This is a genomic window from Melghirimyces algeriensis (assembly GCF_900182565.1).
In the GTDB taxonomy this organism is placed as follows: Bacteria; Bacillota; Bacilli; order Thermoactinomycetales; family DSM-45169; genus Melghirimyces; species Melghirimyces algeriensis.
In genome coordinates, this window is record NZ_FXTI01000013.1 from 1 (window position 1) to 57671 (window position 57671).

Here is a 57671-nt window from a genome sequence, read left to right on the forward strand (position 1 = left end):
ACCACAACTGGAACATGTTTTGCTTGAAGGATACCAACGATCAGCCATAACTACTCAATGTTGTACCACTTACATTTATACTCCAGTTGCCGTCTCACCCGAAGAGACGACCCAATCCAAAGCATTCTTCAAAACACCTGGAACTCCTCCCGCATATTCCGGTGTGCATAGCAAGATACCGTCAGCGCTTTTCAGCTGTGTCCGTAAATCTCTCACCACAGGAAAGTCCTCATGATCGTGCTCAGGATGAAAGTGGGGAAGGTTTTCCAATCCATCATAAATGCTAAATTTCATATTTTCAGGGGCAACACCTGAAACCGCATGCATCAAAGCCGTATTAAATGAGTTTTTACGAAGGCTCCCGGAAATCGATACGATATTGAAATGACTGATGCTCATTCCCTCCCTACAAAGAGCCTATATATCCCGATTTTTTTATAATAGTAATAGTGGTAAAAATCAAAAAAATAATTCATGAAGCCCGTTACAGTTTTATTGCTCTTTAATTTGCCACGATATATGTTCCTCTTGGAATTTCACTTCTACCCCCCTGCTTTCCAGTTTGGAAACAAGACGTTTCAGTCGGCCTGTCTTGCGATCCTGCTTTGCATGGTGTATTTTCTCAACCAGTTTTTCAATCTGTTTCACTTCATTCGGCGGTAATTTTCTTCGCTCATGGTCAACTTTCATCTGATTTTCAATATAACATTTTATCTTCTTCATTTTTTTATACTCTTTCATGGTAGAACACAGCATGGAGAAGCTTTCACGGCTTGCAAAGCGACTGTTTTTTTTTCGATGGTGAGAACCATCCAATGAAAAACGGATATATCCTTTGCTGAAAGGCCACCGTGGCTTATGCAATTCCAGATGATGAATCTCCTTCAATGCAATGGTGATATCCTGCAAATCCTGACGTTTTTTCTTGGATGATGGATGAATCATTTCAATGGCGTTTCGATGCACACGAATTTTACCGTAAGATATTTTCAGTTCATTCATTATACCCCTCCCAACCTGTAAAGTATCTCAAATCACTAAAAGGAGCAGTCATCATCCAATCCAGGTTAAGAACCAAGACGCCAACCAAACTCTTCCTACTACCCGACCCTAGGCATGCATTTGGGGTTTATTCTACCATACGATTCTCACAACATATAATAATGATTCTATTCCCTGTTTCACCCTATTTTATCTTATTTAAATGTTATTATACTTAAGCTGAAAATACATATCTGCAACATATAGGGTTAGTTAGCTACCGCAAAAAATATTACCAAGTAGTATCTTGCGGATGAAAACATTTTCTTCTATAACACACCCTTTTCAATGGGATCATCTATAAAAAAGCGCCTGCTCAAAACAGGCGCTAAAAAGTTTCCCCAATCTTTTTCTTTTTACTGATATTCCCTATTATCGGTAGCTGAAAATATTCTTGAAAACTTTTTCTCCATGTTTGATCCGGTGAGCTGTTTTTTCTTACAGAAATATGTCTTAGCGTACAACTTTCCCGTAATAGCCGGTGACCCTAATATACTCCCGAAAAGGATATAAGAAGTTAATCGTATGGGGTTAAAGGCAGATACGGATGCACTACATCACATTCCTTATACTTCCGATATCAATATATTGACTAAGATTACGCGGGAAGGTAAACTCATGAGTTAGATATTCGAAGTTTGCGGCTTCTGAATCCATTGTACACAAAGGAGCTTTCTTTTTTCCTAAACTTTGGCTAATCAACACATGTGTCAAGGTATAATTGCATTAAGCTATAAAAAACCGACCCGTTAGGCTAGTTCCTCGCTTTTCACCGGTTTAATGATTGATCTAGGTGCTAACGAATACACGCTTCCATCCTTCTTAAACCTTTTGCAACCATTCCGGCTTTTTGTTCATATCCTCCCTCTCCTTTTGTTGTCGTTATTTTACATAGTAACCAAACAGCCTCCCCTTCGGGAGGCTGTTTCTTTTAGGGTGTTCAAGGTTTAATGTATGAGTCTACCTCATCATCAATATCACTCGAAAGGGTATCATCTCCCCCGATGATATAGGCATAGTCTAACTCATCTTGGATGTTAAGTAAGTAATATTTCATCTCATCGGAAAGATATCGACTGTTGGTAACCAGCGTAACTGAATTTGTTAAAGATGTCAAAGTTCCGCTTGCTAACATCCCTTGGAAAGTCCAGCCGTGAGCTATGGTTACTGATGAAGGCTTTAGCTTCAAATCGTACAATACATTGGTAACTGCCTGGTACCGCGTGGTTCCCCGTTTGTCCTCCACTGGTCCGTAATTTTTAAGATCCTCCACCACTGAATTGGAAATGGCATTCTCTTTGCCCACGATGTAAATGGTTCCTATTTCATGTTTTTGCAAAAAATTTTTTGTACTTTCTGGAATTGAATCGTGTTTTACAAGTAGAATCGGGAAATTTAAGTTTGCTGCAGCAGAGACAACACTTAAACTATCCTCAAAATTTTCCCCCGAGGCGATAAAGACGCTTGGAACCTTATCTGGGCTTAGTTTTGAATAGATGCGGTCTCCAATCATTGGCGGTGTGTCATATCGCGTCGTCCCAGCAATCCGTTCGATGTTTTGGATACCCATCGCAGGCAATTCTTCCTTTTCGATGGTTGAAGAAACAGAACCCGTCCCTCCAATAATCACCACTTTATCAGGGTTCAAACGCTCAATTTCGGCTTTGGTCACCGAGGATAACGTTTCGGGATCCGTCAGCAAAAACGGGGCTTTCTCTAAACTTGCTAAAGGTACTGCACTCAATCCATGGACCCAAGCACGATTGCTCGTGAGATAAACCGTTTGAACCTTTTGGTTTGAAGACTGGGTTAATTCCTGACTGACGTTGACAGACATGGCTTCGGGGGTATTTCCTCCCAATCGTTTGACACCTGGAGAAATGGGATTAAATGAATCGACAACTTGATTATTTGAGTTAGATTCAGCATAAGCACTAATGGGATTTAACCCGATAGATAATGAGAATACATTTGAAAAATCACCCGAAACAGGGATGGTACTCCGATCTCCTTGTGTTAATTGGGCCTGATTCGCATCTGTTGTTCCTTTAAACGAAATAGAGGTTGTCCCCTTTGTTATACGAGGAGCATGTTGTTCTGGGTCTGTAATGATCAAGGTGGGCAAGTGTTGGTCGTTTTGTTCCAAACCGGGTAATCCGCTTAGATGGTAGGAGTAGTGAGTTTCATCTGAGTTAGCAGTTGACACACTAAAAATGTAAGTACCTTTGGGAACCTCATCGCCACTCACATAGGTTTGATCCGGATTGGATTTGTCGTAGAAGCTGTAATCGAAATGCTCGGAGCTATGTTCTTGGTTGATATCCAATGTTCCGGTTCCGGTCGTTTGAATCTGGTATCGATGGGTGCGGTTGGCATCAATTTCACCATGGTAATTCAAACCTTCTACTGTGTATTCAACAACGAGTTTAGGTTTTTTCGTTCCATTATCGCCTGCATAGTCACTGGAATAATAGGACTTACGGTTGTTCTGTTCATTTTCATGACGGATCGACAACCCGTAATTGGTTCTTTTCCCCGCATACCAATCTTGTACCAAGGCAGTAACATTAAAATCATACCATCCCGAATCGGTTACATTGCCTCGTGCAACCATATCCCCGACATTTGGTTGGTTTTTCCATGTGACCTTCTTAGAATCCCAGTCAGAGGTTACGGGGTAAATTCGTTCCGTTTCCGTACTAGTGGAAGAATTGGTTTGCCATAAACTCATCGTTGCCGATGAGATATTGATATCTTGCATCTCTTCTAATGCACTGAGATCAAACTTGATAAACGACCGACTGGTTCCATGGTCAGGATTATCACCGACGGTCAGATAAGTTGCCCATCCATAATTTGTACTTGGTTCTGCATCTCCGACAAATGCATCATATGCATCGTTAGTACCTTGAATCGTAATGGAGGGATCGATTCGAACAGGATATTTCCGTTTCTTATCTTTAAGCCAATCCGAATCTAGGTGTAAATCTAAGTAAGTATTCTTTCCGTCTTCTCGAATGTTAAAGGTCAAGTTATCCGAATACCTGAGATTGGCATCGATCATATATGGTCGCGGAATTGTAAAAATGGTTTGGCCTTCTTTGTTTTGAAAAACGACCGACCCATCATCTTTTATGATAGGTTGTACATGATTTGTTTTCATGCGCATCGTTAGTTTATTCTTCTCAGGATACGCATGGAGAATCCATTCCTCTTTGACACCCCGATAGTCAACGGAATACATCAAATCCGTATCTGGATATACCTTTGAATAATGAATTTGGTTATCCTTAACAACACTCTTTGAACTCTTCGCATCATCGGGCAGCGAAAAATTGACTATTGCTTGTTTGTATTTAAAACGCATTAATGGATCCGTATCGCTCTTAGAGGCAAAGCCTACTAAATAGTCATGATTCTTATTGCGATAAGGAAGATCTTTGTGTACGGCAGCGTGCTTTGGAACCGTCTGAATGGTATTATTGATTCGATCCCATTTTCCTTCTTTTTTTACATGTATTTGATTTGCGTAAAATTCAGTTTGATATTTATTATCTCCTGTTTTGTAAGTCTTTGAATGGGAAGTACGTTTGGATATAATCTCGGACACGCCTCGTTGTGTGTTTTTCCCTTCCAGACTATGTGTAAAGGGATTGAACAAAAAAGAAAGCAATCCAATCATGACAACCACTGCCCAATAAGTTTTCCACTGATTCATTAATTTACCACCATCCTTCCTGTAATAGATTGAACCACAAATATTCTTAAATACAACACTTTTTTTATAATTTTCAAAAATGTATAATAAACAATATCAGTCCATCCAATATTTTGTCATAGGAGGTTTTTGTGGAATATGATATGGAAAAAATTTTTGTTTTTGTTTTTTTTCAGTCTCTTTTTGGGTAGCTGGTTTTATTGGGGAAAGCCCCTATCTGCCAAAGAGGAAGAAAATTCAAATCTTCATGGGAAGCTTCGTGTTCAATATGAGGCATCAAGAGATACCATTGATGTTATCTGGAATAAAACAGGTGAGAAATATCAAGTTTATTTGGATCAAAAGAAAGTTTGGTCTGGGTCAAAACAAGAGAAAACATTTACTGATCTCGAAGAAGGCCCTCATCAGATTAAAGTGATTGCATTTAATGACGGTAAGGTGACCGATATCAGCAAAATCAAAGTCTCAACGGTTCCTTCGGTTGTTAGAAAAAGAAATGAAAAAAACCCAGTTGCCCATATCTCTGTCGATTCTGTTGTTTTAAAGAATCAAATTCGATTAAGTTGGTCACATCCAATTCCGGATGACAATCAACAGTATGAGGTTTATCGAAATGAAGAAAAGATTGGCGAGGCTACCCAACAATATTTTGTCGATACCAATATCAAACCCAACCAGGAATACAACTATGAAATTATCGGGAAGAAAAAAATCGACCGTGAGACACAGAAAAAGAATCAAGAGCAAATGGCTCAAGTTGAAAAGAAATACAAAATTAAGCTGAAACCAGAGGATAAAGAAGCCATGAATTACCGTACCTATACAGTCGGGACCACCGTGAACAGCTTGTCCACAGATATTGAGACCAAAACACAAGCGACTGAATATCGACCTGGTTACATCGTACGATATATGACCTTTATACCAACCGCATATGCAGATAATCCTTTGGCAGGTACTGGCGTTGCTAAGTTTGGTGGAGATAATCGCGGTTTTAGTTGGAGCAGTAACAAGTATCGGACTCGAAGTGATATCTATGCGATTTTCTACGACTCAGGTCACACCTCTTTTTACGATGCTCCTGATGTGGGTCGAACCACTTATTATGATAGTAAAGGATTTTTAGGGGGGTCTGATTGGGCGAGCGTAGATGGCATCTATCCACATAATATTACGAAAACATCTTCTTATGTTTCTTATAGTATGGAACATAGTGTAGGCAATCCATTTGATCCTGGATATCCAAATATTGATTACGAATATAATGCTACAATATATAAAAGTGGGAGTTTATCGATTGACGGTAATCATGATCAAGCACCTAACCATGAAATATATATTATGACATATCCAGGTGACACCATCTCCACTGTTCATCGTCATTCTATTGTAAGTTTTCTTCATCTGTTCCCACCGCTTCCTAATTGTTATTTTAATTACACACTTTAAATTATGTAATAAGATCTCCTTGCAATTCTTGTTTTGAATGGATGAACAGATGGAGATTTTTCTTTATTACTTCCATTTTCGTCTACAGAATTTCATTGGGGATCTAAAAAAGGATAGCGATTCCCCACCCCTCCCCGATGCAAAGGATACAAAATTGAAACAAGGCTTCGAACTGGTCATTCTACGGTGAGCATGATCGGTTTTGGATTTCTTCACTGATTTCTCCTTTGTTTCGGTCGACAAACACGTGTCATATCCTTTTACGAGGAGCGGACGTTTCTAAGAGGTATGCAATTTTGTCCAGACATTCGCCGACATTAGGGTACCGATTCGGTAACACCAAGATTTGCACATCCTTTAGTTGCCGATTGAAATCATCGGCATCGTTCCTTGATGTCAAAACTGGATCATCCAATCGGTACCCAGTAATAGCCTTTGAAGCCGGGGACGCTTGGTTCTTTTACCATCACGTACACCAGGGGGTAGCTCCTCATGAAAGTCTTTCTGATCCCATGCGCCATTCAGTGCTCTGGCTTCATATTGGGCGACCAGTGGCAAAGGGATTCGCCGGATTCTGAACGATAGAGATTCTATCAAGTCCACGTGTGCGCGTTACTGATGGAAAATGCCACCGATGGAGAAATAACATAAGACCCAGGTGGTTCAATCGCCATAGATACGGATTGGTTTTCACCTGATCCGGTTGCGCGATCACCGGTCCTTGTTGATCAACCAGACACTTCAGCCAGTTCATCTTTAGCTCTAACTCACTGGAGTAGGTGCGAACGAAGCCATCGGTATCGAACCATTGCGATGGCTGCTTTTCCCGTCTCTGGGTTGTAGGAATTGGTGAGAAAACATCGGCAGAAGGTGTTTAGAAACCGGATTTGACGGGGTCTATGGGCGGTGGGTCCCATCTCGATCCCCGTCGGAGCTCCTTTTGATCAAAAACTTCCAGCTTGATTTTATGGCTGTTTTTATCGAAGGAATCGATGATTCTGCACCCGGTTTTATTGCCCCCCCCCCCCCGTCTTTTGTTTGACCATTATCCCATCCTGGTATAGCCGGTACGCCTTCCTATTCGAGGACGGATTCCACCGTGCATCTGACTTCTGCGATGGCGAAAGCCATTTCATTTGCTGCTTCATAGGTCTCGCCAGCCAACTCTTTATAAACGGAATAGATAGAATTATCTTCCATATATTATTCGTAACAGGTTATCGATATTTATCCCGAAACAGAAAAAACTCCTGGATTTATGAGGGACTTCACACCTAAATATATGCTGATTATTTAGATCGCTCATACCATTTGAAACCTTCATCGGTCGACCAGAAGACAAAGGCGACAATTCCTCCAATTATAACAAAATATAAACTATGAAAAAGTACCAGCGAGAACAGGACACCACCAAAGGTATGGATTAGCATTGCCCATAACCAACGCAGGGGTTTTCCTCTCGTCACATAATCGGATAACAGAGATACCGGAATCCCAAAGAGCAAAATAATCGGCCCACCAATCATGACATACATCAAAGCCAACCCTGCAGGGCCTCCATATAGTTCCCAAGACTGACCGTCAATAGAGTACATTAAGTACGGAACCAGGAAGAGAGACCCCATGGTGATTAGGAAGGTCCAAAACTTTTTCATCATTTCACCCCTTCACTGTGCCCCACCTTCTTGTTCGACTAACTGTAAATCATCCAAATTTATTTAGAGCAATCATACCATTTAAACCTTCATCGATCAGCCAGAAGACAAAGCGACAGATCCCCCTAATTTAAAATCCAAAAACAGGTACGACATGAACAAACCGTCATAAATAACATGAATGAGCATCGAGTTTTCCTGACGTGACGAAATCGGATAGTAGAGAGACTGGAATCTCTAAGAGCAATATGATTGGTCCGTGATCGTATACAAATAAACAAACCGGTGGTGATCAGGAAGATCCAAAACTTATTCTTGAGTTCCTTACGATTCATGTGCCCATCCCAATATAGTTCGGTATACTGTGTTAAAATAGGATTGGCTGTGAAATGGGAAGAGACTAAGTTGCCGTAATATTCACGAAAGGAGGCTTAATACAAGATTAACGTAGATGAAGAGGTTTTGCACGGGTTGTTTCAAAAAGACGAAGGATTGCCCGTTTGGTCTATCCAACGGCCAGAAGTTGCTTCAGGATTACCAGGGGTAGAACCAGCAACCTACGGTGGGTCTCAAAGTGTTTACATAAAATTTGGATATTGATACAATTGCTCGGATCAAAAAAGTTCCTTTCTGGGTTAGCTCGCAATGCTAAAAAAGACGATTCTGTTTTAGTTTTTTTACTTGTGCGTTACCGGTCTTCCGACTGCCATCGGAGGGCCCTTTCTTTTGCTTTTTCAAATTCCTCTTCAGTCATATTACGAAAAGTTTGAAAATCACCACCAATAAATCGAACTCTGTCTAGTTTTCGAGACATAGCATTCGGCAATTGGGAATCATGCGCCTGAAACTTCATTAAAAATCACCTCCTTTAAATTTCATCAACCTTATAGGTTTATAATAAACCTTAAAGGTTGATTTTTATACCATCAAGAATTATAATAGATGCCAATCAAACAAAAAGAGAGGAAAAGCGTATCATGATTAGAGCACGCATCGCTTCTGTAATTGCACGAAAAAGAGAAGAAGGGATAAAGATCACTCAGGCTGAGATTGCCGAAAAAATGGGAGTATCACCACAACAGATGTCGGCTTGGGTAACTGGAAAAAAAGTTCCCCGCCTAGAAACTGCTTTCGAGTTAGCCCATATAATTGGTTGCAAAGTAGATGAGCTATATGAGCGAATCCCTAATTGAAGAGAGTGACTATTGAAGATAAAAAAACACCCTGTCAGCGCCAACCAGTGGCTTGCTGAGAGAGGTGTTTTTTGGGGAAGTACACAAACCCTTAACATTCATTTTTCTATTTACAGGAACTATGGATTGCTTTCCTGTTTTTTTCTTCTCTGATAAGTTTCAAGTAAAAAAATACATAATGCCACACTTATACTTACTGTAAATTTCGCATGTCTGGTACTCGGTCTACCATAAGTAATTCCCTTTCCATGTGAATCACCATAAGTATTTCGGATAGAATTAAACCCTGTAACAATAGCAGAAATGTTACCAAGAATATTCTTGAAAACTTCTTCTCCATGTTGATCCGGTGAAAAGTTGAGCTCTTTTGAAACTTTTTTGTATAAATTACCTTTTTCTTTGTATTTTATCCCTAAATCATCCAAAATATATTTGAATGTACTTTCAACCATGCTTCTAGCTGCTGTAATAGAATCCTCTGGATCAAGAAAAAGTTGATTCGTTGCTCTTTTTAATTCTTTGTTTATTGTTGGTATCCCGAAATGTTTCAATTCTTGTATATCATTTGTTATGAAATTATCTTCACTCTCAAATTTTTCATTTGACCAATTAAAACCGTCTCGTTTCATCAGCTTTTTGAACTGTTCTATATTAGTCTTGTAATCTTCAATTAACATTGTAGAAATGTTACTCTCAGTTGTTAGTAAAAATACTTCCATAACCTTTAATAGTTTAGAAATATCCTCCCAATCAGATAAATCCAGGTTTGCAACATAAGAATCAGCTGTTTTCCTTCTTTGTCCATCATAATCTGAACTATGATTTCTCTTTTTAGATATACCCTCATCTTCAAAAAGACGTTCTATTTTTGCCACTGTACTCCAAGAACTCAAAAGATCATAAAAATATGTGATGGTTCTTTGGCTAATAATACCCATGTTCTCCTCCAAGTATAATAAAATCAGAAAACCGGACTCATGCCCAATTTTCCGATTTTATTATATCACTCTAGTTAATTGATCAGCATCCAAATGGAGTTCAGGAGAAAAACCTATGATCTACACAACTTGGGAACTTTTCAACGGAGGTCCCGATGGCGAAATCCTCATATAGAAAACGGGACATCCATGACTGTTTTTGGGTACTAGGGGATGATTGGGAATAGGTCGCTGTACACGCTATCCAAATGAGATACAATAAGGGTAGCGATTTCTCAAGGGGAACATTGTCTCATTTTAGTGTCTCATAAATAGCACAGGAGAGATAAATAAATGATAGTGAGGGTATATTCGTTGTCTCGACCATTGAACAGAATCCGGATCGACAGATTGACTCGCTGAAGACTGCCGGAACGGAAACCGTCTATCTGGACAAAATGAGCGGAAGCCCCCGGCATCGTCCTCAACCGAAACAGGTGCTGGAGGATTTGCATCCAGAAGATGAAGTGCTGATCCATGAACGTTACTGCTGCACATCCACCTATCCCCGCCATTATTATTTAGCCAGTTGGTGAACTCCTGTGTAATGCGAGTATAGGTTTTGATCGTGCCTAGACTGCTCCCCTTGCCTGAAGATCCCGGATAAACCCTTCGATGACTTTTGCGTCACTTTTTTCACCCATTAACTCCCTCCCTCCGCCGGTTGTTGTGATATAAATAAAAAAGCCCTCTGTCAAAGGACTTGAGACTGCTGACCTTTGCCAGCAGTCTCATCCACCGTGAAGATGGGTTTCATTTTTTTAGACCGAAACCACGATCCTCTGCTTGATTATAAAAAAGCTATTCATTCATCTACCCCGGCTAAACTGGAATTGGAGTGCTTTTCTTGTCCACAAATGGTTCGTTCTTTCTCCATCCCATGCAGAACCCTTAGATCCGTTGGAAGGTGAGTGGGAATTCTTTGATGCCGTATAACGGGGGGGAAGGGATGATCTGTAGATGGGCCGATTCTGCCATGCGCAGATCTGTGATTCGGCTGAAGAGTTCTGCAAAAGCCAATTCCGCTTCCAGACAGGCAAGTGAGGCTCCCAGGCAGTAGTGAATGCCTTTGCTGAAGGACAGGTGGGGATTGGGGGAACGATCCAACTGAAACGCATCCGGATCGGAAAATTGACGGGGATCGCGGTTGGCACTTGCGATCCAGACGGAGACCACTTCGCCTTCGCGAATCCACTGTCCGCGCAATTCGGTGTCCTGTTTTGCAATGCGCACGGTTCCTAGGACAGAGGGGTAAAAGCGTACAGCTTCCGTGACAAAGCTGGGAATGGAAGAAGGTTGTTCCTGAATGACAGGTTGCAGTTCCGGATATTGGGTTAAGGCGCGGACACCGTTGGTGATCAGATTGGCGGTGGTTTCATTGCCGGCGACTAGCAACAGGATGCAAAAGTCGACAATCTCTTTGTCGGTCAATTTCTCGCCGTCAATCTCCGCCTGCAATAGCTTGGTGATCAGGTCGTCCTGTGGACGGTGTCTGCGTTTTTCCATGGCATCCAAGAAGAACTGTGTCAGTTCCTGGGTTACCTGAATATGTTCCGCCACAACGGCCTGGAGTTCCTCTTCCGAGGAGCCGGTCGCTCCTTTGGTAATGCGCTCTGACCATTCACGAAACTGACGGTGGTCCTCCGGCGGCACACCCAGCAGTTTGGCAATCATCAGAATGGTGAGTGGAGACGCAAAATCCTGCAATACATTCATCTGTCCCTGTTCAATCACCCGGTCCAACAACTCTGCAGCAATGCGCTGAATGGTGTCCGCCTGATTTTGAACCATTTTTGGCGTAAACGCTTGACTGACCAAATTACGAATGTGGCGATGGCGCGGTGGGTCCATGAACAGAATATTCTCCGCTTCTACCAAGCGCTTATGTTTGGCTGAGAACAGATTGTGATTTTTTAGGATCATTTCCACGTCTTCATATAGAAACACGTCCCAACACTTGCGCAGATCATCATAACGAACCGGAGTGTTTTCACGCAATTGATTAAAAACCGGAAAAGGATACAACCGTTTGGCGGATGTATCCAATTCCCGCATAAAATACGCACCTGCTAATGACTGCTGTTCCATGCTGATCCGACTCCTCTCATGTCATGTGTGATCTTTGTGTTTTGCCATGCCCCATTGCCATCCTGACAAAGCCATCCGAATGCTTCACATAGAATCGTTAAAGCCCGCTTTTTTATGCCCGATATCGGAATCTCCATTCTTACACGTTTCCCTCATAAAAAATCCCCTTCCGGCTGTTCACCTGAAGGGGATACATATGTTTTTCACCATTGTCTATCGTTTCCGGACCACCTGCGCCACATACCAGCGTGAGGGATGCATGTCCTCTTCCTGCATATTGGATTCAAGGGATGGTTGGTCCAGTTCCCTGTAACACACGGTATACGTGTCACTATTCTCTTCCAAGAGGGGTTCAATAAACGGCAAACCGGGTGCATAGATAAAGCTTCCACCCACTTGAAGCGAACGCAGGATTTCCATGTATTTCTGTGCATACGTGGTATAATCCCCATCTTTGCGGAGATGGTGATGCCAGAAGTGGTTGGAGAAAGCCATATTGGAGATCACCGTCCCCCATTTGTCCGGCGCAAAGTAAAAGTCAAGCCAATTGGCGACATAAATGAATGGATTGTCTCCCGGTTCCATGCGTTCCAAGCCATATGCCTCAAGGCCCCGCTCCCGCAAGGCCTGAACCAATCGCGCCTGGGTTCCACTGCCGAGATCCAGCACTGGCTCCTGGAGTTGATCCATCTCAATCCCCAGCAACTCGAATTGAAAGGGGGCTTCATACTCCTCACAGGGAACCCTGTGCACCACCAGTTGATCGTTCTTTAACATTTGCAGGTGTGAGCCATTGGTTTCCAACAAAAAACGACCCACTTTCAGCCCATGTTGCCTAAAGATCCGGGCAAGCCCTTCCGGGGTCTGCTCCTTCTGGTCGTAAAATGCTGCCAATTGCTGAAGCAGGGACAGAAAAAGCCGTTCCAGACAGCGAATCTCATGCTGGCGAAAATTGATATACTGGTTGACGATCATCAAGTGCTGGAGGATCGCCTGGGCCAGTTCATTGGCCAGCTCCTGCCGGTTTTGCATTGCATTCAGTTCTGCCTTGATGGCGGTCTGTTCCGCCATCAAGGCATCCATGACGTCTGGTGTGGGGGTAAGAGAAATCCCCTCTCCTGATGGGAGGATCAAGCGAATGATCTGTTTTTTCAGTATCGATCGCATGGCTCATTCCTTTCTCCCTGAATCCTTCCTGTCACACAGCCTCTGGCTTGGATATCTCATATTGGTACAATTATACAGCCGGGGGCATCCGGGTGCAATTGCCTTCGGGCATAAAAATGAGGAGAACCCATCGTTCGATACGTTCCTTATCTTTATTTTGCCTCTTTTTCCATCACTCCCTGATCCGCCAACAGCGAGGCCAGTTCACGAATAGTACGGCTGTTGGCAATCATGAGTGGTTCGATCCCATCTCCATAGCGTTCCGTCAGTTTATGGTGCAAATACATAATATTGATGGAGTTTAAGCCATACTCGCTGATATCGGTATCGATGTCAATCTCCTCTTCACTCGTTTTTAACATCTGTGCAACGATGTGAACCAGCTGGGAGATCACCTGCTCCTCCCCGTGATTCGCCTGATGCTCTGCTTTCACTGACGCGTCAGGTGGTGTGGATGCCAAATCGGCAACACCCATTTTCTCAAGATACTCCGCCAACTGACTGATACTGCGCAACTCCATGATGGTTAAGGGGTCCAATCCTTTTCCAAAGGTTTTGCTCAGACGCACGATCAGCTTCATGGTGTCGCTGTGGTCCATCTGCCACTGTTGATCAGGGTCCAGTTCGTCCCCATCCACTTTCAGAATCTCCCCAACCATCCGGATGAGGGTTGATTGAAGCGGGCTCTTTTCCAATTCTGGCGACGACTCCGATGCAACTTGTTCTTCATCATCGGAAACGCAATCATTCAGCTTCACCCAGTAACGGGTACCGGCAAACGGATACGTCGGCAGGGAAATCCGTTGGGGACGCTGACCTGCCGAATACAGAGCCTGCCAATCAATAGGAGCCCCTGCGACCCACAATTGGGCGATCTTTTGCAAATTTCGGGACATTACAATTCTCTCCAACAGCTTCGCCCCATCTGCTCCGCCAAACCAGGACTCCCAATCTCTGTTCGCTTTGCGGATATTGCCCGCCCAGAAGGAAAACGATTCTCCGTCATCATTGAGATAGCCGTTCAACTGATCGATCAATTCTTTTTCACTGGATGCCACCAGCGCCAGTCGTTCCGCCATCGCTTCCCTGCCTACCTGCAAGGTGTAGGCAAAGCGGCTGAGCGTAAAGGCAGGGTCGGGCTCCATCTGCTGCTTCCGCAGATATTTCAGCATCTTCATTGCATAGGCCCGTAACCGTTCCTCATTGCGCGCCGACAACACAACCAGTTGTGGCGATGTGTCTAAGTGGAGCGACTCCGGTACGGCTGGAGGCAGATACTCTTCCAGCAAGACATGGGCGTTCGCCCCACCCGCCCCAAACGAGCTGATGCCTGCCCGTCTTGGAGCGTGCACATCTTGACCATTCTCCCTGATAACAGGTCGTTCCCATGTTGCAAGATGCTGTTGGACAGAAAATGGCGTGTTGGCAAAATCAATCTTCGGGTTTAACGTCTCTGCATGCAAGGAAGGAACAAGTTGTTGATGCTTCATCTGCAAAATCACTTTGGTCAACCCGGCAATCCCCGCAGCCGATTCCAAATGGCCAATATTGGTCTTGACCGAACCGAGTGCGCAGGTTGTCGGCGCTACGTTTGATGAAGCAAAGGCATGACTGAGACCGGCCACTTCAATGGGGTCTCCCAGTGAGGTGCCTGTCCCATGCGCTTCGATATAGCTGATCGTACGCGGATCAATCCCTGTCCGTTCCAGGACGTTGCCGATCACTTGGGCTTGTGCGTTGGGATTGGGAACGGTATATCCGCTGGTCTTGCCCCCTGCATTGATGGCAGAACCTTTAATGACCGCATGGATCGGGTCCCGATCAGCGATGGCGCGGTTCAGCGGTTTTAGAACCACCGCTCCTACGCCCTCCCCCGCAACAAATCCATCGGCTCCATCCCCAAAGCTTTTACATTCTGGCGAATCTGTGATCATATTCATATCGGAAAGACGCTGGTAATGCATGGGATGCAGGATCAGATTCACCCCACCAGCGATGGCCAGCTGACATTCTCCCCGTTTGAGACTTTCACAAGCGAGATGTAACGCGGTGAGGGAAGAAGAACAGGCTGTATCCACCGCCAAACTGGGACCAAAGAAATTAAAACGGTACGATACCCGGTTGGCGATCGACCAAGGGGAGGAATGAGCTCCTGTCACTTGTCCTTTCCCGTACGCTTCCCCGCTCAACAGTTCATAGTCACTATTCATTACACCCACAAAAACGCCTACTTCGTGATTGATCTCTTGAAACTGCTCCTCCGTATAACCCGCGTCTTCAAAGGCGCTCCACGCTGTTTTCAGGAACAGGCGGGCCTGAGGGTCCATATTTTCGGCATCTTCGGGTGTAATATGGAAAAAGAGGGGATCAAACTGATCGGCCCCTTCAATAAAACCGCCCCATTTGCTGTTGTGCTGTCCCTGATGTGCTTTCCAGTCCCAACGATCCAGGGGTATTTCACGGATACTGTGTTTCCCTTGTTTAAGATTGTCCCAGAACGCATCCAAGTCTTCCGCTCCTGGATAACAGCCATCAAGCCCGATAATGGCGATATCTTCTGTGGAGACCGATGGTTCTTGGTTGACGGATGCCTCTTGCGGTTCGGGTGGATTCAGTTCCACCGATGCAACAGGCTCGCTCTCTGTCTCCACCACCTGATGGAAGCCAGACAACGCCAACACCTGTGGGCGATGCTCTGTGACAAAGTATTGGGCCAGCATCTGTACAGTCATATATTCAAATAGCAAGGTGGATGGAAGGGAGCCAAAATCCTCTTCCAAACGTTTGATAATCTGCATGCCCACCAGGGAATCCACCCCGACCCGTTCAAACGTATCGGTTAGGGTCAGGCGGTTTTTCGGAATTTTAAGCACCTGGGCAAACACATCTTTGATATAGTCCACCGTCCACTCAAACAGTGCTTCCTCTGCCACGGTGCAATTCTCCTGTTCACCATCCGTTGCAAGCACCGCTTCGTCCATCCCGGTTGCTGACGTCCCTGCTGTGTGGACCACATCTGTCTGACCATCGCTCATTCCTACAATAATACAATGTGGGGAACGGTCGGGTTCGAGATCAGGCAGCCCCCATACCTGGACATCCTGGAATCCGCCTTCTTTCAACGCTTTTCGCCATAGCGAAGCGCTTAACAGCGGGGAATCCGGAAGGCGCTTCGTTTCATCCGCAAACCGCCACCATCCGTCCGTGAGACCAAATGTGAGATTGGCGAAGGAAAGTGATTGCGTCGCTTCATTGACAAGCATCCACCCATTCGGTTTCAACAGTTCCTTGACATATTGAAGCGTCCGCCCAATCTCTCTGGTGGCGTGAAGCACATTGGCACTGAGGACCAGGTCAAAGCTGCCGGGCGCATACCCCTGCTCTTTTGCCGGTCGCTCACAATCCAGCACTTGGAACTGGACAAACGGATAATCCGCTCCATAAACGCGTTCCCCATGTTGCGTAAAACCCGACGAAACATCGGTATAAACATAGCGTACATGTTTGCTGACATCCCGGATCGCCTCCAACACAAACCGACTGGTTCCTCCTGTACCCGCTCCCAGCTCCAGAATGCGGATCTGGGCTTCGGGATCGCGTTCCAACCGTTTTTCAATATAGTGCTTCACTAGATGAGCGACAAGCGCATTGAAATAATCGGCGATCGGATAACCGTGATACACCCCTTCAACCAAAGCCATCGAGCCTTTGGGAAACAGAACCTCCATCTCGTTTTTGCGTCCCCTCAGCACGTCGGGATAGTGATGGAGACAAACCGATAACAGATTGAGATGGGGAGCAATGTGTGGATACTCGGCGATCAAACGCTCTTTCTGTTCCGTCAGGGTGGTCAGCTCCCGTTGAAGTTCCGCACAGTCAATCAAGGGGGTTGTCATGATCACCTGTGTGTCCAATCCGGTGTTTCGCTTGAGGAAGCCCGCTTGCACCAAAACATCCAGCAACACATCCAACAACCGGTGATATTTATCGGTTATGCCAAGGCGTCTTTGCAGTTCTTGGCGCTCTACGATTTCACCACTGTGCAAAAATGTCCCCATCCGCTGGAACGTTTGCAACAATAGGCGTTGCGCCCACTGATCCATCTGCCTGAACGCCTCCTGGTACCGTGTGAGGCTTTCCCCATGATCATAGGAGAACGGCGGTAACGTTTGCGCGGGAACAACCGGGGCGGGAGTGCCGTTTGATGGTGGTCTTCCTTCTGGGAGAAGGTTAAACTTCGCCCGCAGTGCTTCCGGCTCCCCCTTCAGCACCGCCACCTGTGAAACGTTTCGCCCTTGGGCGAGAATCCGCTCCAATGCATCCATGCCTTCGTTCGGTTCAATCGAATGGATGCCCATTTTGCCCAGCTGTTCGTTGTATCGGTCACTGGAGACCACACCCACACTGCCCCAGTAACCCCAATTGATAATCTTGACCGGGATCTCTTCCTGTCGCTCGATCCTTTGGGCATACGCATCGATAAAGGTGGATGCGGCCGCATAATTGCTTTGTCCCGCCTGACAAAGGAAGGACTCCGCCGAGGAAAAGATCATCAGAAAGTCGGGCTTTTCTTCCCGCAGGACACGGTGGAGCACCGCAATCCCCCTCACTTTGGGCGCCAGTACCTCGGTAAGTGTCTCTTCCCCCATATTGGCAATGGTTTTGTCCTTCAGCACAATCGCGGAGTGAACGGCTCCATCGATCCCCCCAAAGCGGTCTTTTGCCTGCTGGTTTACTGCACGCATGCTTTCCAGATCGCAGACATCTGCCTGAAGATAAAGGGCTTTTCCTCCCAATGCTTCAATTTCAGCCAGTTGGCTTTTCCGAACTTCATCCAGCGCACTCCGACCGACCAGAACCAGCTTGGCCGATACAGTACGGGCCAGATGTTTGCTGAATTCCCAGCCAATACCGCTCGCCCCACCGATGATCAGATAGACCCCTTTCGGTTTAAACGGTGAGCCATCCTGTGGCACAGATGGGAGTGTGACAGGCTTTAATACCCGTTCCATCCGCTGGCCATTTCGGATGGTGATTTCTTTTGGTTTCTTGGAAAACGGTTCTTGAAGAATCCGCTCGGCTAAAGCAGACAGAGATGCCTCGGATCGCTCGGCGGAGCAAATATCGATGCATCGTACAGACCAATGGTAATACTCCTGGGCCAGCACACGGGCAAATCCTTGCAAACTGGCACTGTGCGGCTGGATGTCCCCATCTGCCGCCACGCCGTATGCATCCGCCGTTACCAGGGTGAACTGGATCGGTTGATGCCCCATTCCCCGTTCGTGTAAGGATTTTACCAACCGGAATAAGGCAAGGACACCCCGATGTTGTTCATCATCCAGAGCGGCAAGAGCCGACTCATCCGTCTCCATTTGGGTGCTCGTCCCCTCCATACTACCGAGGAAACAGATTTCATCCACTTGCGGAATACGGGACATCTTCTCGGAATCGTCAAGATGGACATGTACTACGTTTTTCCCCTGTTGTGCATACGCCTCCGCAAGGGCCTGACCCATGTCACCCACGCCATCTGAGGGATGGATCATGCATACGGTGCGAGAACTTTCTGATGGATGTGAACAGGTTATCAGAGGGGATGACACCCAGTGTGGCAGATACAACATGGAATCCAACGGTAAGTCCAGATTCCGCAGGGTCAGGTCGCTCCACTCAGCACAGACGGTCCCCTGTTCATCCAAGAGTGTAACATGGAAGCGATCCCTTTCTCCCTCCTCCCGTTTCACATAGGCATATCCCTGTTTGGATAACGGTTTCCACACATTCCCTTTACCCACTGAAAACGGCACGGGGGTTTGCGATGCATCATCCTTTTCCAACAATACCGACACACATTGGAATGCGCTATCCAACCAGCCTGGATGCATGATGTAGGAGGAATCACTGGCCTTTTCCGGCAACGCAATCCGACCGAGTGCTTCGTTTCCATTCCATCTCACTTCTTGCACCCCGCGGAATGAACCCAGGTAGGTGACCCCCCGCTCCACATGCTTCTGATAGAGTCTCGCCGACTCCATCCGGTGGGTACATCGGGCCTGGACATCCGCTATGGGAACAATGCCTTCATTCACATTCTCCCCGCTTCTGGGAATCAATTCCCCTCTAGCATGCAGGATGCGTTCTCCGGAGGAAGCGTCCCGGCTAAATATTTGGATGGAACATCCATTCTCTGTCTGTTTTGCGACCAGCCATATTGCTTTCTCCCCATCCTTGATTTCCAGCGGTTGTAACCATGTCAACCGCTTCAAATGACAGGGGTTCCCTCCTGTGACCAGTCTGCCTGCCTCCAGCGCCATTTCCAAATAACCGGTCCCAGGAAAAAGCGGGGAACCCAACACTTGATGATCTCGCACCATCCAATCCCTGGAATCAACCGTTGTGCGAAAGGCGATGCCTCCCTCCGCCATGCTTAACGCCGGGTCCATGCGGTCCAACAGAGGATGAAGTGTTTCCACATCCATGTCATCACCTTGTCCCTTTTGCGGCTCTGCCCAATAATGCTCCTTGGCAAAAGGATAGCCCGGCAATGCAACCCGATGCGGACGGTGCCGATGATCTGTATACAAGAGGGACCAATCCAGATGGGCACCGGACACCCACCATTCGGCCAATTGCTCCCATTCCCCGGTTTGCAGGGCATGTTGAATGGCATCCGGGTCCGGTTCCGCCTCCGTCTCTCTCTTCTTAGCATAAGGGGCATGACTACAGGTAAAGCTTACCCCATCCGGAGAAGGATGCCCTTGACAATAGGCCGTCAAAGCGGTTACCACATCATCCAGTCCGGTCGCTGCTATGATGCAACGTTCCTCAAAAGCGGTCCGTCCCAGTTGCAACGTATACGCCAAGTCCTCCAAAGAGAGATCCGGATGCTGCTCAAGATGTTCCAACAGGGATTGAGCCACATCCTGGAGTTGCTCTGGATTGCGCGCGGACAGGGGGATCAGATGCTGTTCCCGCTTTTTTCCTCCCTGCGGTGAAATGGAGGGTTGATATTCCTCCACAACCAGATGGGCATTGGTGCCACTGAAGCCAAATGAGCTGATCGCCGCACATCGGGGGGAATCACTGGTCCAGTCAGACAACGCTCTGTTCACATAGAACGGCGTCTCTTGGAAACGGATGTGTTCATTCTCCTCAGAAAAATGGAGCGAAGGTGGCAGCTGTCTGTGCTTGAGAGACAGCAATACTTTGATCAAACTGGCCACACCTGCGGCCGCCGACGTATGTCCTATGTTTGTCTTTACCGAACCGATGGCGCAAAATTGCGACTGATCGGTAAAGGCGCGAAATGCATCGGTTAGCGCCTGCACCTCAATGGGATCGCCCAGCTTGGTACCCGTTCCATGGGCTTCCACATAACTGATCCGTTCCGGATGGATACCATATTGCTCATACACCTCAACTTCAAGCGCCTTTTGCGATTCAGCGCTGGGAGCAGTCATTCCGTTGGTTTTTCCATCCTGATTGAGGCCTGATCCTTTGATGACCCCATAGATCGTGTCGTGATCCCGGATCGCATCTTGCAAGCGTTTGAGGACGACGACCCCCACTCCTTCTCCTGGCACAAACCCATCCGCCCGCTGGTCAAACGTTTTGCATTTTCCTTCAGGGGACAACATGCCCGCATTGCTCATCTGAATATAGGGGGTTTCCGTCAGATACAGCGTCACACCTCCGGCCAACATCATATCGGTTTCACCCTGGATCAGGCTTTGACAAGCTAAGTGCACCGCCACCAATGACGAGGAACAGGCTGTATCCAATTGCAATGCCGGTCCTTTGAGATTGAGCAGATAGGCAATTCGCGATGCCAAAATGGAATGGGCATTCCCGGTCATCGCCTGTGCTTGGGCAGCCCGCTTCGGTTCCCGCTGCAATATCTCTTGATAGTCACCATTCATCACACCGACACAGACACCGCATTTGATTTGATCAAGAAGTTCTGCCGAATAACCGGCATGTTCCAAAGCGTGCCACGCCTGCTCCAAAAACAGCCGCTGCTGTGGGTCCATGTACTCCGCTTCCGAGGGTGAAATATTAAAAAATAAAGGGTCAAACTGCTCAATCCCGTTTAAAAACCCACCCACTTTCACATGCGTTTTGTCGGTTTGGCTGGAATCGGGATCATAGAACCGCTGGGCATCCCACCGCTCCTTGGGCACCTCTGTAATTGAAGAGATCCCCTGTTTCAGATTGGACCAAAATTGACCAATATCATCCGCTCCCGGAAATTTGCCAGCCATCCCGACAATCGCCACATCCATTCCAGCCGGCTTGGCTGATGGGGGTTCCACAGCGACAGGCGGATCGCTTGGCGCTTTATCGTCTTGCTCCTGTTCCTTTGGAGCTTCCCGCTCAACAGGACTCCCGGCTGGGACCGGTTCATCCGAATCCCCTTGAGAGAGGATATATTCTGTCAATGACTGGAGTGTGGGATGGTCGTAAAGGCGCACTGCCTTCAATTTCATATGGAAAGTCCGATTAATCCCTTTCACAAATTCCGTCGCCAGAATGGAATCCAACCCCAAGTCTGTAAAGGTCTTCTGCTCTTCAACCTGTTGTTCCTCGATATACAACGTATCGGCGAGCAAACTGCGAAGCTTTGCTTTGATCTCCGATTTCCGGTTACCATTTACCACCGTTTCCTTTCGAGAAGCTTCTCGCTTCTCGTTCCCTTCCGGTGAATCAGGAAAAGTGATATCGCCGTCCACTCGATTATCCAGGTGTTCTGCCAACGCATGAAGTGTCACATAATCATAGACCCGCACGGTTTCCAAATCCGTACCGAAGGCCTGATTGATCTTCTTGACAAACTCGACCGCCAGAATGGAGTCCAATCCCAGTTCCGTAAACGTTTTGCGCTCATGAATCTCCTGTTCAGATACAAGAAGTGTCCCAGCCAACAGCGTTTTCAGCTGTTGCAGAATGACTTCCCGCCGATTGGCTGAGCCATCTGGACGATGGCTGTGCACGGTCCATTTGCTCGGTCGCTTGTCCACACCTCTAGAGGGGATGGCACCCATTTCCTCCGGTAGCGCCAGTTTCAATTTATTGTCCACCTTTGGCACCGGCTCTGCCTGTAAGGGTACCGGGGAATCGTCAAGGTGAACCTGCGGGATCGGTTTCGGTTCAACGGACACCTTCCCTTCTGATTGCGACGCTCTCAATGTTTTCGTGGGCTGACGGCTGGAAAACCAATGCCGCTTTCTGGAAAACGGGTAGGTGGGCAAAGAGAGTCGCATCGGTACTGTAGCATATAATCGTTTCCAATCTACCTCCACCCCAGACACCCACAACTGGCTCAACTTGGTAAAGCGTTTGTTTTGAATCAGCATTTGGATATACGCTTGACCCTCTTCCCCGTCAATCAACAGCCCACCATGTGGCTGATCATCCTGGATGCACCCTCGGACCATCCCATCGATGTTTGTTTCTCCCGCACAGAACCGAGTCAGCTTCTCTTGCAGTTCCTCAAGGCTGGAGACTGTAAACGCCAACCGTTCTTCCATCGATTCCCGACCCACTTGCAGGGTGTAAGCAAGCCGTTCCAGCGTGACCGACGCAGACTGATTTCGGATTGTCTTTTCCACATAGGCAGACAACTGCTCAGCCATCGCCTGTAAACGGTCTGCTGTTTTGGCCGAAAGAAGAATGATGTGCGGTCCTTCATTTGTATGGGATGGGTTTGGCGCTGGCGGCGCTTCTTCAATCACCACATGCGCATTCACTCCACCAAATCCAAAGGAACTGATTCCCGCCACCCGTGGCAAGACATTTCCTTCACTATCGGTAACCGCTTCCCATTCCGTCAGCCCTTCGGCAATGGCGAAGGGGGAACCTTCCAGATTGATATAGGGATTCAGCTTCCGAAAATGAGCGTTGCCGGGAATTTGCTTATGCTTCAGAGCCAACAGCACTTTGATCACACCTGCAATGCCGGCAGCCGCTTCCAAGTGACCGATCTGGGTTTTTACCGCTCCAAGTAGGCAATGTTTCTTTCCGGTATCCGGAATGCCCGCCTCTTCATACAACTGGTGGAACGCCTTTTTCAAACTGTTGATCTCAATCGGATCACCCAAACTGGTTCCCGTTCCATGTGTCTCAATATATCCAATCCGGTCAGGGGAAAGATTGGCCTGGTGGTAGGCACGAACCAACAGATCCGCCTGGGCATTTGGGTTAGGAGCGGTTAACGAATGGGCGCGCCCCCCGTGGTTCACACTGGAACCCCGGATTACACCATAGATATGGTCACGGTCCTTAAGCGCCCGTCGGAGCGGCTTGAGCAGGATGGACCCACTGCCTTCACCGCGCACATAACCATTGGCCCGTTCATCAAATGTCCTGCACCGTCCATCGGGACTCAACATACCCGCTTTATTGAATGAGATGTAGAGCGAAGGACTTAACAGGAGGTTCACCCCGCCTGCAATCGCCCATTCGCAGTCCCCTCTCTGCAATGCGTGTACCGCACGGTTAATGGCTACCAGCGAAGCAGAACAGGCTGTATCAATCGGTTCACTGGGTCCATGGAAATTAAACAGATAGGAAATACGGTTGGCCAATATGGAATGCAGAGTGCCTGTGGAGGTATGTGCCTCAATCTCCACTCCATGCTCTTTCAATAAGTCGTAATAGTCTGATGTGGACACACCCACAAAGACACCCGTTTTGCTTCCCCACAGATCGGACGGCCTGTATCCTGCATCTTCAATCGTTTGCCAGACCGTTTCAATAAACATGCGTTGCTGGGGGTCCATCAGGTCCGCTTCACGTGGGGAGATGCCAAAGAAGGATGAATCAAATCGATCCACCCCATCGATAAACCCGCCCCATTTCATATTTGCCTTGCCAGATTCCTCACGAAACGATTGCCAATGCCTGCGTTCCTCCGGAATTTCGCTGATGCAATCCTTTGTGTTCATCAGGTTCTCCCAAAATGTATCGACTCCATCCGCTTGCGGGAATCTGCCATGGACCCCGATAATGGCGATTGCCTCATCACCGCCTGTCCACCGCAGCGACTCCTCCTGCTCAACCTTCTCCACCCGTGTTTGTTTGCTGTCATCCGGGCTGTTCTCCGCCTTCCCCGGATGGGAAGTCTCTTCCGCCACGTTTGGTTGGGTTTGTCCATCCACCCGGCGTAAGGCGTCCTCATGTTGGCGACAGAAATATTCAGCAAACGAGTAAATGGTGGGATATTCAAAAAAGACCGCCGGTGTCAGATCAACTTGGTACCGATTATTGATCCGCTGGACAAAATCCGTAAAGGCCATAGAATCAAATCCGTATTCGCCCAGGTCATCGTGAATGTCCATTTCTTCAACCGGAACCTTTAACAGATCGGACGTTTCCCGGATCAGCCAATCCTGTAACGGCTCCAGCAAGGAACGGTTGGGCTCTTTGCTTTGCTGCATCATGGTGCTTTCTACCAACTCCTTCTCTTTCGCTGGCGGTTCTGTTGGAACCAGAGGGGGTTCCGTATCGGATGAAAGAGGTTCCGCTTCCTCAGCGGCGGGTTCAATCCAGTACCGCTTCCGGGCAAACGGATAGGTGGGCAACGATACGCTTTTCCTCGGTTGCCCCTGATAAAAGCTCCACCAGTCAAGGTTGGTTCCGGTTACCCAGTGTGAAGCGACAGTGGCCCATTGCCTCTCTTGCAACAACCGGTTTTGCTCCGCCCCGCTCAGCTTGGGGGAGCGCTTTGTTTTTACATTTCCAACGTATACTTCTGCAATGTCGGATTCGTTTTGTCCAATCCGCTCCAGCTTCTCTATCAACTCCCCCATGCTTCCGGCGACAATGGCGATGCGTTCCTCCAAATGCTGACGGCCGGTCTGCAATGTGTAGGCTACATCCGCCAGCCGGGGTATCTCCGCGGTCGACTGTAAGAAAGCCGCCAGCTTGTCCACATATTCGGCCAGTCGATCTCTGTTCTTTGCCGATAGCAGGATCAGTTCCCTCTCCCCATCCACAGGGTCCTGTTTCTGAACCGGAGCAGAATATTCTTCCACAATCAGGTGAGCATTGGCCCCTCCGGCACCAAATGAGCTAACTCCAGCAATCCTCGGTCGACCTTCCGGCGGGTTCCACTCCAGTGGATCATTCACAACATAGAACGGTGTCCTAGAAAAATCGATATGGGGGTTTTTCTTTTCACTGTGAAGACTTTTGGGAATGCGCTGATGCTTCATCGCCAAGAGCACTTTCATCAGGCTGGCCATGCCCCCAGCCGCTTCGGGATGTCCGATGTTGGATTTGACTGAACCGATTGGGCAGGACTGCCGTGCTTCAGTATAACGCCTGAACGCTTGGGTTAAACCATTGATTTCAATCGGATCGCCCAGCTCCGTTCCCGTTCCCTGACACTCCAGATAGCTGAGATCATCCGCCGTCACACCGGCCCGTTGCCAAGCTTTTAACACCAGCTCGGTATGCGCATTTGCTTGCGGGATGGTAAAACCGGCGGCTTTGCCACCATGATTGACCGCTGAACCGCGGATGATGCCATAGATGTGGTCACCATCCTGAACGGCTTGTTTCATTGGCTTGAGCAGGATTGTCCCGATTCCCTCCGCCGGCACATACCCCGTTGCATCCGCACCGAAGCTTCGGCAACGGCCATCAGTCGATAACAGGCCCATCTGGCTCAGATAAAGATACTTGGCCGGATGAAGCGACAGATTGATCCCGCCTGCAACGGCCATGTCACAATCACCATTCAGGATCGCTTGACAGGCGAGATGCACAGCCACCAATGAGGAAGAACACGCTGTATCGACGGCCATGCTCGGCCCCTTAAAATCCAGCAGATAGGAAATCCGGTTTGCAATCGCCCAATAGAGAGAACCTGGGCCAACATAGCGGTTTTTGGCAAACCCTTCTTCGGTGGCAATCATGGAATATTCATTCCACATCACCCCTGCAAAGTGACCGATCACCTGGTGGGTATAACGTTTGGGATGACCATACCCCGCATCCTCCATGGTTTTCCAGACAGACTCCAACAATAGGCGCTGTTGTGGGTCCATCTGTTCAGCCTCTTTGGGTGAGATATTGAAAAACAACGGGTCAAACTGGTCCACTCCATCGAGAAACCCGCCCCATTTCCCATAGGTGGTGCCTTTATTGCGCGGGTTGGGATGATAATAGCGATTCGCGTCCCAACGGTGGGAAGGGATTTCTTCCACACAATCGCGACCGGAGATGAGATTGCGCCAGTAGGTATCCAAATCCGGTGCTTGCGGAAACTGTCCATTCATCCCGATGATGGCAATGTCATAACCTCGGTTTCCGCTTTCGCTTGGCTTCACCTTAACCGGAATCTCCCTCGTGTTTACCGGCTCCTTTCTCTCCACCCCTTCATCCAGCAAACCTTCGTCATATGCATCCGTTTCGCCGGCAAAATGGGTGAGATCCAGTTGCCCTTTTTCCATCCGTTCCTGGAAGTACTGACGTAACTTTTTCACTGTCGGATAGTCAAACAGCAAGGTAGGGGGCAAGTTATCCACTTGGGTGTTTAACGTGGCCATAACTTCCTGGAGAATGACAGAATCCAATCCTAATGTGAAAAAGGATTCCTCTTCATCCCATTCTTCCGTGTCTAAACCGAGCTTGGAAGCGACCAATTCAACAACATACGCTTCCAGCGCCTGTAAGCCCGTTTCCTGATGCTCTTTGGTTCGCTCATCATCCATCGGTTGGGACATCGTTGTTTCTCTCGCCTCCTTCTCTTTACATACCATGATCTGCGCCACCCCTGGCTTGGAAGCCAACATGCAACAAAAGAGATCGGCTCCTTCCCGCTGGGTGATCGGATAAAGGTGACGCGAGGTGAAATTCTCCATCACCTGCTCACTTTCTCCCATCCCGGTGCCGGTCCACAGCGGCCAATTGATGCTGAGACTCCATCCGGGGCTCCCCGATTTACGGCGATACTGGGCAAAGTGGTCCAAAAAGCCGTTGGCGGCCGCATAATCGGTTTGTCCCGCATTGCCGTAGACGGAAACGACGGAAGAGAAAGACACAAAGAAATCCAAAGGTTCCGTCTGGGTAAAGCGATGCAGGTTCCATGTTCCTTCCACTTTTGGCGCCAAGGTGCGCTGAAAGGACGCCCAATCCTTATGGAGCAAAAATTGGTCGTCAACGATGCCACCGAGATGGATCACTCCATGGATGGCCGCATGCTCCCTTTTGACCCGTGCAACCAGTTTTTCCACTTCTGACGGTTGGGCAATATCCGCCTGCAGATACGTTACATGCTTTCCTGCTTTTTGCCACTGGAGCAACGCTTCCTGTTGATCGGCATCCAATGCGCTCCTGCCCACCAGAATAAACCGACCGGGTTGCTCTTCCAACAACCGATCCACAATGGCGCGGCCCACTCCCCCCAATCCACCGACCACGAGAATCACTCCGTCTTCCCTCCATGGCAGCAACCTGTACGTTTCAGGCAGGGAAGCGGCAATCCACTGTTGTATCCAACGGGTTTCCCCTCGATAGGCAACAAGTGCTTCATTCCCAGCAGCCTGGCTCTCCGCAATCAGCTTATCCACCATTGCCATCGGTTCACGTTCAAAATCGATCACACGAAGATCCAGACGCGAACTCTCCTGTTTGGCTGACTGAACCATGCCCGCCACCATGCTGTGTACCAGCCCATGTCCCTGATCCTCCGGTGTGACCATCTGCCCTTCCACAGTGGGAATGACTGCTTGTACCCGGTCAAAGCGATAGTTCTCTTTCATCAACACCTTGAGAAATGTAAACCAGGCTTGGAATGGCTCATCGTATGCAGAAAGCGAACGATCCACCCTCTGCGGGGACGGCAACTGTTCTGCCAGCCACAAATAGTAAAAGGAGACAGACTGCCCGGCTGTCCCCTGTGCCAACCGCTCAAACAAAGCGACATAATCTGCTTCCTCCACCCCATTGATCCGCGGTTCATCTGGGGTATAAGCAAACATCTCTCCAGGGCGAACAAGAACCACTTGTTCATGTCGTTCATAAAACGGACGCAATGCCTGAGCTTTGGCCGGTTGGGTGGTAAAGACAACAGCGATCCCGGCAGTGCGCCCCATCTTCCCGGAAGGGATGGGGGCTTCTGTCCAGGACGGTGTGCGTAACTCCATTCCACCCGGCACGTTGGGGGCAAATGAAGGCTTTTTCATTTTGGCGAAAACCAAGTCATGAAACTGCATCACCCCTAGCCCATCCTCATTGTAGACAGAAAAGCGAAGGGTCAAGTTTCCCCCTGTCCGCCGCATTTCCCGTTTGTGAATGACAACCGTGGACGTTTCCGTCAACTCGCCGGATCGATGCATTCCTCCCAAAAAGCAGGGTACATAAAAGCCATCCTCTCCCTCCATCAGCCCCTGCAAATGCATAGCGGCCAACACGGATTGAAACACACCATCAAGCACATACGCGTTTAGCCCTCTCTGTCCATCCGGTTGGTCCACTTGAACCACAACGGTCTCCTCTGTCTCGTAAATGGCGCGAATCCGCTCCAGACTTTTTCCATAACGATACCCGGCTCGCTTGAGCACCCGATCATAAAAGTCCCGTACATTCAATGACTGAGCGGCGGAACGAAAAGAGGACAAACCGGGGTAATCCGGGGAACGCGTTTCCTTCTCATATGTGCCCTGACAGAGGGAGGTTTGGTGGGTCAGAAGGGTGAACCGATTCGTTTGCACATTTACCTCAATATCCAGCTCAATCTCGTCTTCAACCCAACCCGGCTTGTGCATCACAATGTTGCTCAGCTTTGCAACCGGTTGCCCCACGGCCTCTTTGATGGCCATCAGCCCCAATTCAATCATATAAGCCCCAGGAACCACGTTATTTCCCTGGATCTCATGATCACGGATGATTGCCTCATGGATGGTAACCTTTTTCCGCGTCACGGTCATGGGGCAATCCGATGAAGGAGGCAATGGCTCCGGCTGATCCCTGCGCAACCAGAAACGGCGGCGGTCAAACACATATCCTGGCAATACCGGTTTATGATAGGACCCGACAGGGTACAAACGATGCCATTGAATCGCTGTCCCCGCTTTCCACAACGTGAGCAAAGCCTGCTCAAAAACCTCTTTCGCTGTAGAATCATCATCCTTCCCCAATAGAAGCACTTTCCCCTGCTTTGGTTCCTGCAACGTGCATTCACTTGCTCGTTGAATCCAAACAGAGGAATGTGGCAACATCTGATTCATCTTTCTAAGCAAGGGATAGCTACGCGTCATCCCAAGTGTGCTTTGTTTGGCATTCATCGCTTTTACAATCTCCGCCCGTTCAGGAGAAGTATCCAGCATCAGCTGGACGGCCTGCTCTCTCTCCAGCAACCCGTCCAGCAGAAGATTCACCCATTCATCGATCCGCTGTTCTTGCAAATGCTCTTTTTCCGTAAAGTCCCACTTTTGATTTAATCGCCTCAATGAAACCAGAATCATCACCAACAGGAGTAGCCGCTCAGACGCCGCTGATTTGACGGACCATATCGTCTCGTCAAACAACAGGCCGCGCACGGTGAGATTTCGCGACGCCAACGCCATATCCCACTCTTCCAGATACTTCTTAAATGTAAATTGCGAATCCAACATCAGCCGAGCCTTCGTAATGTAGGTCCACACACGTTCTCGTGTCATGTCAAGTCCCTTGCCCAAAGCATCGAGATATGCCTCACTAAAAACATAGGGACGGACTTCCGCACCGTGAACCGGGTCATAGAAAGCGCGGGTGGGCCGCCTGAGCAACAACTTCTCCCGCTTGCGCGGATGGATCAAACATTGCAACGCATCCTTCAGGTGGATCACTCCGCTGAGCACCAACACCGCCCAAAACCCCTGTTTCTCTCCATAGAGCACCGATGGTTGATAACCCAATTGAAACAGGACGTTGCTCAAACAAACGGTAACAATCAACGAAGCAGCTGGACGAATACGATCCTGCCAACTTCCCCGAAAAAAGCCTTTATACAGCTTTTTAAGTCTTCTCTCCTGTTTCAAGGACTCCCATATTTCATCCAGTTTCTCCCTGAACGGAGGCACGGTCTGATACAGGGTGCGAATCTCTTCAAATCCCCGCCACTCCCTCTCTCCCAACCAAGCATCCATGAAGGGTTGATCCGCCTTGGCAAACTGATCCGGAGCCTCTTCCAACAGTTGACGCAACTCCGCCGTGTTTCGAATAAAACCGCCATAACGATAAGGGTAATTGGCACGTGTATTGGCTGCCGTTTTGCAGAGATCCGCCAAATGCACCTGGTCAAGAGAGAGGTGGTGCAATGCTTTCTTCCACTCCCCGATGACACCGCGCAAGCTTTTCTCCGTTTTGGCCGAGAGCATAAACAGCTGTTTTTCCTCCGGTGAATTCACCGCAACCGTTTTTTCTTCCGGGGTGAAGGCTTCCATAATCAGATGGGAGTTCACCCCACCCAAGCCAAACGCACTGACGCCAGCACGTAATGGAATGCCTTTTCGCACCGTCTGCCAGGGCATCCGTTCACGCGCGACTTCAAACGGCGTATCGGCGAATGGGATCATGGGATTGAGCATGTTTATATTGAGGGATGGGGGAATTTCACGGTGCTGCAACATCAGCAGAACCTTAAACAACCCGGCCATCCCTGCGGCTGCCTCACAATGACCTACATTGGTTTTGACCGAACCGATCATACAGTATTGTTTTTGATTGGTGTATTGCTGGAAAGCCTGGGTTAACGCCTCCACTTCAATTGGGTCTCCCAATGAGGTGCCGGTTCCATGCGTTTCCACATAGTTGACGGTTTCCGGGCTGATCCCTGCGTCTTGATAGGCGGCCAACAACACATCTTTCTGTGCTTCGACCCGTGGCACCGTCATGGATAAGGCTTTTCCCCCGTGGTTGACAGCCGATCCCCGGATCAGTCCGTATATTTTGCTGCGTGTGGCCAGCGCATCCTGTTTGCGCTGGAGCAAAACCACTCCCACCCCATCACCGGATACAAACCCATTGGCATCTTTGTCGAAGGTTTTGCATTGCCCATCCGGACTAAACATGCGATTCTTTGACCAGACAACAAATTTCCAGGGATAAAAGTTGAGATTGACTCCACCCACAAGGGCATAGTCGCATTCCCCATTCAACAGGGCCCGTTTCGCTTCATGCATCGCCACCAGGGAAGAGGCGCAGGCTGCATCAAGGGCAAAGCTTTTCCCGTTTAAACCGAAATAATGGGAAATGCGGTTCGCCAGTGAAAAGGCATATGCCCCGGAGCCAACATAATTCTCAATCCTCACCTCTGGATGGACGGCTTCCAACAGATAATCGATCGATGTCGCCCCGATAAAGACAGCTGTTCTCTTCTTCTGCAATTCACTCAGTGGCAATCCGGAGTCTTCCACGCAATGCAATGTTTCCTCCATTAAAAGCCGCTGTTGGGGGTCCATGTTGTTGGCTTCTCTGGGAGAAAGATCAAACATGCGGTGATCGAAAAGATCAATCCCTTCAATCACCCCGGACCATTTCCCCATGCTTTTATTGGGCTCGTCCCGATCCGGAGAATAGTACTGGTTGTGATCCCATCGACTTGAGGGAATCTCGCGGATCGAGTTGACTCCATTGCGTAGATTGTCCCAAAATGTATGAACATCGTTGGCATCCGAAAAACGACAGGCCATACCCACTACAGCCACTTGTTCCGTTTCCGGTCTTTTTGGCTTTCCGACGATTTTCTTGATTTGCTTGAATGGACTCGACATCACGCTTTACTCCCTCCAGCACACTGAATTCGAAGGATTTCCGGTTCATCCAACACGTCCATGCTGTTGAAAGAACACCGGGAAAGACCCCTAATAAGTAAAGACCAAGCCTCCAAATGTGAGCCCGGAACCGGAACCGGTAACGACCGCCAAATCCCCCCGGTTCAGATGATTTTCCTTGATCGCGTCATACAGAGCAAGAGGCGTTGATGCTGCAACACAATTTCCATAACGATCAATCGTCCGCATAATCCGATCCTCTGGATAAATCAAACCCAGAAAGTCCAACACCACACGGCTCGACTGGTGGGGAATAACAAGATTTACATCATCCATCGAACAATGCTCTTTACATAACCCCCAGAGTTCTTCCGCAAATTGGGGCTGGTATTTAAAGCCCACTTTCATGAGTTCCCCCCCATCCATCGTCAGATAATAATCTTCCGGCTTGGAATCTTCCCGGAGCGGATACTTCCGCGTCCCCCCGCCAAAGACCGCACTGTAATCGGCAGCATAGCCATATGTTTTAAACAGGGTGGAATAAACACAAGCGTCTTCCCCAGATGCAGGCAATGTGACTACCGCTGCCGCTGCGGCATCACCAAATAATGTGAAGTTTTCAGGTTTTGAATAGTCAAGCGCACAAGAGGTAATATCAGAAGAGACGATTAAGATATTTTGATGCCTTCCCAAGTTCAGGTAGCCAGCGCTCACATCAATCGCCAACAGAAAGCTTAAACAGGAAGCATTGACACTGATGGCCGTAATACCTGATTCACCCAGCCCCAATTCCCGTTGCAATAACGGCCCACCGTCAGGAATCAACTGATCCGGCGTACCGGAGGCATTGATGATCAAATCGATGTCGGACAAGGTGAGTCCCGCATCAGCAAGTGCTTCTTTGGCTGCTTCCGCCCCCATATAGGTGGCCGTTTCGGAATCGATCCAACGGCGTTCACTGATCCCCTGCTTTTCTTCGCACCAACCGACAGGCAACCCGTATTGTTGCTCCAACTCACTGCTCAACACCACACGCTTTGGTAAGTACCTTCCCACACCGGCAATTTTAAGGGGTAACGGATTCTGAAATGCAGACATGAATAAAGCCTCCTTAAGATATGTAGTGACTTGCCATGTTTGTTCACAAATAAGGCGGAGGCCCCCTTTCGGGGAGTCTCCGCTTCTTCGCACCAAACCATGCCATGATCCTATCTTTCACGCGTTCATATGGGACTGAATCACCACCGCCAACCGTGTTATGGTCGGCTGTTCCACAATGTTCATCGGGTTTAGATGGATCTTGAAACGCCGGTTGATTCTTTTTACCAGTTCAATTCCCAGGATGGAGTCCAAGCCCAGCTCTGCAAACGGTACTTCCTCCATCACCTCCTCTTTTTCCATGGAGAGGATTTGTGCGAGTAGCCCTTTGAGCTGGTCTTTGATTTCCATCGCTGGATCTCCGGGCGGTTTCCGTTCCTCTGTGGCAGGCTCTTCATCCACCACGCCTTCCATTTCGGCAAGGGAAGTGGCCAATTGGACGACGGTGGGGTGCTGAATCAACTTCATCGGATTCAGGTTGATGGCAAACGATTGATTCAGCTTTTTCACCATCTTGATACCCAAAATGGAATCCAAACCCAGTTCCGCAAACGGCACCTCTTCGTCAATTTCTGATTCCTTGATCGCCAAAACCTCTGCCAAAATCCGTCGCACCTTCATCCGCACATCGGCAACTGATTTTGCGGAAGCGGTCTGTACAGTCACTTTACTGTTGGATTCCTCTGATGCCTGTAGATGCTTGGATGCAATGTGACCATCCTCAGCGAGCGCTTTCACCCCGGTTATCTCAGAGCGGACGGGTGGTGCCGTTTTGACCGTATCCATCCAGTATCGCTTCTCTTCAAATGGATAGGTTGGCAAGGAAAGTCGTTGTGGCCGTCCGCCCCGATGAAGTTCCCGCCAATCCACCTCCGTTCCAGCTACCCAAAGCTCCGCCAGAGGGGAAAGTTGCCGGTTACGGAGCAATGTGTTTACGGTTTCCTTCCCTTCTTTTCTGGCCCCTTTTTTCCATGAGCCTGAGGTGTTGCGGTAGAATCCTTCAACTTCCGATTCTCCTTCCACATACTGCGTTAACTTATCGATCAATTCCTGAACATGGGATACCACACAAGCGATCCGGCTTTTCATCGCCATCCTGCCAACCTGCAATGTATAACAAAAATCGGGCAGGGAGAAAGGCTCCCCTTCATGTTGTTCTGGTCTCTGTTTGATCCGTTCCAATCCATAAAAGGCATGCAACCTGTCGGGAAACGATTGGACCAGATACGAAGCGAGTTGTGACAATGACGGGTATTGGGACAAATGGTCCACATGGAACGGAATCCCGTACATTTCGCTCACTTTCCGGGCCAGTTCCATCAGGGTAAAGGCATCAAAGCCATAATCCATCCATTCATCGGCGATGTTGATATCCTCTTCTGCTACATTGAGAATGTCAGCCACCCATTTCCGCCCCTCTTTCACCACCTGGGTTGAGAGCTTCGCATTCTGTGCCACATCATCCGCTTCGTACGAAGAAACCGACTTCAAGTAATGCAACATTTGTTTCGCATATACGCGTAAGCGCTCCTCATTTTTTGCGGAAAGTACAAAGAGTTGCGGAGTCAGGTGATCTGAAACGGAAACTGGAGCGCGTCGGTATTCCTCTATGATGACATGCGCATTCACCCCTCCAAATCCAAACGAACTCACTCCTGCCATCCTTGGGATCTCTGTTCCATCATCCCTCTTCAACCGTTGCCAGGGTCGAGTTTCCGATACAAGATAAAACGGTGAATCCTTCAGGGATATATAGGGATTCAACTCGGAAAGATGAAGACTCTTCGGTATTTTTCCCTGCTGCATACCCAACACCACTTTAAAGAAGCCGGCGATTCCCGCAGCTGATTCCAGATGACCGATATTGGTTTTGACAGAGCCAACTCCACACGTGGCTGTAGGATAGGACACCGTTTTTCCCTGCTGTTTGAACCATTTTGCAAAAGCTTTTTTCATCCCGTTGATTTCAATGGGATCACCCAGACTCGTCCCGGTTCCATGCGCTTCCAGATAGGTGATCTCTCTTGGGTCCACTTGTGCCTCTTCCATCGCTCTATGGATCACTGCGGCTTGAGCTTGTGGATTGGGAGCCGTCAATGATTTGGTCCGTCCGCAATGATTGATGGCTGAACCACGAATCACCGCATAAATGGGGTCTCCGTCCGCTTCCGCCTGGCTGAGCGGTTTCAATAGAACCGCCCCAATCCCTTCTCCCCTGACATAGCCATTGGCGCTTTGGTCAAATGTTTTGCAACGGCCATCCGGGCTCAACATCCCCGCTTTATCAAAAGCAATGGTAAGCCGTGGGCTGGCAATCACATTGACGCCACCCGCAATCGCCATCCCGCACTGCCCGCTCCGGATGGCTTCCACTGCCTTATGAATCGCCACCAGAGAGCTGGAACAAGCCGTATTGATCGGCTCACTCGGTCCATGGAGATTCAGCAGAAAGGAGAGGCGATTCGGCAGAATCGAATGGGAGTTCCCTGTCGGGATATGCGCTTCAATCTCTTCACCTGCTTCATTTAACAATTCATAATAATCCATATTGGATACCCCAACGAAAACCCCGGTTTGCGTCCCCGACAGATCCGTTGCATCATACCCAGCATCTTCAATCGCCTTCCAAACTGTTTCCAAAAAGAGACGTTGTTGCGGGTCCATCAGTTTGGCTTCATGCGGTGAAATACCGAAGAATGCAGCGTCAAATGTATCCACCCGCTCCATAAAGCCACCCCATTTGGTGGCGGATGACTCTTCGTTGTCCTCGCCATAAGCCCTCCAGTCCCAACGGTCGGCCGGTATCTCTGTAATCAAATCCTTTCCCGCTTCCAGTTGGCGCCAAAAGCTCTTTAAATCCGGCGATTGTACCATATTCCCACTCATCCCCACAATGGCGACTGGCTCATGGGTTGTCTGGGTTGGCAAGACACACTCCTGACCGGTATGACCGGATGACTCGGATCTGCTTTCCTCAGACGGTTCGCTTGACTCCGGAGGATGGATCCGATCCCGGTAATATTGGAAAAAGGCAGATTGATCATCTTCATAGAGTCGTTGGGCAAGCCCGGCAACGGTCGAATACTCATACAGATGGGCCGGCGTCACTTCCAACGAATAGGTCTCATTTATCGCGTTCGCCATCTCGGTGATGCTCACCGAGTCAAAACCAAACTGGTTAATATCCTCATCCACCTCAATCTCCGTGGACGGTATCTTCAACACATGGTTGATCATGCGAATGAGCTCCTGTTCAATCTCAGGGATCATCCATTCTTTGATGTCCGCATCGGAACCATCAGCCGGAGTAGGTATCAGCTCAATTGTCGTGGTTTGCGCCGATTCCAGCTTCTCCTTGATCCGCCCCTGATCCCCTTTCATCACCAAAAGCTGATGCTGATCCAACGACAACGCATCGGCAAAGGCGGCCAACCCGCTCGCTGTATCCAGCACATCCGTTCCCATCGTTTTGCTCATCAACTGACGGGTCTGCTCATCCACGCTCATACCGCCTTCTTCCCAGAGCGGCCAGTTGATCGAGAGGGTGTGTCCCTGTCTCCGTCCAGCCTGCCTGAGCAACCCTCTTTGTTCTGCAAAAGCATCCATAAAAGCATTCGCATAGGCATAATCGGATTGACCAAAGTTCCCAATCGCCCCACTCAGGGAAGAGAAGAGGGCAAAGAATTGAAGCGGCTCATGGCGCGTCACCTCATCCAATACCCGTGTGCCAAACACCTTGGGAGCCAGAACCGCGTCAATCTCTTCTTTCGTCTTGTGCAACAGGCGTGCATCTCGGATCACACCTGCACTATGGATCACACCGTCGATCCGGCCGAACCGTTCGTTCGCTTGGCGTACGACTTGTTCCATTTCATGTCGCCGAAACAGATCCCCTTGTGTATACAGAACCTCCGCTCCCAATCCTTCCAAACGCTTCATCTTTGCCAGCTTCCGTTCATCCATGGAGGAACGCCCAACCAGTACCAGACGGGCTTTTACCTGTTTGGCTAAATGCTCCGCAAAAAGAAAACCAAGTTCTCCCATTCCCCCTGTAATGAGGTAGACCCCTCGCTCTTTCAATAATTGATCGATTTCGGCTCGTTTCCCTGGCGGCTCCACAACCTGATAACCCGCGATCTGCCGCTGACCCGTCTCCACATCGACGGATACTTCCACTCCCTCTTCAGCTCCACATTCGGCCAACAGCACAGCTCCCAGTTTGGCAGGCGGCGGTACCGCTTGATCCGCCATCAGTCGGAGCGTTTTGGCTTTTAGCTTTGGGTGCTCCTGGACAACACTCCTGATGAATCCACCTACCCCCGCAAACGGCGGCACACTTTCATCCGGGCGGCTGGAATAGGCGTACAACAACCGTTGCTGCTCCACCCGTTTATTCTGCACCAACGCCTTGGCAAGATAAAACAGTGAATAAAATCCCATCTCCAATGAAGGGGAGAATGCCGATGGACGGGACAGATAATGGATAATATTTTCCGGGACTCCCTGACGCTGACCTAAATCCAGCAACAGCTGTTCATAATCCTCCATATTGGTGATATCGATCTCATACCGGTACGCATCCAGCCTGCGGAACGTCCGACCCGGCTGGACCAGATAGAGCGCAGGCGCCTCCATTCCTTCCGCCCGCAACTGCGCATGAAGGGATTGGTAGAGACGATCATCCTGATCCAACAGCAGGATGGAACCTGTCCGCCCACCTTGTAACGCAGAAACCCTCATCTCGGATGGTTGCCACTCTTTGCTGAGATAAACCGTATCCCCCTTCTGTTCCTTGCCATCCCTCTTGGATGGCTCACGGGGTTGAAAGACGAAATCCCGGATTCGCACCAACACTTCCCCATGCTCATCCGTCAGCGACAGATGAATCGTTTTCCCTTCTCGATCTTCACCCGACAGTTGTGCATGGACAAACACCCGTCGCTCTGACAGGGGGCGCATCATCTCCAATTCCCCCACTTTATAGGGAACATAAACCGTTTGCACATTCTCTCCAAGGAGGGCGGTCGCCGTCTGGAAGGCTCCATCCATCAGCAACGGATGCAATGCACAATCCATCAAGTCGCCGGAGGCCCCCTGCGGCAATTCCAGCAAGGACCATGCTTCCGTCCGGCTGTGGTACAGTTCCTGCACCACCTGAAAGGTATCTCCATACTGGATGCCGCGACGTTGAAATGTTTCGTACAATGCTTTCGGTTCTTTTCGGTGAGGACAGCGTCGTTGCATCTCACCCACATCCAGCCGATCAAGTGGCAGTCCCTCCTCTTCCTCTGTGAAGAGAAGCTGTCCGACTGCCTGTTTCAGTGGGTCATCCCCTGTTGTCATTTCCACCTTGGCGCCATCCCGGTCCGGCTGTACGCCCGTATAAGCGGTTACCACCCCTTGTTGGACGGTAATGGGTCGGAGCCAGCGGAAATTGCGGATCATCCGCACCGGTTTGCCTACGGATCGTTCACCAGCGGCCCGCACCATTTCCAAACAGGCCGACCCAGGCAAAATGGATTGGTGGCCGATGCGATGGTCTGTCAAAAGTGATTCCGAACCGGAGAATTGTGTAAGGAATTTTCCTTCCCTTAATGTGGTCAGGTTGCGGTGAAGCAATGGATGCATCTGTGGATCATTCACAATCTTCACATCCGTTTCCGCTTCAAACAGCCGGGCCGAGTGATCGTGAATCCAGTACCGATCCATCCGAAACGGATATGTAGGCAAGGAGATTCGCCTAGGCTGCTTGGACCGGTATAACAGCATCCAGTTGATCTCCGCTCCATAAGTCCATATTTCCGCCAAACGGGCCCACTCTCCATCCGCAATCAAACGCTGGACAACGGAGGTTTCGTCTTCACTGCCAAGCAACGTCTCCAGGCGGGAGGAATCTTTTTTCACATTGCCTCGGTAAACTCCCTCTACCTGCTCCGTTCCTTCGCAGTATGTGCGCAATTGAGCGATCAGGTCATGGATCTCTTCACTAATAAAGGCGATCCGCTCATTCATCGCCTCCCTGCCTGTTTGCAGCGTAAACGCCACCTCTGCCAAAGTGAACGGGGCCGGTTGCTGCTTCTCTAGGTGAGTAAGCAGGTTGCGTGCGTATACCTGGAGACGTTCTTTTGTTCTGGCGGACAGGACAACGATCTGCGGGCCAGCGATACGAACCGGTTCCCGTTGATCCTCGTATTCCTCCAACACCATATGAGCATTGGACCCGCCTGCGCCAAACGAGCTGAGACCGGCGATTCGCGGATATTCCTTCTGCGTTTCCCCTTCCAGCAGGATGGGCTTCTTCCATTCAGACAGGGTTTGCTGTACATAGAACGAGGACTGCTCAAAATCAATATGGGGATTTAATACACTGGAATGGATGGATGGAACCAGTTGTTTATGTTTCATTTGCAACAACACTTTGGTTAAACCCGCAATCCCCGCCGCCGACTCAAGATGGCCGATATTGGACTTTACCGATCCAATCGGGCAATACTGCCGATCCTCGGTAAATTCACCAATCGCTTTGCCCAATCCCGTCATCTCAATCGGATCACCCAACGATGTACCGGTACCGTGTGCTTCCACATAGCTGATCGCCCGTGGGTTCACGTTCGCCTTCATCAAGGCATCACGGATCAAACGGCTCTGGGCATTGGGGTTGGGCACGGAATAGCCATTGGTTTTCCCTCCATGATTGATACTGATCCCTTTGATGACGGCATAGATCTGGTCTCCATCAGCGATCGCCTGTTTGAGGGGCTTCAGCAGAACAGCTCCAACCCCTTCCCCCGGTACATAACCGTCTCCCCCTTCGCCAAAACTGCGACAGCGCCCATCGGAAGAGATAAACTGGGTCCGGCTAAGATAGGTGTACTTGTTGGGATGGATGGTCACATTCACCCCACCTGCCACGGCCAGTTGGCATTCGCCCCGGCGGATGCTTTCGCATGCCAGATGGATCGAAGTCAATGAGGAGGAGCACATGGTATCCAATGCGATGCTGGGCCCCTGAAAGTCAAAGAGATAGGAGACCCGGTTGGCGATCGAGGAATAAAACGAATCACCAAATATGGCTTCCCCATCCACCTGACGTGAAAACAACTGATATTGCCCATACATCACCCCCACAAAGACGCCTACACTGCTGCCACGCAAATGATCCCTGGTATAACCGGCATCCTCCATGGTATGCCACACCGTTTGCAAAAACAGCCGCTCCTGCGGGTCCATAAATTCCGCTTCTCTGGGGGAAATATTAAAAAACAACGGATCAAAACGATCTACGCCATCCATAAACCCTCCCCATTTACTGTACGTTTTCCCTGGCCGGTTTTTGTCCGGATCATAATACGTTGCCAGATCCCAACGCTCATCCGGGATTTCCACAATACAATCTTTGCCAGCCTTCAGATTCTCCCAGAACTCATCCAACGTCTGCGCCATGGGATACCGACCGGATAAACCGACAATCGCGATCTCCTGCTCATCCGGCTCTTCTGTGGGCTTCGGTGAAACAGCTTGCGGCACCGATGCCGTACTTTCCATCTCTTTCGGTTCCACCTTCTCAGCTGCGGTTTTGGATAAAGCGATGCGACCAATGTTCTTTACCTGATCCGCGTGGTGTTGAATAAAATAAGCTCCCAATTCTTCTAATGTCTGATACTCAAAAAATAGCGTTTTGGACAACTTGCCAAAGTCCTGTTCCAATTCCTGGTTCAGATTTAAAATCATCAGAGAGTCAATCCCATACTTCTCCAAGGGCACATGCCCTTTAATCCGGGAAACAGGCAGTTTCGCCGCCTTAGACAAGATTTCCTTGAGATAGTCCATGACGGCTGGAAAGAGATGATCCACATTCCTTTCTTCATTTTCCGCTTTCTCTGGAACCACCCGTGCAGATGGAAAGTCCGAAGTCGAAAAGTGAGTCTCGATGAGAGATTGAGACCGTTCATTCCGCTCCATGACCATCACCGTAGAGGTATCCATCGATAAAGCGGCTTCAAAGGCCTCAATTCCCGCAACAGGATCAAGCGGTGTCATTCCCACCGTCTCTTGCAGCCATGCTTCCGTATCCGCTGTAATCGGCTTCCCTTCCTTCTCCCAAAGGGGCCAGTTGATTGAAACGGTCTTGCCGTACCGTTCACCATTCCTTCGCCAATCTTCACGTAAGGCGGCATAATGGTCCATAAAGCGATTGGCATAGGCATAATCGGCTTGACCCAGATTGCCCATCACAGAAGCAACAGAAGAAAAAAGGGCAAAGAAATCCAGCGGTTCCTCCTTTAAGGCCTCATCCAGATTGACCGTTCCATATACCTTTGGCGCAAAAACCTGTTCCGCCTCATCCGCCGTTTTCTTCAGCATAAATGCATCCCTGACCACTCCCGCCGCATGAATCACGCCATTGATGGAACCAAACAACGATTTGCCTCGATCCACTACCTGATCCACGTCTGACCGGCTGGCCAAATTGGCTTGCAGGTATACCACCGGAGAGCCCAATGATTCCAGCTCCCCGATTTTCTGTTTCTGCTCCAAGCCAAGTTCGGATCGACCGACGAGAATCAGCCGGGCCCGATATTTCCTGACCAAGTGGTCAGCAAAGAGCAGTCCCAACCCTCCGGCGCCTCCCGTAATCAGATACGTTCCCTTCTCTTTCAGGTGGGTTCCTGTCACAGCCATTTTCCATTTCCCCTCCTCGGCAAAACCAGCATCTGTTTCGTTCGATCAAATCGCCTATCAACCACACCCAATCCAATAGAAAAAACGGCAAACCGGCATCCATAGCCGGTTCGCCACTACAAAGAACATCACACCAGTCCATGACGGTTACCGATTCATCTCCTTGAGCCGCTGCACATGTCGCTTCCCATTCTGATAGCGAATCTCCGTCTCCCCTGTCGTTTCTCCATTCAGTTCATGGACAAGGATATCGGACAACTGGACCATTGAATGCGCATCGAGGCCCAATGTCTTATACAGAAACCGCGGGTTTTCCATCCGGATGGAGCGGGCAAACGCACTCATCGCTTCGTCCTCCGGTTTTCTCCGGTTCGCTTCACTGGCATATAAATACAGCAAGCGAATATCATGTGCAAACCGTTGTTTCATGATCGTTTGCGTCAGATGCATCATGGTATGAAAACGGTTTTGCAGTTTATCGGACAACGATTGCTTGCCTGAATCAGACAGTGACCACGCATGGATCATGTGGGTCGGCACAATGCCATCCCGTTTTAAATCTTCAAACAGGTGTAGTATTTCATCCGCTTGCCTCGGATTGACTTCAAACGCCTTTTCACCCCATTTGCGATAGCGCTCTCCCGCCTTGACCCAAATCAGGCGCGAACCGGGGCTGAGGCGATCCTGCAACGAGCGGTAACGCTCCATTTCCTGGTCAAAAATCAGTACATCGCCATGAATCCGATCCCGATCCATGACAAGACCCTCTTGTGGTAACCAATCGGGTTGGTAATATCCTAATTTTTGGGGTTTTAACAAACGGATTGAAAAATCATGCAACCTGAGCAACAAGCGACCTTCTGAGTCCAGTATGGCCAGCTGAAATTTCCGTACTGGTACACCGTCGGTTGCCGGATCTTCCGCTGAAGTCACATGGACATAGCAAGTCTCCGTCTCAATCGGTGCCAGCAACTCCACTTCGGCGATGGAAAAAGGCATATGTGAAGTATGATCAACTTGTTCACGGGTGGCCAGCAGTTCAACGGCAGTCTGCAAAGCCCCATCCAACAATGAAGGGTGCAAGCCATACTGTCCATGATCCCGGTTAAACTGAAGTAAGCTGAGACATTCCCCTTCACCGACAACCAGTTCCTGGATCGATTGAAAGCCGGGGCCATAAGCAAAGCCACGATCCACAAAATCGCGGTAAATCTCATTCCCTCTCCGAATGGTCCGCCCTCTTGCCCGGATCTCACCGAGATCCTTCCAGGAGGTGCTGGTTGCATGCGCCTTCTGGCCATAAATCACTTCCCCTTGGGCATGCAGTGTGGTTTGTCCCGTCTCCATTGCTGATTCAATCTGAAACTCCACCCCTTCTTGTGCCGGTTGGAAGCGAATGTGGACATCCACTTCCTTCTCTTCCACCATCAATGGGCGGGTCCAGACGACATTCTTGATTTTGGCGATACGTTTTTCCCCAGCAAGCTCTCCAGCCGCTCTGGCCATTTCAAGATAGGCTACGCCAGGAAACACCTTGTGACCACCTACCCGATGATCGGCAAAAAAGAACTCCTCCCCGCTAAATCGCGAAGACCATTGAAATTTGTCCAATGTGGAGTTGTTTTGCTGAATGAGCGGATGAAGGATCGGTTGCTGTGATTTTTGCTCCTTCATTGGGGTTGGATGGATCCAGTAACGTTCACGGGCAAAGGGATACGTAGGTAACGGCAACCGACGGGGCGGGGTTTCTGGATACAGTTGCCTCCAATCGATCGCCTCCCCCGTCACCCATCGTTGTGCAAGCACCTCCATGTCGCGGTTGCAGAGTGCCCGTCTCAGACCTTCCTCCTCTTTCAATCCTGTCGATGAGGACTCTTGCGCCGTTCCCCGATAGACAGGGATGGGTGCCATCCGTTTCTCTTTGAGGGCGAGCAACGCATCGGTCAATTCCTCCATGGAACGAACCACCAGGGCAAGACGCTCTTCCATCGCTTCCCGTCCTACCTGGAGTGTATATGCGACCCGATCGAGATCCGGGTCGGGGAGTTCCGTTTTCTTCACATAATCGAGCAATGAAACCACCGCTCGATCCAGTGCCTCCTCACTTTTGGCGGACAGCGGAATCAGGTGAGGCTGTCCGGTCAGGCGCTGCGCCGGAGGGGAGGGAGGATCATATTCCTCAATGATAATATGCGCATTGGACCCACCGGCGCCAAAAGAGCTTACGCCGGCAATGCGAGGGATCTCATCTCCCCGTTCATCTGTCAGCCGTTGCCACGGTTGCGTCTGATCCACCAGATAAAACGGACTGCCGCTCAGATCAATATAGGGGTTTACCTGATTCACATGTAAACTGCCCGGAAGTTGCCGGTATTTCATCGAAAGCAACACTTTCAATACACCCGCAATCCCTGCCGCCGCTTCCAGATGACCCATATTGCTTTTGACTGAACCCAGCCCGCAATAAGGCTGTTCCGGCCGGGGCGATGCTTGCCGCTCAAACATCCGTTGAAACGCCATCTTCAGGCCGTTCACTTCAACCGGATCACCCAGGACGGTTCCTGTGCCGTGCGTTTCGATATAACTGACCGCACGGGGGGACAGGTTGGCCCGTTCGTAAGCTTCCGTCAGCAGTTCCGCCTGTGCCTTCGCATTGGGGGACGTCAGCGAATTGGATCGCCCTCCGTGATTGGTCGATGTTCCCCGGATCACTCCGTAGATATGATCGCCATCCGCCTGCGCGCGGCTCAGTGGCTTCAGGATGATCGCACCGGCGCCTTCCCCACGCACAAATCCATCCGCTGATTGGTCAAACGTTTTGCAATGTCCGTCCTCACTCAACATTTTTGCCTTGCTGAAGGCAATGTGCATCGTCGGGCTGGCAATAACGCTTACTCCTCCGGCAATCGCCATTTCGCACTGGCCATGCCGCAGATCTTCCACCGCCCGATGGATGGCCACCAATGAACTGGAACATAGGGTGTCAATCGGTTCACTTGGCCCGTGCAGATTCAGCATAAATGAAATGCGGTTGGGCAGAAACGGATGCGTATTGCCGAACACTCCCTGTGTCTCAATCCCCGGCAACCCCTGGTTCAGCACATCCGCATAATCGTGGTTGGTCATGCCTACATAAACACCGGTCCGACTGCCGGACAGATCAGAGGCTTTATAACCGGCGTCTTCGATCGCCTTCCACACCACTTCCAGATAAATGCGATGCTGAGGATCCATCAATTCCGCTTCATGGGGCGAAATACCAAAGAATAAGGCATCAAATTGATCCACATTGTTCATAAACCCGCCCCACTTGGAGTCGGTTTTATTGGTCTCATGCAATGGATCACCATACACGTCTTGCCATTTAAACCGATCCGCCGGTACCTCGGTGATGCAGTCCCGTTCCGCCTGCAAATTGTGCCAAAACGCTTCCAGATCTTCCGCCTGTGGCATGACACCATTCATCCCGATAATGGCAATCGGTTCATCCGGCACCCGGTCCTTTTTCTGTCTATCCCCATGTTGGACGCCTTCCCACAGGGTATGTTCTTCAATAACCTGATCTCCTTCAACCTCTCCATCCGGTTCCGCTGACGCCTCCATGCTCCGCATCTCCTCTTGATGCCGTTTTGCGATCTGCGAAGGATACCGTTCCGTCAACAGGGTCAGCAACGAAGCGATGGTCGGGAGCTCCAATTCAAAGAAGACCGCCGGGGTCAGGTCACACTGGTACCATTCATTGAGGCGGTTGGCCAATTCCGTAAAGCTGATGGAATCAAAACCGTAGCTGTTCATGTCTTTGTGAATGTCAATGTTGTCTCGGTCAAGATGCAGGATTTTCGATACGGCTGACAAAACCACATCTTTCACGTTTTCCGTGTAATCTTCTGTCTCAACTGCGGCAGACGGTTGTGCCTGGAACGATTTCATCTTCGAACCGCTGGAAAGCCATGACTGGACTTTGGACGAATCCTGCCCCAACACCAGCAGTTGTGAGTGGGAACTGCCAAGTCCGCGATCAAAAGCAGACAAACCCATCTCCTTCTCCAATGGGACGATACCAAAATATTGGTGAATAAACCGTTTCACCTGATCCGCGACCTGCATCCCGCCGTCTTTCCATAAAGGCCAGTTGAAGGCAACCGTCTTGCCTGTCCGCAACCCTTTGGCACGCAGCGATTCCCTATAAGAGGCAAAGGCATCCAAAAATGCATTGGCAAAGGCATAATCGGTTTGTCCCATATTTCCCAACAAGGAAGAGACCGACGAAAACATGGCAAAAAAGTCAAGCGCTTCTCCGTTGAACACATCATCCAGATGCACCGTACCCCACACTTTTGCCGCGAGGACCGCACTTACATCCGTCCACTCTTTGTTCACCAGCATCTGATCACGAATCTCTCCGGCGCAGTGCAAGATTCCATTGCAGGACCCAAACCGGCTTTTTATTTCCTTCGCCAACCGTTCCACCTCGACCCGTTGGCTCACATCTGCCTGAACATAGATAACCTCCGCCCCATGCTGTTTCCATCGCTCGATGAGGCGCTCCTTATCTGAAGACAATGCGGTCCGTCCCGTAAGGACAAGACGCGGTTTTCCGCTTTGTATCAGATGTTCTGCAAAAATGCGACCCAAACCGCCGAAGCCTCCCGTGATCAGGTATACCCCTCTATCCTGAATCGGAGGGGTGGACGTTTCAGGAACAACCTTTGCCAACCGTTCCACCCAACGTTGCCCGTCCTCATAGGACACAAAACCATCTGGTCCCATGTCTCCCAATTCCTTGAGGAGAAGATGGACCAAGTCTTCATTCCCACCATAAGCAGCCGGATCAAGCTGAATCACCTTCATTTGCAACCGTGCATGCTCATGGGAAACGGATTTGCCCAGCCCCTTCAATGCCTTATACAACGGTTGTGCAGACCGCTCCTTCGCCTGATAAAACGACACCACGCGGGTTTCCCTGTCCAATTTGCACCCCGCCAAAGCCTTGCACAGGAAAAAGAGCGACTTTATCCCTCTTTCCAACTGCAACTGAATCGTGGTCGGTTGGGTGGTAAAATCGGTTTGCGCCCATCGGTGAAGCACAGTGGCGGGAAGGGAGATCCGTGTGGTCAGATCGGCCAATAACCGCTCATAATCCGGGTAATGTGACGGATTGATCTCATAGCAATCCGCTTCCACCTTCGCAAAGGAATGTCCCGGTTTCACCAGAATGACAGGCTGGCTTTTCCCACATTTTTGTTGGAACGGTTTGAAAAACGAATCATCCACATCAAAAATCAGAACCGGCCCTTCCACATCTCTAGCATCTGCCGTTCCTTCCAACTCCATCTGTTGAACATCCGGACGGTACAAAACGGGCTGCGCATTCACGCGATCCCCCACCCGCTCTAAATCCGGGTCCCCCCCTTGCAACGGCCGTACCGAATAATCATGAAGTTTTGCCAAGATCATCCCTTGTTCATCTATCAATGTAAGATGGTAACGTTGCTTGTGTGTTGGATGGTCCGTCTGTTGGTTCGCCATTTCAAGGTAAGCGTAACAAGAGGTGGGTAGCGGGCGGATGATTTCCAATTCATGCAATGAAAAGGGAACAAAGGGAATGTTGTCCGGACTTCCCTTTTGAAACAACAGCCCGGCCAAGGTTTGCAATCCCCCTTCCAGGATGGAAGGATGAAGACCATAGTCGCTGAATCCTTCTTCCATATCTGCTGGCAACTGGATGCGGGCTAGGGCTTCCGTCTGATTGCGCCGTACATGTTGGATCGGTTGAAATGGAGACCCATATTCATATCCCAGTTCAACAAACGGCTCATAAAAATCCTCATGCCTGATGGTTGCCGTACAGCGACGCTTGATCACTTCCAAATCCATCCGGTCCCTAGGATCGGCTTCCCGCTTATGCGCTTCGTACAGAATGCTTCCTTGGGCATGTACTAACTCTTTACCATCCCGCCGTGAGTGGACGCGGAATTCTACCTCCTCCCCTTTCGGCAACAATTGGACCCATATCTCCTGGTTTGTCGTATCCACTTCAATGGGACGCAACCACACCACGTTTTTCAGGGTTTTTACCCTTCCCGTCCGATTGGCCAAATCTCCGGCCATTCGGACGATCTCCAAATAGACAACCGCCGGCAGGATTTTTTGTCCCATCACCACATGGTGACGAATAAACCAGTCGGTTGGTATCAATGTTTTCTTGTAACATAATCCACCCAGGTGGGATTCATTGCTGTCGATCAGGGGGGTTAAACCCTGGTTCGCAGACACATCTCTTCTTGCCGGTTCCCCGGTATTTCGCGGTAACCAATACCGCTCTTTGGCAAACGGATAGGTAGGCAGACTCAGCCGTTGGGGGCGTTTTGCCCCATACAGGCGTCTCCAGTCGATTTCCACCCCGGATGTCCATAACATCGCCAATTTCGCAAAGTCTTGCTCTTCCGTTAAAATCTGAAAATACGCCTCACCTGCTTTTCCGTCAAAGATATCCAGCAGTTTTTCCGCTTGGCCATTGCCGCTGTACACCCCTTCTGTGACCGTACCCGTGAGATAAGCAGTCAATCTGTCCTTCAACTCGGTCAGGCTGTTTGCCACCACCGCCAACCGCTCATCCATGGCAACGCGTCCCATCTGCAAGGTGTATGCGAGGTCGGTCAACGTCGCCGCCGCCTCGCGCTGGCCTCCTTGTTCCCATCTCTCCAGATAGCGGAGTAACGCTTGCGCGTATTCCGTCAGTCGCTCCTGGTTTTTGGCAGACAAGACGACTACATTCGCGCTCTCTTTTTCCATGGTTGGCTGCAAACGGAATTCCTCCAAAATGACATGGGCGTTGGCGCCACCAAAACCAAATGAACTGACCCCTGCCCGTCTGGGGATTTCCCGTTCATCTCCATCTTTCAGCCGTTCCCAATTCCGGTTTTCGTTGAGAAGGTAAAAATAGGAGTCTTCCAAGTCAATGTAGGGATTCAATGTTTCAGCGTGCAGATTGGCCGGAAGAGTTCCCGCCTGCATCGCCAGCACCACTTTCAGCAATCCGGCGATCCCTGCCGCTGCTTCCAGATGCCCGATGTTGCTCTTGACTGCTCCCAGTCCACAATGGGGTTTTTGGGGAGCCTCTTTGCCCCACTGCCCATATAGCGTATCGAAGGCGGTATGAAGCGCCTCAATTTCAATCGGGTCACCCAGTTGGGTGCCTGTCCCATGAGTTTCGATATACGTGACCGTCGATGGATCGATCCCCGCTTCCGTATAGGATTCCACCAATAGCTCGGTCTGCGCTTCCGGATTGGGCGCCGTAAGGGAATTGGCCTTTCCCCCGTGGTTGACCGCTGTTCCCCTGATTACCGCACAGATGCGGTCCCCATCCTGCAAAGCTTTGCTGAGAGGCTTTAGCAAAACCGCGCCAACTCCTTCTCCACGCACATAACCATTGGCCGATTGGTCAAAGGTTTTGCATTTTCCATCTGGGCTGAGCATTCCATTCTTGCTCAGTGCCAAATGGAGATGTGGAGTAAGGATCAGGTTCACCCCACCAGCGATCGCCGATTCGCATTTGCCGCTTTTCAGTGCCGAAACGGCTCGATCAACCGCAATCAATGAACTGGAACAGGCCGTATCAACTACTTCACTAGGACCCCTTAAGTTGAACAGAAAGGAAATCCGGTTTGCCAAAATGGAATTGGCCGAGCCGGATAAGGTATAGCCGTCCGCCGGTACACCATAATCGTTTATCAAATCCCAATAATCGGAGTTGATCGCGCCGATAAATAAACCGGTTTTACTCCCGGAAAAGTCATCCGGCTGATATCCGCTGTCTTCAAACGTTTTCCAGACAGCCTCTGTCAATAACCGTTGCCGTGGGTCCATATACGCCGCTTCCCGTGGAGAAATGCCAAAAAAACCGGCGTCAAATGCATCCACATCGGAGACAAAACCGCCCCACTTGGAATCTGTTTTATTCTCTTCCTTACGGGGATTCCCAAAGTACTCCCGGTAATCCCAACGGTCAGCCGGGATCTCTGTAACCATGTCCCGGTTGTTGACCAGGTTATCCCAAAATGCATCCAAATCAGCTGATTGCGGCATGCGACCATACATCCCGATAATGGCAATCGGCTCATCCTGTGTGGCAAGATCTCCCTTGGTTGCTGGCGGGTAAAGTTCCATAGGCTTCTCCCTATCCAACCGTTGCACCGCATCCGGGCATATGGCCAGAAGATGGCGAGCGATCGCGGATACGGTGGAATGCTTGAAGAAAATCACCGCGGTTATATTTGTGGCAAACCGTCGGTTGATCGCCAACGCCAAGTTGGTAAAAAGCACAGAGTTAAAGCCATAATCACCCAGGTTGACTTGCGGATCAATCGTTTCCGGGTTCAACGCCAACAAATCTGCAACCATCCCCTGTAAAACGTGTTCCAACCGTTCTTCCAGCGCCGGTGGATCCGTCTCGTCCGTAAAATGTTCTTGCTCTTCCCTATCCGCGATCCCCATTCCATGCCCAGCCATGATGCGATCCAACGTTTGTTGCGCCAACTGTTTGCGGTCTACCTTTAAATTTAATGTCAGAGGAAACGAGTCCAATGGCACAAACTGAGTTGGGATCATATAGGAGGGCAAACGTTTTGCCAACGCTTCCGTAAGCGCCTGTCGGTCAAGGCGTCTTGCTCCATTTGCAGCCTTATAAAAAGCGACCAGCACCTTCTGGCCAAGGCTGCCTTCACGCACGACAGCCACTGCCTGCTCAACCTCCGGAAGCGCCGCCAGCGCCACCTCAATTTCCTCCAATTCAATCCGATACCCATTTAACTTGATCTGATGATCGATCCGCCCACACAGGACGACTTCCCCTTCCTCATCAAGGAAAGCCAAATCACCCGTTCGATAGGTACGCTGGCCGTTCAGCTGAATGAACTTCTGCTCATTTAAGTCTGGACGGTTGAGGTAACCCTTGGCGACCCCCGCACCACTGATGCACAGCTCACCCTGTGTACCGGCAGGAACCGGTTGCAATCGCTCATCCACAATGGTGACTTGGGTCTGGGCAATCGGACGACCAATCGTCACTTCTTTTCCTTTTCTTACCTGGGAAAAGGTGGACCAAATCGTCGTTTCCGTCGGTCCATACAGATTCCACACTTCATCGCAACGCGCCAACAATTGGTCCGCCAATGTCTGATTTAACGCTTCTCCCCCACACAAACACCGAAAACCCTTCTTTCCGCTCCAACCGGCAGCCAGGATCATTTGCCACATGGCTGGCGTCGCCTGCATCACCGTGGCTGCACTCCGCTCAATCTTTTCCTTGAGCTGGTTCCCATCCTTGGTCATCCACTCTGGCAGGATCTCCACTGTTCCGCCACAGATCAGTGGTAAATAGAGCTCCAAACCGGCAATATCAAAGCAAAGTGTGGTGACCGCCAACAATGTGTCTCGCTCATTGAATCCCGGCTCCACTGCCATGGAATACAAAAAGTTGGTCAAGTTTCGGTGCGTAATCTGTACACCCTTGGGATTCCCCGTTGAACCGGAGGTATAGATGACATAAGCCACCTCTTCCGGATGAGTTGAAACATGGAGGGACTGACCCTGATTTACAACGGCTGGTTTTTCCCTGATCCGCTCATGATCAAGCAACACCAGCTCGCCCGCAAATGGGGGCAACGTCTCCATATTCCCATGTTGAGCCAGAATGAAGCGTAAATCGGTATCCCGCATCATGTATTGCAGTCTCTCCTGTGGAAACAGGGGGTCCAGTGGAACATACGCACCACCCGCTTTCATCACAGCCAAAACCCCGACCAGCATCTCCAGGGATCGGTTCACAAATATGCCGACGAGCTCCCCTTTTTTCATCCCTTTGCCTCGCAGATCGACCGCAACATGATGAACCGCATCAACCAACTGGCGGTACGTCAGCGCATCCCCTTCAAAAACCGCCGCGGTTTTGTCAGGCTTTGCCTCAGCCTGGGCTTCAATCAAATCGATAACGGTTTGATTTCCGGTAAATTCCATTCCCGGCTGCCCCCGGACTTCCCTGGCAATTCCGCTTTGATCCGTTTCCGCGAAACCTGGACCCTCCGTCAAATAGACCGGCTTCTCCCCACTGGGTTCCTGATCGGGAGTGGGCGGTAACCAAAAGCGACGCTTTCGGAACGGATAGACCGGCAATGAAATCCGTCGAGGCCGACCTGCGGGATACAGTCGGTTCCACTCAACCTTTGCACCGTCCACCCAATATCGGGCGATTTCTTCCAATGCGCCCTCTTGCATGCAACGCTTGACTTCCTCTTCATCCACTGCCCGCATCTTCCGCTTGCTTGATTCCACCCTGCCCCGGTAGATCCGTGGGCTCGCTTCACCACTGAGTGCTTTTTTCAATCCTTTCTTTAACTCATCTGGATCACGGGCGATCAGCGCCAAGCGCTCCGTCATTTCCTCCCGTCCAACCTGTAAGGTATAGGCGAGGTTGACAAACACATCCGCCGGGAGGTCCTGATCATCTAAATAATGAATCATTTGTTCGGCCAGTCGACTTAATGTCGTCTGGTCTTTCGCTGAGAATACAATCAGACATGCTTCCGGGGCGGGCGTCGGTGGGACAGGTTCCGCTTCCTCCACCACCAGATGTGCATTTACTCCGCCAAAGCCAAAAGTGCTGATTCCTGCCCGCCGCGGAACACCATCCGGCTTCCGTCGCCAATCCATCGTTTGATCCACAATGTAAAACGGACCCTGATCCCACTCGATATATGGATTGGGTTTGCCAAAATGAAGATGGGCGGGAATCTTATTGTGTTTCAGTCCCAAAAGCACTTTAAACAACGCTGCCATCCCGGCGGCCTCTTCCGTATGACCCAGATTCGTTTTCACCGAACCCAGACCACAGGATGAACCATCTGGCCATCTGTTTGATTCCTCGGCCAGACGGTCAAAAGCCTGTTGCAACGCCATCACTTCTATGGGGTCCCCCAGTTGGGTGGATGCCCCATGCACTTCAATATAGTCCACCATCGCCGGGTGAATCTGGGCTTTTTGATAAGCCTGTACCAGTACCTCTTCTTGCATCGCCGGGTTGGGAGAAGTCATAGAATTGGACCGGCCGCCATGGTTGACCGCACTCCCCCGAATGATGGCATAGATGTGATCGTGATCCGCCAACGCCTGTTTCAAGGGTTTCAAAAGGACCGCTCCTACCCCTTCACTGCGTACATAGCCATCCGCTTCTTGATCGAAGATCCTGCATTTTCCTTCTTGGGACAAAACCCCACCCTTGCTGAAGGAAATATGCATATCCGGTGTCAGAATCAGATGAACCCCGCCTGCAAGAGCCCAGTCGCACTCCCCGTTGCGGATATATTCAGCAGCTTTGTGAATGGCAACCAGCGAACTGGCACAGGCCACATCGATCGATTCGCTCGGTCCAGTGAAATTAAACAGAAATGATATACGATTCGCCAAAATGGAATTGGACTTGGCGGTTGAACTCTGCTCCTCAATCGCGACCTGATGTTGTTTCATCAGCTCATAATACTCAGAAGCTCCCGCCCCAATCACCACCGCCGTCCTCGTCCCGGACAAGTCAGACATTTTATAACCGGCATCCTCGATCGTTTTCCACGCTGTTTCCAGAAACAGCCGTTGGCGCGGGTCCATTAGAGCGGCCTCTTTTTCAGAAATGCCAAAAAAATCGGGATCAAACTGATCCATACCGTCGATAAATCCGCCCCATTTGCTGTCCGTTTTATTTTCTTCTTTATACGGATCGCCATCAAATTTGCGCCAGTCCCATCGTTCTGGAGGAATGACAGTGATCAGATGTTTCTTCCCTTCCAAATTATTCCACAATGCCTGCAGATCGGGAGAACCTGGGAACATGCCGCTCGCTCCGACAATCGCAATCGCTTGCTCATCCTCATTGGGAGAGTGTGCCGAAGAATGTTTCTCTTTCAGCCACTCCCATTCAGGGGATTTTTCTTCCGTTTTGGTATCCGCAACCGTTTTTATCGCTTTTTCCTGTTTTTCCGGAACAACCGGTTGCGGATCAGTACGCTCGATTTCCGCCTCCAGATGCAAACGGTAATAGTCGACAAATCGGTCTGCATGCTTTTGATACAGGAAATCAATCAGTGCACGAAGGTTTTTATGTCTGAAAAAGACAACAGGAGTCAGCTTGACTCCATATTTCGCCCGAATCTTTTCAGCCAATCGGGCCAACGAAATGGAATCAAACTGCACTCCATTCGCCGAATCCAGATTGATGGGGAAATCGAGGTGGATTTCATCCTCATCGATTTTCAATGTTTCTGCGATCAGACCGGAAATCCCCTGTCGTATAAGGGCAAGCAACGTTTGTTTGATCGCCTCATCCGACACATCGATCGCTTTCTCACCAACACCCGTTGCAGGCGATGATTGTTCAATCTTCATTTCCACCGCTTGTGCCCATGCCTCAAACGTCGTGTCCGCTTCTTCCGACGGATTCGGCTCCCACTTCACACTGAGGCTCTGCCCCATCCGCTTCTTCTGCTGGACAAAATGTTCTCGAAGGGCAAGAAATCCATCGCTAAATCGGGGGATAGAACGCACTGGATCGGTATGGGAATGGGGCATTGCATCCGCCGCAACAAAAAAATCCAAAGGCATCTCCGATGTCAAGGCATCCAGTAGCAATAGGCCATCCATATTATGTTGGACAGACTGATGATCCAGGTCGTTTAAATGGTAAACCACTCCATTGATGCGGTGAAATGTTTCTTTTATCCGCTGGATTACTCGCTTCACCGCATCATGATCGGATAAAGGCACCTGTTCATACACCAGCTTCTTTCCATCGCCGTTTACCTGGGCAAGCGCCGCTTCTTGCTCCGCTGACACCTCCTCCATTCCCAACACAAAAACCTGGCATCCAACCTTTTTTGCCAATTCCAGTCCCAGTTTCCAACCCAGGTTTGCTCTGTTATCCACGATCACATATCCACCATGCGACTTGATGGTGAGCTTCGGTTTCTCCTCATCTGGTGCAACATCAGTCGTCTCTTCCCGATGTCCCGCTTCATCAAACCTGAGAGTAACCATGGATTCCTGTTGATCCCTGTCCAGTTCGTCCAACAACAAACCGGCAAATTGCGAAGGGTCGGAAAACGGTTGTGAAAGGTGGATGGAAGTAAAACGAAACTGTGATTGCTCTTCCGGGAGATGGAGATACCACCCCGGAACCATCATATTTTGCGGTTGCAACGAAGTGGTCATGCCATGATAGCAGTAAGTGATACGAGCCTCTTTGAGACCTTTTTGGGAGGCCAATGCCTGCGTCAACAAATCCACCGACTCAATCCCAAAGATGAGACTACGCTTAACCGCTCGATTAAAGCGACCAATGTCCCCGTGATAGAGATAATCGAGTCGTCCACTTTCGTAATTCCATAAGTGAACCACTTCATCAACCGACTCCAGTCGCTCACCCAGTTCGTTGAAAAGACGGTGGTAATCCGCGGGTTCCTGTGGATTGATCTGGTAAATCCACTCTCCCAACTGACGGTAGATATCGCCGGGTTTCACCAGAATAAACGTTTGGTCTCCACGAGCATGGTTGATGAGTTGATGATACAGATCGTCTCTTCTAGCAAAAACCAGAATTCCCTTTCCCACGTTTCTCACCTCGCAAATTCCTTGGTTTCTTGATGGAAAATGCAAATGGAATAATCATCAAACAATTGGGGATCTACCCAGAAGTCTTTGTCAATCCCATTGGAATAGTTGGCAATCAAAAAGTTTTCCTTTACCGAAAGCCCCACCTGATCCGCTAACGTTGTAATGTCATCAAACCCTGTATTCCACGGTGCACCAATGGAGCTGAACCCGTCCAACAACTCTTCCGATCGCTTGAAGCCCGTGCTCCGGGTAATCAATTTATGTGACAGATAATCAAAGGCCAGCTCAAAATGAGTGAGACCCTGCCTTAAGCTCTCCAGTACATAACGAATGTTTTCATATTTCAGGTAAAAGATATTTCCCTCCCACAGGAGAAACGTTTCTTGCTCCGGGTCCAATCCTTGCTCTTGCAACATGGCGATAAAATCCACATCGGTATAATCGGCATAGATCCATTCGCTGTTCTGTCGATAACCAAACTGTTCAATCTGCTGCTCTTTATATTGCAACACATGTTTCTGTTCAACTTCATAGAATTTGACATGATTGGAAGCTAACCTGAGAGGCCGGGTATCCAATCCCGAACCTAGGATCACGACTTGCTTTACCCCTTGGCGAATCTTCTCCAGCATTAAATCATCGAAATAACGGGTGCGGTAACGTACCAAAAACTTCGTGGAAGGGGAGGCTTTGGCAATGGCCGCAGCGACCTTTTTTGTTTCTTCATTCAGGAAAATATTGGCAATATGGTCATGGAACAGGGGATCTGCGCTTTCGCTTTCTTCTGCACGCCACTCAGCGATGACAAACGCCGTTCTCCCCACTTTTTCGTAGATGGATTTCATACACCTTCCTCCTTAAAAGGATCTATGGTTAATTCGTACAATCGTTCTCCGCTTCAGATATGACGTCCACAATCGGTTACCGAATCTTTTAAAAAAGCGGGTTACGTCCAACGCCCGACATTAAAGCAAGCGGTTCCCACCACGCATTCATTGCTTGGATTCTGACTGATATCATTTCTATAGATGATACTGAGACTGCTAACAAAGAGAATAAGAGGGGGATATCCGGTGGAGCATCCTTTTCCGACAACTCAGCGGAACCGCTTTCGGTCCCAACCGTTTAGCGGATATTTTGTCCGCTGGTTGGGACCGGAGGGGGTGAAGCGGACTCCTTCCTCTTCTCTGCTGGAGGAAAGAGATGCAGAAACGGAAATCACCCCTTCACCACTTTGTCATGAACCTCGATATTATTCCTATAAATGATACGCATCCTTTTTTAAACAAACCGCGGTGTTGATGCCACCAAAGCCTATGCTCAAATTTAAGGCATGGCGGATACTTGTCGAGATCGCTTCGTTACCGACCCAGTGAAAGGACTCGTCCATAGGCTCATACAAATTCCGGGTGGGATGAAGACGTGACTCTCTCATTTGCAATAAAGTGGCGATCATTTCCACCATTCCCGCTGCACTCAACCCATGACCGGTGATCGATTTGGTTGCATTGATATAAGCATATGTGAGCCCGCAATCGGCAAGGGCATGAAGCTCCGTCTCATCACCGAGGAGAGAACCCGTACCATGGGGATTCACATAGTCAATATCGTCCGGAGACAACCCAGCCTGTTCCAGTGCTCCGCGGATCACATGAACTTCTCCCTCATAGGAAGGGTTGGGGTTTCGGTTTCCATCCATCTCCCAAGCCCATCCCGGAATGCTGGCATAGGACTCGGCTCCGCGTTTCATCGCTGTTTCCCTTCGCTCGATCACCACGGCTCCACAGTTTTCTCCATAAATAAATCCGTCCCGCTTCTTGTCAAAAGGACGGGAAGCCAAGGCAGGCTGATCCACATAACGATCCGTACCCATCGCCCCCAGAGCTCGAAAAGCCTGACACTCCATATAAGAAATGTCTGTCAATGCCCCCAGAGCGATGCAAATGTCCACCTGACCGGACAGAACGGCTTGGCTGGCCTGGATTACCGCCAATTGCCCGCTCGCCGATGCGCCTCCAACGGTACACGCCAACCCATGAATCCCAAACTGTTCTGTACACAGTGCACAAACGTCACTGTCCATAAACGAAAAGGCATAAGTCGGAGAAAGATAATGGGACCTGTCGCGATAAGCTTCATACGTTTGCAACAGTTCTCTTTGCTGAATGTTGGAACCACCCACA

Annotated in this window: 18 protein-coding genes and 2 pseudogenes (1 of these 20 running past the window's edge); 4 read left to right on the forward strand and 16 right to left on the reverse strand. The window is 49.5% G+C overall.

The features are described 5' to 3' along the window. Positions 1-75 precede the first annotated feature (75 nt). The 3 genes from FN782_RS14800 to FN782_RS14810 form a co-directional block, all read right to left on the reverse strand. Entirely contained in the window at positions 76-399 is a 324-nt protein-coding gene (locus FN782_RS14800; protein ID WP_142506578.1) for an NADPH-dependent FMN reductase, read from the reverse strand. A gap of 93 nt (positions 400-492) precedes the next feature. Then, positions 493-1002 carry a hypothetical protein gene (locus FN782_RS14805; protein WP_142506579.1) on the reverse strand — a complete coding sequence of 170 codons (510 nt, stop codon included), beginning with the start codon at positions 1000-1002 and terminating at the stop codon, positions 493-495. Between the two features lie 979 nt (positions 1003-1981). Further along, positions 1982-4759, reverse strand: a complete 2778-nt coding sequence (locus FN782_RS14810; RefSeq protein ID WP_142506580.1) for a DNRLRE domain-containing protein — start codon at positions 4757-4759, stop codon at positions 1982-1984. 138 nt (positions 4760-4897) lie between these two features. Here FN782_RS14810 and FN782_RS14815 point away from each other — a divergent pair, with 138 nt between their 5' ends. Then, complete coding sequence (locus tag FN782_RS14815) at positions 4898-6208, forward strand: DUF3238 domain-containing protein (protein ID WP_142506581.1); 1311 nt, start codon at positions 4898-4900, stop codon at positions 6206-6208. A gap of 1289 nt (positions 6209-7497) precedes the next feature. On the opposite strand, the gene FN782_RS14825 is transcribed toward FN782_RS14815, so the two are convergent. Together FN782_RS14825 and FN782_RS16975 are read right to left on the reverse strand one after the other, a co-directional pair. Then, on the reverse strand, positions 7498-7863 hold the full coding sequence (locus FN782_RS14825) for a hypothetical protein (RefSeq protein ID WP_142506583.1): 366 nt from the start codon (positions 7861-7863) through the stop codon (positions 7498-7500). Positions 7864-8551: 688 nt separating this feature from the next. Further along, positions 8552-8716, reverse strand: coding sequence for a hypothetical protein (locus FN782_RS16975; protein ID WP_185956348.1), 165 nt, complete (start codon positions 8714-8716; stop codon positions 8552-8554). A gap of 124 nt (positions 8717-8840) precedes the next feature. On the opposite strand from FN782_RS16975, the gene FN782_RS14830 reads away from it, so the two are divergent. Beyond that, complete coding sequence (locus tag FN782_RS14830; RefSeq protein ID WP_142506611.1) at positions 8841-9056, forward strand: helix-turn-helix transcriptional regulator; 216 nt, start codon at positions 8841-8843, stop codon at positions 9054-9056. A 119-nt stretch (positions 9057-9175) separates the two neighbouring features. On the opposite strand, the gene FN782_RS14835 is transcribed toward FN782_RS14830, so the two are convergent. Continuing rightward, the gene (locus tag FN782_RS14835; RefSeq protein WP_142506584.1) at positions 9176-9994 is read right to left on the reverse strand and encodes an abortive infection family protein; all 819 of its coding nucleotides are present in this window, start codon (positions 9992-9994) and stop codon (positions 9176-9178) included. 365 nt (positions 9995-10359) lie between these two features. Here FN782_RS14835 and FN782_RS17395 point away from each other — a divergent pair, with 365 nt between their 5' ends. Next, positions 10360-10569: a recombinase family protein gene (locus tag FN782_RS17395; protein WP_342778409.1), complete on the forward strand. Its 210-nt coding sequence runs from the start codon at positions 10360-10362 to the stop codon at positions 10567-10569. A 355-nt stretch (positions 10570-10924) separates the two neighbouring features. Here the strand turns inward: FN782_RS17395 and FN782_RS14845 are convergent, their stop codons facing one another. The 9 genes and pseudogenes from FN782_RS14845 to FN782_RS14875 form a co-directional block, all read right to left on the reverse strand. After that, a complete protein-coding gene (locus FN782_RS14845; RefSeq protein ID WP_142506586.1) occupies positions 10925-12121 on the reverse strand; it encodes a cytochrome P450 in 1197 nt (398 codons plus the stop codon). A 213-nt stretch (positions 12122-12334) separates the two neighbouring features. Beyond that, positions 12335-13288 (reverse strand): class I SAM-dependent methyltransferase, encoded by a 954-nt coding sequence (locus FN782_RS14850; RefSeq protein ID WP_142506587.1) that lies wholly within the window; start codon positions 13286-13288, stop codon positions 12335-12337. 152 nt (positions 13289-13440) lie between these two features. Further along, a complete protein-coding gene (locus FN782_RS14855) occupies positions 13441-32049 on the reverse strand; it encodes an SDR family NAD(P)-dependent oxidoreductase (protein WP_142506588.1) in 18609 nt (6202 codons plus the stop codon). 90 nt (positions 32050-32139) lie between these two features. After that, positions 32140-33147, reverse strand: a complete 1008-nt coding sequence (locus FN782_RS14860) for a 3-oxoacyl-ACP synthase III family protein (protein ID WP_142506589.1) — start codon at positions 33145-33147, stop codon at positions 32140-32142. Between the two features lie 117 nt (positions 33148-33264). Beyond that, positions 33265-38916, reverse strand: a complete 5652-nt coding sequence (locus FN782_RS14865) for an SDR family NAD(P)-dependent oxidoreductase (RefSeq protein ID WP_425462720.1) — start codon at positions 38914-38916, stop codon at positions 33265-33267. Positions 38917-38955: 39 nt separating this feature from the next. Further along, positions 38956-40974, reverse strand: a pseudogene (locus tag FN782_RS17550) (beta-ketoacyl synthase N-terminal-like domain-containing protein); the annotation flags it as partial. A 282-nt stretch (positions 40975-41256) separates the two neighbouring features. Further along, positions 41257-41829 (reverse strand): annotated as a pseudogene (locus FN782_RS17555) (SDR family NAD(P)-dependent oxidoreductase); the annotation flags it as partial. Between the two features lie 147 nt (positions 41830-41976). Further along, positions 41977-55494: an amino acid adenylation domain-containing protein gene (locus FN782_RS14870; protein WP_142506591.1), complete on the reverse strand. Its 13518-nt coding sequence runs from the start codon at positions 55492-55494 to the stop codon at positions 41977-41979. Beyond that, positions 55491-56333, reverse strand: coding sequence for a class I SAM-dependent methyltransferase (locus FN782_RS14875; protein ID WP_142506592.1), 843 nt, complete (start codon positions 56331-56333; stop codon positions 55491-55493). The genes FN782_RS14870 and FN782_RS14875 overlap by 4 nt, the downstream gene beginning before the upstream one ends. A 228-nt stretch (positions 56334-56561) precedes the next feature. Here FN782_RS14875 and FN782_RS14880 point away from each other — a divergent pair, with 228 nt between their 5' ends. Further along, complete coding sequence (locus tag FN782_RS14880; RefSeq protein WP_142506593.1) at positions 56562-56756, forward strand: hypothetical protein; 195 nt, start codon at positions 56562-56564, stop codon at positions 56754-56756. Here FN782_RS14880 and FN782_RS14885 read toward each other — a convergent pair. Continuing rightward, on the reverse strand, positions 56747-57671 hold the 3' portion of the coding sequence (locus FN782_RS14885) for a beta-ketoacyl synthase N-terminal-like domain-containing protein (protein WP_142506594.1). Its footprint extends 311 nt past the window's final position; only the last 925 of its 1236 coding nucleotides appear in the window; the start codon falls outside the window, past its right edge — the gene reads right to left on this strand; the stop codon is at positions 56747-56749. The two genes, FN782_RS14880 and FN782_RS14885, sit on opposite strands and share 10 nt — an antisense overlap.

What these genes read in the sequence shown, in the direction of transcription:
- FN782_RS14850 (WP_142506587.1), bottom strand. Translation starts at nt 13,288, where the DNA reads ATGCGATCGATACTGAAAAAACAGATCATTCGCTTGATCCTCCCATCA.
- FN782_RS14800 (WP_142506578.1), bottom strand. Translation starts at nt 399, where the DNA reads ATGAGCATCAGTCATTTCAATATCGTATCGATTTCCGGGAGCCTTCGT.
- FN782_RS14825 (WP_142506583.1), bottom strand. Translation starts at nt 7,863, where the DNA reads ATGAAAAAGTTTTGGACCTTCCTAATCACCATGGGGTCTCTCTTCCTG.
- FN782_RS16975 (WP_185956348.1), bottom strand. Translation starts at nt 8,716, where the DNA reads ATGAAGTTTCAGGCGCATGATTCCCAATTGCCGAATGCTATGTCTCGA.
- FN782_RS14875 (WP_142506592.1), bottom strand. Translation starts at nt 56,333, where the DNA reads ATGAAATCCATCTACGAAAAAGTGGGGAGAACGGCGTTTGTCATCGCT.
- FN782_RS14835 (WP_142506584.1), bottom strand. Translation starts at nt 9,994, where the DNA reads ATGGGTATTATTAGCCAAAGAACCATCACATATTTTTATGATCTTTTG.
- FN782_RS14855 (WP_142506588.1), bottom strand. Translation starts at nt 32,049, where the DNA reads ATGTCGAGTCCATTCAAGCAAATCAAGAAAATCGTCGGAAAGCCAAAA.
- FN782_RS14805 (WP_142506579.1), bottom strand. Translation starts at nt 1,002, where the DNA reads ATGAATGAACTGAAAATATCTTACGGTAAAATTCGTGTGCATCGAAAC.
- FN782_RS14830 (WP_142506611.1), top strand. Translation starts at nt 8,841, where the DNA reads ATGATTAGAGCACGCATCGCTTCTGTAATTGCACGAAAAAGAGAAGAA.
- FN782_RS14860 (WP_142506589.1), bottom strand. Translation starts at nt 33,147, where the DNA reads ATGTCTGCATTTCAGAATCCGTTACCCCTTAAAATTGCCGGTGTGGGA.
- FN782_RS14815 (WP_142506581.1), top strand. Translation starts at nt 4,898, where the DNA reads ATGATATGGAAAAAATTTTTGTTTTTGTTTTTTTTCAGTCTCTTTTTG.
- FN782_RS14865 (WP_425462720.1), bottom strand. Translation starts at nt 38,916, where the DNA reads ATGCTGTTATACCGGTCCAAGCAGCCTAGGCGAATCTCCTTGCCTACA.
- FN782_RS14810 (WP_142506580.1), bottom strand. Translation starts at nt 4,759, where the DNA reads ATGAATCAGTGGAAAACTTATTGGGCAGTGGTTGTCATGATTGGATTG.
- FN782_RS14845 (WP_142506586.1), bottom strand. Translation starts at nt 12,121, where the DNA reads ATGGAACAGCAGTCATTAGCAGGTGCGTATTTTATGCGGGAATTGGAT.